Source organism: Flavobacterium sp. KBS0721 (assembly GCF_002007065.3).
In the GTDB taxonomy this organism is placed as follows: Bacteria; Bacteroidota; Bacteroidia; order Flavobacteriales; family Flavobacteriaceae; genus Flavobacterium; species Flavobacterium piscis.
Window position 1 is genome coordinate 4,901,919 of record NZ_CP042170.1, and the last position, 57,671, is coordinate 4,959,589.

Consider the following 57,671-nt stretch of genomic DNA (forward strand, 5'->3'; position numbering starts at 1 on the left):
TTTGCTTCAAAACTAAAAAGTTAAAAAAAAGTGTACCTTTGCAAAAAATTTGTCTTTTTGAACAATTAATTTCAATTTCAAACTAATAGACAAGTAGTTACCTTATTTATGAAAAAAATAGTTGAATACCGCAAGTTACTAAACGTAGACAAAACTGCAGAGTTAAAAGATTTAAAAACAATCTATCGTAATGCGATGAAAGAATCTCATCCTGATAAATTTCAAGGTGATGATGCAGGTTTGAAAGAAGCAGAAGAAAAAAGTAAGGCTATCATTGAGGCTTATCACTTTTTGGTAAGTATTAATCCTGAGACGATTAAAGCAAATTTACCTGAATACACAGAGACTATCGCAACTTCATCAATTACTGATTATAAATTTGTTGAAGGTCGTTTGATCATCGATTTTTCTAACGGAAGTGTTTATGAATACATTAGTGTTCCTAAAGCAACTTACGTAAAAATGGTAAATGCTGATTCTCCTGGAAGATTCGCAAAAAGACACATTTTGAACTCTTTTACATGGAGAAAGAAAACAAATCAAGAATAGATTTATACTTAAATATGTATAAAAGCACTCCCTTACAAGAGTGCTTTTTTTATGCTTAAAAATTAAAAAATTATCTATTTAGATTCATAATAATAATATAATTAAGAGTTTTGCAGCAAACTAACCCACCAAACACACTGATTATATGATAATTACACCAAAAAAAACTATAACAAAATTTTAGGTTACAAAATTCTTTAAGTTTTATATTTTTAGATACTTTTGTTGCACAAATCAATTAACTAATTAATTTTTTATAATGAAAAAAATACTTTTTTTACTAACCGCTTCTGTAGCGATTATTTCATGCAGTAAAGTTAAAGACGGAGAATACCTAATTACAGGAACTGCAACAGGTATTGAAAACGGAAAAACAATCATTCTTCAAGGTCAGGACCCAACTACTAAAATGGCAGTGGCTCTTGATACAGTAAAAGTTGAAAACGGAAAATTTGAAATAAAAGGAAAAGTAACTGAACCAGCTTTTCATACTTTAATTCTTCAAGGTGCTAACGGACCAATTCCTTTTATATTAGAAACAGGAGAAATTACTATTGCAATTGATAAAGATAGTATTCATAAATCTAAAATTTCTGGAACTTACAACAATGACGAGTATGTAAAATTCAATGAGGATTTAACTAAAACTCAAAAAAGTTTAGTTGACTTTCAGAAAAAGAATACTCAAAAAATGCAACAAGCTCAACAAGCTCAGGATACAGCAACTATCAATGGTTTGATGAAACAATACATGACTCTTCAAACTGAAGTTCAGGCTAATTCTAAAAAGAAATATTTAGCTTACGCTGAAACTCACCCAAAAGCTTACATCTCAGCTTTGATTATTCAAAGTATGGTTGCAGATCCAAGTGCTGATATTAAAAAGACAGAAAGCTTATTTAATGCTTTGGATGAGTCTTTGAAAAATAGTACTACCGGAAAAGAAATTAAAACAAAATTAGGTCAGGCACAATTACCTGCAGTTGGTGCATCAGCAGCTCCTGTTGGCAGCCCTAACTGAAGAGCAGATTTTTCGGCTCCTAATCCGCAAGGAAAAGTTGTTTCTCTTAAAGAAAGCTTAGGTAAAGTGACAATTGTAGATTTCTGGGCTTCATGGTGTGGACCATGCAGACAGGAAAATCCAAATGTTGTAGCAATCTACAAGGAACTTCATTCAAAAGGATTAAATATTATTGGTGTATCCTTAGATAAAGAAAAAAGCAAGTGGACAGAAGCTATCGCAAAAGATGGTTTAACCTGGACTCATGTTTCTAACCTGAAATTTTGGGAAGAGCCAATTGCAAAACAATACGGAGTAGAATCTATTCCGGCAACTTTTATTCTTGATGCATCAGGAAAAGTGGTTGCTCAAGACTTAAGAGGTCCTGAATTGAAAGCAAAAATACTAGAGCTTTTAGCTAAATAATAGTACTATTACAATACAAAAAATCTCCCTCGTGGAGATTTTTTTTTTGGATATATACAATAATTGAAGATCAACCTTACACCCCGTAGAGAGAGAAAAAGAGTTTACACAGAGATCACTAAGCTTTATCATTTTTAGCTTTAATAAACGACATTGCGAAGCATAGAAACGCAAAGCACTACATTAGACTTAACTTTTCGGGATTTGTGCTTTAGAGGCCTTAAATACTTACTCTTAGATTTGGATTAATTACACAAGACTTTATCGTTTAATATAACAAGACCTTTTATCGTTATTAAACTTTTGTCAGTATCCAAATTCAAAAAGACATATCCCTGTTCATTCAAAAAAATTAAAGCTTCTAATACTCTTGCTTGATTTTCCGTTCCAGAGGACATATTGCTAGTTAATGTTGTTAAAGTATTAAAAATTGGACTAAGGAGGCTTGTCAGCTCTTCTATACTGAAGCTCATACCATACCTTTCAGCTAATGTCTGCAAAATTTTTATATGAAATATCGATAAGTTTTCCATGATAGCTCCTTTAATCTTACATACGAAAATTGATCAGTCATAGATTTGTAAAAGGATTAATTAGTACTAAAAATAGAATTCCAAGATGTTGTATTTTACTATAAACATCTTGCTCAAGGATTTTATCGCACAAAAAATATAGAAATTTTGAACTGCAGATTTTGCTTTTTTATAAATTTTAGAAAGCCGATTTTAAAATTTTCAACATTAAAATTTATCCATAAAAAAAGTCCTAATTTTCATTAGGACTTTTAGTGGGGAGAGCAGGATTCGAACCTGCGAAGTTTTCACAGCAGATTTACAGTCTGCCCTCGTTGGCCGCTTGAGTATCTCCCCGATCTCAGCGTTAGTGCGCTTTGTTGTTCTAAGCGGTTGCAAATATAGGAACGTTTTTCATGTTTACAAACAAAAAACGAACTTAATTTTAAGTTATTTTAAAGTTATTTTTTAATTCATTGGAATTGAATAAAATAAAAAAGTACGTAATCAGGATATTTTCTTGTTTTTTAAAAATTATAAGATTATTCTTAACTAAAACTTATTTATTTTTCCTTTTAAATATTAGTTATTACTTCCTGAATAACCACCTTTCCTGATAATCCAAGAATACTATTTAAGAAATGTTATAAAACACTCAAAATTTCTCTGGCAGTCGTGACAAATTAAACTACTTCAGCGATTGGCGATTTCACCCTAGCAAACAATTTGACGATAAGGTTCTTTAGTCGGTTTTGATAATCTTCTATCAACCATTCTTTATAATTCCTGCTGGCATTCTCAAGGCACTTCACATATTGTTTTACCCTCCACTCAATTTCAGGATGGAGTGCTTCAGCTAATGCAACTGCTTCAGAAAGAGTGTTGGCATTATCCATGCACATCTTTGCCTGTTGCCTAATCGATTCCTGCATAACAGTCTTTGGTTTTTTATCCATTTCAAGCGCTTCATGATAGGCAGCCTCAACATCAAACGTCATTTCAAGTGTGTTGGGAAACTTGGCGCGCAATTCAGCCGAAATGCTATGGGATTGTACCGCAGAATTTCCAACAGTATGATATTGTAGCTGTTTTGCAAAAGCCTCGGGATTTTCAAAAACAAACTGCCAATCCAGCGGTGCTTCCCAATTACCAAAACGATGAATATTATTTCCTAAATCAGTTATTCCAAATGTTTTTTTTGATGGAAGTCTTCGCGAACCTCGACCGATCATTTGATGATACAGGGTAATAGAAGTGGTTGCCCTGTTCAGTATAATATGCTGCACGGTCGGCTCGTCAAATCCCGTGGTAAGAATTGAAACCGAAGTAAGAACTGCGTCATTTGTTTTCTTAAACCACTTTAAGATTTTTTTGCGCTCTTCATCAGATGTTTTATTATCCAAATGTTTTATCGGAATTGCTGCTTTTGTAAAAGTCTCAAAAACTTTTTGAGACGTTTCGATACCATTATTAAAAATGAGTGTCTTTTTTCCTAATGCATTTTCTTTATATGCTTTTAATAATAAATCCTGCATGACGGCTGAACTGTACAATTCATTTGAGGAGTTTATCGTATAATCGCCATGGATTCCCGTTTTCAGGGTATTAAGTTCAACTTCAAAAATGAATGACTCCGGTTTGGCCAGATAACCTTCATTTATAAGCGTTGTAATGCTTTCTCCTGTGATCAGTGTATCATAATGAAGATTCATTGGCTTTGCAGTATCACTACTAAAAGGAGTTGCCGTAACACCAATAATAAAAGCATTTTTAAAACTTCCCATTAATTTTCTGAATGAATTATGGTGTGCTTCATCAATAATCACAAGTCCCACATCACGAGGTTTTATTTTCTTTGCTTTTATTCTGTTGCGAAGCGTTTCTACCATGGCTACATAACAATCACAGCCTGTTTTAAAATTACCGCTTGTACTATTAATGATGCAGTTCTGCACACTCAGGCTTTTTAATACCATGGATGTTTGTTTGCATAATTCTTTTCGATGGGTAAGGATAATGACAGTTTTAGCATATTGTGCAATAAATCTTCTGGCTATTTCTGAAAATACCACTGTCTTGCCTCCGCCTGTAGGCAACTGATACAAAAGCCTTGTTGTCGCTTTATTATCCATTTTTTGAAAAATAGATTCTATGTCCTTTTCCTGATAATCATAAAAGGAAGCTTTCGGTAGCAGTTTACTAATCATCTTATTTCTTTATTTGATATTATTTAAATGCGGTTACAATCTGTTGTTCATTATTCTTCTGCCGACTGCAGCTGTGACTCCATGAATTTTCCAGTTACGATAGTACCCTCTTCATCTTCCCATTGTGTTATTACGTTTTCAATAAGTTCAGGCTCGAATCCAATTACTTTCATCACCTGATTACCAAATTCCTGCTGTACATTTTGTCCTTTCTTAAACATAATTATATAATTTAGCGTTAGTAGATTATTTCTTTGAGCGTTATACTAAATGCGTTGTCTTGCTTATTTTTTTATACTTTAAAATTAGACCAAGAACTGTATCTAACTTTTATAGTATTGTAGTGGTTTATTATATTATTTTATGTTGCTAAGCACCATTAAAAAAATCATTAAAACAGAAAAAATCTACATCTTTACAGTTGTAGATTTTTTTGTTTAATATCGTACGGTCAAGGCAAATTATTTCCAAGGATCCAATACTACTTTTACACATCCGTCTTCTTTCTTATTAAAAATTTCGTATGCGTGTGAAATCTCAGACAAAGGAAGTCTGTGGGTAATGATATCATCAAGCTGCACTTTTCCCTGTACCACATATTCCAAAAGTTTGTCGATATGTTTATGCGCAGGTGCCTGTCCACCTTTTAAAATAATTCCTTTATCAAAAAACTGTCCCAGAGGAAAATTATCATAATTAACAGGATATACACCAAGCACCGACACTATACCGCTTCGTCGAACTGCACTCATACAAGCTTCTAAAACTTTGATAGAACCTTTTTCAAAGTTGATAGTCGCTTTTATTTTGTCTGTGAAGCTTCTTTCGGGTTCAAATCCAACGGCATCAATACATACGTCCGCTCCACGTCCGTTTGTAAGTGATCTGATATGCTCCACCACATCTTTTGGATCTTCCCACAATATAGTGGTAGCACCTGTAGAAACTCTGGCTTTATCCAAACGGTATTGCAATGTATCTACGATAATAACCTGCGCTGCGCCTCTGAGCCATGCACTTTTTGCAGCCATTATCCCAACGGGACCTGAACCAAAAATGGCAACCGTCTCTCCTCCTTTCACTTCTCCCCAGTCTACACCAGTGTATCCCGTTGGAAAAATATCGGTCAGAAAAAGTACTTGTTCATCGCTAAGGTTTTCAGGCACTACTCTGGGACCATAATTGGCATAAGGTACTCTTACGTACTGTGCTTGTCCTCCGTCGTATCCTCCATACAAGTCGGTATACCCAAAAAGAGCACCACCCTTTTCCGTCAGAATTCCTCCCTCAGGACCATAGTGTTCAGGGTTGCTGTGCTCACAGTTTCCCGGCACATCATGATTGCAGAAAAAACAATTTCCGCACGCTACAGGAAAAGGAACAATCACACGGTCGCCTCGTTTAAGATGAGTAACTGCTGATCCTGTTTCTTCAACTATTCCCATAAATTCATGCCCCAAAACCATTGGAGATGTTGGCATTGCCCCCGAATAAATGTGCAGATCTGATCCACATATGGCTGTTGATGTTACTTTCAAAATAATATCATCCTGAGCACTAATTTTTGGATCTTCTACTGTATCATATTTAACGGAACCTGGTCCGTGAATAACTGCTGCTTTCATATTTTTTATTTTAAATTTACAGAAAGCTAAGTAACTCTTATTTAAGCTATTAAAATTACAACATATGATAAAATTCTTATATATAAATCACCATTTTGAAATTATATAACGAGATAAAATGATTAGTTTTCATTCAGTAAAAATTATTTAAGGTGACTTTTGCAAATTAATTTTTTACCGTTACTTATCACTTGACTTTGTCTACATAATCTAGATAAGATGCTAAAAAAAAAGCCTGCAGTTTTGAACTGCAGGCTTTTTCTATAATAGTATTTTACTATTTTTCGTCGTCTTCAGTAGCATCGAAATTAATAGTATTGTAAGCCGCTTCCGTTAAGGTAATGTCTGCTTCTTTTTCTTCATTTAAGGTCTCAACCAATAAAGATACAGCTTCGTCTTCCCCAAGAGTTTTAGCAAATGCGGCAAGAGTTCCGTAAGTTGCAATTTCGTAATGCTCTATTTTTTGAGACGCAGCAATGATCCCTGCGTCACGAACAGCACCCGGTTCAGTTTCTTCTAAAATACCTTCGCCTTCTTTAATGAGGCCATCCATAGCATCACATTTTTTGGCTACTGCCTTTTCACCAACTGAAGCAAATACTTCTTCTAGTCTGCTTACCTGACCCTTAGTAACTTCCAAGTGATCATTAATAGCGTCAATTAAATTTTGAGAAGTAGCATTTTTAGCCATTTTAGGAAGTGCTTTGACTAAAGCTTTCTCTGCCCAATATATATCTTTTAGTGAATCTACAAAAAGATCTCTTAATCCTTCTGCCGCTGATGCTTTCGGTTTCACTGTCCCTTTCGGAGAAGTGGTTTTACTGTCAGCTGATTTTTTAGTTGTAGCTCCATTTTTTGATGTCGAACTACTTTTAGCAGGAGTTGCTTTTTTCGCTGCTGTTTTTGTATTTGAATCTTTCATGATATGTTTTTTAAAAAATTTGTTTTTCAAATGTACTACCACGGTGTTTCAATTTTCTTATACAATTTTAAAGCATTGTTGTAATATTTAAACATTTAAATATCAGACTAGTAAGAAGTTTAATTATGAAATAAATTTAATTAATTATATAAATAGTAACGATATACGAAGCGAAAAAGAATTTGTCACGCTTTATTAAAACTGAGTCTTTTTTTCAATAAATATAAGTGCAAATATTCCAAAAAGAGCAATCCAAATTGACAAAAAAACTTTGCTTCTGAACCAGTTCAATTGTAAAACCTAAGAGAAAAACAATTACAAATATATGTCAAAGCTTGGATTCCATTCTCGGTTAATTTGTTTAATGAGTCGATACGGTTCCTTCCTAAAAATACCAGTAAGGTTTTTTTAGAGATAAATTTACTAGTATAAATCCACAATAAACTTTCCGGGAAATTTTATAAAACACAAATCTGCGAATCTTTAAATTCTCGATTTTCCTTGTCTTAATGCAGCTTTCTAATGCCGTTATTTCAGGTACACTTCAGACTAAAAAACACTAAAAATTATAAATTTATACAGAATTGAAACGATACATCTTAACTGATTAATATGTCAACATATTAAATGTTAAAACATTACGAAAAATTTTATTAACTTTATTAAAAATATTTCCGTGAAAATAATTAAACATTCCTATGGTGCTGATCTCTCTTGGATTGAAAATTTTGCTAATCAATTTGGAGGAAAAATTGAAGACAATTATATTATTATTCCCGAAGAACTACAGACAGGAACCCGATATTTCCTTGATTGCGGAGAAGGTATAGTTGCTTATTATATAAATGTAAAATATAATAAGAACTTTCGATTTATTCAAAAAAATGAAGACAATGATTTTGTTGGGCTTTATTACAATTTAACCGAAGGAGAAGCTACTGTCAGTAGAGAAAGTACAGTGTACGATGTAGGCAGATGGCGCTATAATTTATCTGTACTGGATGGATCGCTGGAGACTGATTATAACGTTAAGGCTGGAAGCAGCACATTTGCTCTTTACATTTTTATAAAAAAAGAAAAAATAATATCATTTGTGAAAGATCATAATATTACATTTCGCGACATCGATTTATTGACAGATCCAAACAGAAATACAATTGTACGGTTTGATCGAATGAGTAGTGAAAGCTATCATTTACTAAATGACCTACGCAAATTAGAAGTTGGCGGGTCTATATTTAATTTAAATTTAATTGGAACGGTTCAGATGCTTATTTCTAATTATTTAAAAAAAATGGCTAGCCGAAGAATCATTATTCAAACAGTCAATTCTTCAGATTTATCAAATATAATTGCTTCACAAATGTATTTAATAGACCATATCGGAGACCATTTTCCAAGTATTACACAAATGGCCAATAGAGCCAATATGTCGGAGACAAAATTTAAAAATTTATTTAAAAAAATTACCGGCTCGACTGCTAATAAATTTTTCATGGACAATAAACTCTTAAAAGCTAAAGAATTGCTTGAAAGTAAGCAATTATCAATATCACAAGTATCAGATCAATTAAGTTTTACAAATAACTCTTATTTTGCTTCAAAGTTCAAGGAGAATTTTGGCTTATCTCCCAAAACTTTTATAAAGCAATTGTAGCTATTGTGAAATTTAATTTCCTAAACAAAATCCTTCTTTATCAAGATTAATAATTGCTTATGAAAAAAATTTCACACTACTATAGTTTAACTCCTGAATGGCAAAGTGAATTTGTTCAAAAATTAGGAGCCAAATTCATTGATGGTAAAATTACTGTAATTCCGGAATCAATGGGTAAGGGACATTCTTATTTCACTCAAATTATACCAGGTATATCGGTTTTGTTTATAGATTTTACTTTAAAAATTCCCCTAAAAATTACAAGAAATCGATCTGATAATCCTTTATATATATTTCATTTTGACTTAAGTGAGCATGTTAATTTAATAAAAATCAATAACAAATCTTACGAGATTGGCTCCTATGACAAATTAGATCTTGCGATTATAGACAATCAAATCGAGAGTTCCTTTACACCCTCTGTCAATGAAAGGACAATTGCTATAAGAATACTCGTCGATAAGGCCCTTCTAAATGATTTTATAAAAAAACATTCCAAAAAAGAAGAAGTAAAACCAACTACTAAAGAAGGCCAAAGAGTTTTTTATCATTATGGAAATATCGACAGCAATAGTATTTTACTAATTCAGTCCATCAAAAACAAATCAGTATTCGATTTATCATTTGAACCCTTGCTTAAAGGTATATCCTTAAAACTGCTCGGCAATTTTTTTAATAAATTTTATCATTCTCAAAATTCAAAAAACGCTACCGATAGCGAGCTGGAAGCAATCAATAAAACAAAAGAATATCTTCTTAATAATTTGTATGGCCTATTTCCTTCAGTAACTTTTTTAGCTTCAATGGCAGGTATGTCAGAATCAAAATATAAGATTTTATTCAAAAAATGTTTTAACGATACTCCAAACAATTTATTTATTAAGGAAAAAATGTCTCTTGCTCAAAGGTTATTAAAAAGCGGAGAATTTAAAACTATTACAAATGTTCTTTACGAATTAAACTATAGTAAACTAAGTTATTTTTCATCCAAGTATTTTAATTTTTTCAAGAACAGACCTATTGATGATTTTATAAGAAAGCAGGATTAATTCATTATTAAAATTTACTGTTTTTTTTTTAAATTAATATTTAATATTTTCTTTAATGGTTGACGTGAATTATAAACTCAGAACGTCTGTTTTCCTGATGTTCCGCTTCAGAACACTTTACGCCATTCGTACACCTGTTTATTAAATTAGTTTCGCCGTAACCTTGTCCATGCACACGTTCTTTTTCAATTCCATGTGCTACGATATAATCTACAGTTGCTTTAGCTCTGTTTTCAGACAACTTCATATTAAAATCATCTCTACCTCTACTATCGGTGTGCGAATTAATTTTTAAAGAAATACTCGGACGCGCTTTCATCAATTCGACTACTATATTCAATTCTGCTTTCGATGACTCTCTTATCTTAAACCCATTGTAATCAAAATAAATTGGATCTAGTTTTAATTTATGCGTAAGATCATCCCCTTCTTGCAATGTTACTATATGATCTCCTACAATTACCTGCATTTCATTTATAAAATCAAATGAGTATTCGCGTTTCTCAGCTGGTTTTAATTGAGGAGTAACAATTTGTGTTTTTTCAGCAATTCCAAGCTTTTTATATACCAATCTATAATCTCTGTAAGGCTTAAGGTCAAGAGTATATATACCATCTTTACCAGAAGACACCGTATTAATCATTTCATTTTCCGAATTATAAACCTCTACCACCATACCTTCAATTGGTGTTCCGCTTGTATATTTTAAGGTTCCTGAAACAATTGGTTTTACATTAAAGTTAAAATCAACTGGTCTAAGTTCTGTAAAACTGTAAATATCGTCATTTCCAGTTCTGTTAGATGAAAAATATCCCTTTTTGGTATCATCCTGAATTGTATAAGCGAAATCGTCAGCGTTTGTATTTACACCGTCACCAAGATTTACTACATGATATTTGCCCTGATCATCTTTTAGTGCTGCAAAAACATCTAAACCACCAAGACCAGGATGTCCGTCTGAAGAGAAATATAAAATTCCAGAAGCATCTACAAAAGGATATGTTTCTCTTCCTAAAGTATTGATTTCATCCCCCAACTTAGTAATATCATTGCCGATACGCCCATTTTTTTTAACACTAACTACATAAATATCTGAATTCCCAAATTTATTATTTCGGTCAGAAACAAAATACAACTCACTTTCATCGGCACTTAAAGCCGGATGCGCAGATGAGAAGCCATCACTATTGATAGGATATCCAAGTTCTTTGATGTTTTTCCATTCTCCATTGACATTCTCAGCCACATAAATTTTTAAATAAGTGGTTCCTTCTTTATCCGCTCCAAGTTTTCCCTCAACATAATTGTTTCTTGTAAAATACATTAGCTTACCATCTTTTGTTATGGCAGGAGTACTTTGATGATATCTTGTATTCACATCTCCTTTTAATATAATAGAATTTTGTAACCCGCCATCAACCGTAATATCAGCTGAATATAATTTTAAAAAGGATTTCTCATTCCAGCTGTGTTTACGTTTTATGATTGTTCCGGTATCTTTAGCCGAAGCATAGATTACTTTATCCCTACCATTAAAACAAGCTCCAAAGTCAGAAAAGGGAGAGTTGATCGCTACAGGTTTAAAAATATAACGACCAGACTGTCTCTTTATTTCTTCCATTAATTTTATGCCATTCCAGTCTGCACTCAAGTCTTTTTTACCTGATTTTGAGTAGTAGGTTTTCATTATCTGCTCAGATTCTTTATAATTCTGATTGTTATTTAAAGCCTGTGCATATCTGAAATAATATTGCGGATCAATACCTTTTGGAGAATCCATGATTTTAGCATAACATTTTGCTGCTTCCGGATAATTTGCATTATAATAGTAGCAATCTCCAAGCTTAGTATAGGTTTCTATAGTATTATTTCCTTTTTTAATTTCTTTATTATATAACTTAATCGCTTCAATGAAGGCAAACTTTGTATATGCAGCATTAGCTTTTTCTAAATTTTTATCCTGAACCTGGGCCTGAATAGTTCCTATTTGCATGATACAAACCATCAGGAATATAAAAGTAATTTTTAGTTTTTTATAAATCATCCTATTTTGTATTTAACGTTATTAGAAGAATCTCGGACTCACTAGTCTGGTTTTAGTTTTACTCAATAAATCAAATCTTAAAAATATCTCATGAGATCCTGAATTATAATTCCCAATATTTGTGATATCGCGATCATATGCATATCCTATTTGAATACCGTCTGTTACCTGAAAACCAGCTAAACCACTAACACCTGCATCCCAACGGTATGCTGCTCCAAGCGTTAATTTATCATTGATCAAGAAGTTAGCCGACATATCGACCGCAACAGGGGCGCCCACAACAAACTTAGCCAAGACTGCTGGTTTAAATCTTAAATACGGATTAATATCAAAAACATATCCTCCCATAAAATAATAATGGGCTTTTGTTGAATATACCGATGCTGCAACATCATCATAAAAGTTTGTTTTTAATAATTTAGGAACAGAGATTCCCGCATACCATTTAAAAGTGTGAAAATAAACCCCTGCTCCAACATTAGGCGAAAATTGAGATTCCACTCCTGTCATAGTCTTATCTTCATATTCACGATTTGTTTTATTGTAATCCACTTCAAAATTGTCAAAACCTCCAGAGATACCAAATGAAACTTTTAATTCATCTGACGGCATAATAGTGTAAGCGTAGTTAACTGTAAAACCGGTATTTTTTGTTGGGCCAATTTGATCACTTACTATATTTAAACCAAGTCCATTACCATGATATCCTAATGGTGTTTGAACTGAAAAATTTATTGTTTTTGGCGCTCCCTCTAACCCCACCCATTGTGTTCGGTATAGTGCCATGGCGCTTAAAACTTCTCTTGAACCTGTATAACCAGGATTAAAGGTCATAGTATTGTACATGTATTGCGAATATTGCGATTCCTGTTGTGCAGAAGCCCCCAGAATACCTAAAAACAATAACGATACTACATAAAAAAGTTTTTTCATTATTTCTATTTATTACGTTCTATTTATGGATTTAATTATTGATTATTTATATATAGATAGCCAGATTTTTCGACTACCCTTTGCGTATTATTGTATTTCAAAATGTAGAAATAAGTCCCTGTTGGAAGTTTTTCTCCTCTATTTATTGTTGCTCGCCCATCAGAATATCCAGCGAACATTACGTCACTTTCATTATATGATTTTGCTTCGTATACTTTAACACCCCATCTGTTATAAATTTCAAGAGAATTGTCAGGATATCTATCTATTCCTTTAATATGGAAAGTATCATTAATACCATCACCATTTGGAGAAACTGCGTTGTACACTATTAATTCATGGTCTTCAAATTCTGCTTTAACAAGAGCTGTTGTAAAAATTCCGTACCCTCCTACTGCACCTGTTAATAATCTTGAATAGACCTCCCCGGTAACGGGCTCACTAAGAACACCTTTATCATTTACCCATTTCCCTAATGCTTCATCCCAACGAACAATTGCTACTTTTACTTTGGACGTTTCTGCAAAAAATTGAGAAGGGGTAGTATCATTATTTAACGAAAGACTCAAAACAATTTTGTCAGCTCCCTTTTCTTGTTTTACTTCCCAGTATTCCTGATCATTGATCTGTAAAATTGTTTCATCTTTACTTAAATGAGAGTGAAGATCTGCCGAATTTTTATGAAAATATTGTGCAGTATAAATATCTCCATTTGCAGCACCTGCCTGAAAAGAGGGTCTGAAAAAATATTCATCTCCTACAGGAAATTGAAATTCATTAGTTCCTTTTTTCTGTACCTTCCCATCTACAAAACTTTGATCACTTGCTTCAGAATGTGTTGCATTTTCTTTGAAAATAACTTTACCATTATAATCTGCGGCATTAACAATTCCGTATTTAAAATCAGAATTTTTACCGATAGAAATAGTTGTTTTCAGTTGAAAAGGTATCAGAGAAGCCAGATTATTAAAAACAATATTTTGAAAATCAGCAATCTGAGACCCCGTAATTACTTGCTCCTGCTCTCCCACAAAAGAAGTAGTACCTGAATTTTTCTCATTATAAGAAACCACTCCGTCATTATTATAATTTTTAAAAGCGTGAACTTGTCCATCATTAATAAAATTTCCCGTGGTCGTATTATCATAATCCATATAGATTGACAATAATGTATTATTACTTACTTTTAAATCTCCTTGATTAACAAATTGAGCCTGCCCTTTTTGACACAATAATAGGAGTGCTATAAAACTAAATACACAGTTTAAATCTTTTCTGTTTTTCAAGACAAATTGAAATTGCTGTAAATCTTTTATCATTTTATATAAATTTTATTTTTTTATATTACTACTTGAAAACCGCTCTAAATGAAGTGCAAAATTAGAGGACTAATCAGGAGTTTGCATCCTCTAGAAGTTATTAGAATATCATAATAAGTTCATTTTTATTTTCAAAATTTAAATTCAAAAAAAAAGGAACAGAACTTTGATTATAAAGTTCTGTTCCTTTTTTTCGATTTATTAATAAGTCTTATAATTGTAACTATGACCTTATACTTCAAAGTTATTTACACAGATAAATATGATATGTATTAGAAATCAATATTTCCAGCAGAGCATTTTTTTTCAATAGATAAAACAGAGTGAAATTGCCTCAATATACCTCTTTCATTTAGAAAAAATAATTTATACAATGGCCAAACGCTATTAATCAATTTATAGTTGTTTCCTTTTTCCAAATACCATAAAATTAATTATCAATAATTTGCAAACGTATAAAAGCTCAAATAACTTATAATTTGAGCTTTTATGTATAATTATTATGGCATATGATCCTCCCTTAAAATTACATACCGTTTTGGATAATAGTATATGTTCTCTCTACATTACCATTATTTGTAATAGTGATAGTAGATCCGGATTTAGCTATTGAAAAATTAAATTGGCTGCCATCTCCTCCGTCCTCACAGTTAGCCGTACCATTTGCAACTAATTTTTGAGCATAACCATCATTATTAGTAACCGTAGCTGTATAAAGTATGTTACCTCCCTGGCCGCCTAAAAATGAAATAACATTGTTGTAGGTTTGAAAAGAGGCAATCGCATTTTTATCACAACTATTTTGTGTTGCAACAATAAAGGTTGCGACCGTAATGTTTGCATTTAAAGTTACTATGTAAGATTCTCCCGGAGCAATTGATGGAACGGCATAAGTTTGAGGGAAAAGACTTTTTTTAACAACTCCGTCTGTCCCTATTACCAAAGCTATATTTGAAGGGTCAGTAGATTCAACTAATCCTTCTAAACGCAATGGATCTGCAGCTGACTTAACATGAAGTGCAGCAGTTGGAGCAGTTGTGCCAATGCCTAAACCTGTAGAATTCAGACGCATTAATTCTTTTTGCGCACCACTAGTGCCTGAGTAGTTAGACCAGCTAAATTGCCCAGAATTCGCTGTAGTTGTTGAGCCGGCTACAAGTCCGAAATTCCAGTCTTCTGTAAGTTCAATTCTGGCCGCATTATTATTATTCAAAAATAATATTTTTGAAGCATTAGCATCTGGAAAACTTATAGTGGAAGCAAAAGCTGTATTGTTTGTTGTTTCATCAATTGATAATGCATTTACACTCTTATTTGAATTCCAAATTCCAAATACTCCGGCATTTTTATACAGACCAAAGTATTTTGTATTAGCAGTATTTCTATCTGAAAATTGCACGTCATTTTTAATGTACGCATTTTTAATGTTTAGGATATCTTTATTCGACATTTCCAGATTTTGAGCTGCTGTATGATTTCCTAAATTATCTCCGGTAAAACTAGTCTTAGGTACTGTTTTTAAAACTCCATTGGCATCTGTTACCACGATTTCATCTGCATTGGTACCAGCCTGCAATCCTACAATGGCTAAAGTAAAATCTGGAGTTGTTGTTATTGTTGAAGCTTTCATTAACGGGCCACCTAACTGAATATTCCCACTTTCAGAAGTTAAACCATTATTAGCTGTGTTTAGGGTATTAGGATTAATTGAAACTTTTTTTCCGTTGACGGTAACCATTGTTTCTGTCTGTGCTATCATAAATCCGCTTTGGATCAATAATAAAAGGTATATTAGTTTTTTCATATTTTTTTTAAAATCTGTTTTTTTCTAATTTATAGGCCAGTTTGAACAATACTATATTCTTTGTTAATATTTCCGTTATTTGTAATTGTTATTACCGCACCTATTTTTGTAATGATAAAATTAAATTGACTTCCATCCCCTCCATCTTCACAACCAATTACACCATTAGCTTCTAATTTTAAAGAACTTCCATCTTCATTTAAGACTGAAGATTGAAAAGATACATTCCTTGCTTGTCCTCCTAAAAAGGATAATGTATTATTGTAAGATCGAAAAGAATTCATGGCTGTTCTTCCGCAAAGATTTGAGGTTTGAACGAGAAAAGCTGTTATTGGAAGATTGCCTCGCAATGTTACGGAATAAGAATTCCCTGGTGCTATTGTTGGAGTTTTGTATGTTTTAGGAAACATGCTCTTTTTAACAATGCCATCATCTCCAACTACTAATTTTAGATTTGTTGCCGTGGCTGATGCTGTCAATCCTTCTAAAAGAATAGGGTCAGCTGTGGCCTTAACATGCATAGCAGTCGTTGGTGCGGTTGTGCCAAGACCTATTCCGGTAGACGTAAGTAGCATTATTTCTTTTTGTGCACCAGAATTTGAATAATTTGACCAGTTAAATTGTCCTGAATTAGCCAATGTTTTTTGACCAGATATTGTACCTACTATCCATCCGCTAGAATGGTCGATTCTTGTGGCATCTTTATTGTTTGTAAACATTATTTTTATACCATCAGCATAAGGAAAACCAATTGTCGAAGAAAAAGCTGTTCTATTGTTTGTTTGGTCTATTGACAAGGCATTTGAGGAAGTACCAGAATTCCAAATATTAAACATTCCATTGTCTTTATTGATGCTAAAATATTTTGTATTACTAGTAATTTTATCTAAAATATCCAAATTATTGTTTATGAATGCTGTTTGTGTGTTTTGAATGTCCTTATTTGACATTTCCAAATTTTTATATGCGGTGTGATTTCCTAAATTGTCACTCGTTAAGTTTTCTTTGACAGTGGTTTCCAGAATACCGTTTGTATCAACTGTTAGAATATTATTGGTTTCTACGCCAGTCTGTAATCCTGTAATGGCTAAAGTAGAAGTTGGCGTGGTCGTTAAAACGGAAGATTTCAGCAATTCGCCTCCCAACTGAAGGTTACCATTTGTGGCTGTTAAACCATTGTTTGCTGTGGTAAGCGCGTTTGGGTTAACAGTTACTTTTTTTCCATTTACAGTCACTAAAGTTTCTGTTTGACCTAGTATATATCCAGTCTGAATCAGGAATATCAGATAAATTATTTTCTTCATTTTTATTCTTTTAATCGTTTTCCTAAAATCTTTCAATCAGCTTTTGAGTTAAAGAAGCAATTCAATTTTTCGGTATTTTTAATGAATATTAAAAATCTATAAATAACTATGAAGCAAGTCAAATTATTGATACATCATTTTTTTTTCAAATCGAAAAGCCCTAGGTGTATTACAATAAGTTATTTACTAATCATTTCAATATCATTTTTTTTTAAAGAAGCAGGCTCTTTGTCAAAGTTTGCCTGCTTCCCAAAATTTATAATATTATTTTAGATAATCAATTATCACATTATCGTTTACCATTAATATGTATGAACCATTGCTTTCTGGTTTATAAGTCAGAATCTTATCGGTTACTGTTAATGCGTCTTTATCAATACGAACACCATTTATATACAATTTTACTTTAGATAAATTAGATGGTGTCGCAGCTAATGTAAAGCTAGTTTGACCAGCGTCTGCTGTAAACTCATCAATAGCTTGTTGAGGGACTGTTGCATTTACTACATAAGGACTAGCCTCAGTACCATCTCCTGTTATTGTAACATTTGTACCTCCGTTCGTTTTTCCTCCAATTCCTGCAGGTCCTTGCTCTCCTGGTTTACCATCGGCACCTGTTTCTCCTTTTAGTCCTGCAACATATTCGTTCATGTCTTTTCCGTCGTTGCCAGGAAGCTCTTTCCAGATCTCGAATGCTGATTTTCCATCAGCTCCGGTTTCTCCTTTTAGTCCTGCAACATATTCGTTCAGGTCTTTTCCATCGTTGCCAGGAAGCTCTTTCCAGATCTCGAATGCTGATTTTCCATCAGCTCCGGTTTCTCCTTTTAGTCCTGCAACATATTCGTTCAGGTCTTTTCCATCGTTGCCAGGAAGTTCTTTCCAGATCTCGAATGCTGATTTTCCATCAGCTCCGGTTGCACCGGTAAGACCTGCAACATATTCGTTCAGGTCTTTTCCGTCGTTGCCAGGAAGTTCTTTCCAGATCTCGAATGCTGATTTACCATCAGCTCCGGTTGCACCGGTAAGGCCTGCAACATATTCGTTCATGTCTTTTCCATCGTTGCCAGGAAGTTCTTTCCAGATCTCAAATGCTGATTTACCATCAGCTCCGGTTTCTCCTTTAAGACCAGCAACATATTCGTTCAGGTCTTTTCCGTCGTTGCCAGGAAGCTCTTTCCAGATCTCGAATGCTGACTTACCATCAGCTCCGGTTTCTCCTTTAAGACCAGCAACATACTCGTTCATGTCTTTTCCGTCGTTGCCAGGAAGCTCTTTCCAGATCTCAAATGCTGATTTACCATCAGCTCCGGTTGCACCGGTAAGACCAGCAACATATTCGTTCAGGTCTTTTCCATCGTTGCCAGGAAGTTCTTTCCAGATCTCGAATGCTGATTTACCATCAGCTCCGGTTGCACCGGTAAGACCTGCAACATATTCGTTCAGGTCTTTTCCGTCGTTGCCAGGAAGTTCTTTCCAGATCTCGAATGCTGATTTACCATCCGCTCCGGTTGCACCGGTAAGACCTGCAACATATTCGTTCAGGTCTTTTCCATCGTTGCCAGGAAGTTCTTTCCAGATCTCGAATGCTGATTTACCATCAGCTCCGGTTGCACCGGTAAGACCTGCAACATATTCGTTCAGGTCTTTTCCGTCGTTGCCAGGAAGTTCTTTCCAGATCTCGAATGCTGATTTACCATCAGCTCCGGTTGCACCGGTAAGGCCTGCAACATATTCGTTCATGTCTTTTCCATCGTTGCCAGGAAGTTCTTTCCAGATCTCAAATGCTGATTTACCATCAGCTCCGGTTTCTCCTTTAAGACCAGCAACATATTCGTTCAGGTCTTTTCCATCGTTGCCAGGAAGCTCTTTCCAGATCTCGAATGCTGACTTACCATCAGCTCCGGTTTCTCCTTTAAGACCAGCAACATACTCGTTCATGTCTTTTCCGTCGTTGCCAGGAAGCTCTTTCCAGATCTCAAATGCTGATTTACCATCAGCTCCGGTTGCACCGGTAAGACCAGCAACATATTCGTTCATGTCTTTTCCATCGTTGCCAGGAAGTTCTTTCCAGATCTCGAATGCTGATTTACCATCAGCTCCGGTTGCACCGGTAAGACCTGCAACATATTCGTTCAGGTCTTTTCCGTCGTTGCCAGGAAGTTCTTTCCAGATCTCGAATGCTGATTTACCATCAGCTCCGGTTGCACCGGTAAGGCCTGCAACATATTCGTTCATGTCTTTTCCATCGTTGCCAGGAAGCTCTTTCCAGATCTCAAATGCTGATTTACCATCAGCTCCGGTTTCTCCTTTAAGACCAGCAACATACTCGTTCATGTCTTTTCCGTCGTTGCCAGGAAGCTCTTTCCAGATCTCAAATGCTGATTTACCATCAGCTCCGGTTGCACCGGTAAGACCAGCAACATATTCGTTCAGGTCTTTTCCGTCGTTGCCAGGAAGTTCTTTCCAGATCTCGAATGCTGATTTACCATCAGCTCCGGTTGCACCGGTAAGACCTGCAACATATTCGTTCAGGTCTTTTCCGTCGTTGCCAGGAAGTTCTTTCCAGATCTCGAATGCTGATTTACCATCCGCTCCGGTTGCACCGGTAAGACCTGCAACATATTCGTTCAGGTCTTTTCCATCGTTGCCAGGAAGTTCTTTCCAGATCTCGAATGCTGATTTACCATCGGCTCCGGTTTCTCCTTTTAGTCCTGTAACATATTCGTTCATGTCTTTTCCATCGTTGCCAGGAAGCTCTTTCCAGATCTCGAATGCTGACTTACCATCCGCTCCGGTTGCACCGGTAAGTCCTGCAACATATTCGTTCATGTCTTTTCCGTCGTTGCCAGGAAGCTCTTTCCAGATCTCGAATGCTGATTTACCATCAGCTCCGGTTGCACCGGTAAGACCTGCAACATATTCGTTCATATCTTTTCCGTCGTTGCCAGGAAGCTCTTTCCAGATCTCAAATGCTGATTTACCATCAGCTCCGGTTTCTCCTTTTAGTCCTGCAACATATTGGTTAATGTCTTTTCCGTCGTTGCCAGGAAGCTCTTTCCAGATCTCGAATGCTGATTTACCATCGGCTCCGGTTGCACCGGTAAGTCCTGCAACATATTCGTTCATGTCTTTTCCGTCGTTGCCCGGAAGTTCTTTCCAGATCTCGAATGCTGATTTACCATCCGCTCCGGTTTCTCCTTTAAGACCAGCAACATATTGGTTCAGGTCTTTTCCGTCGTTGCCAGGAAGTTCTTTCCAGATCTCGAATGCTGACTTACCATCAGCTCCGGTTGCACCGGTAAGACCTGCAACATATTCATTCATGTCTTTTCCGTCGTTGCCCGGAAGTTCTTTCCAGATCTCGAATGCTGATTTACCATCCGCTCCGGTTTCTCCTTTAAGACCAGCAACATATTGGTTCAGGTCTTTTCCGTCGTTGCCAGGAAGTTCTTTCCAGATCTCGAATGCTGACTTACCATCAGCTCCGGTTGCACCGGTAAGACCTGCAACATATTCATTCATGTCTTTTCCGTCGTTGCCCGGAAGTTCTTTCCAGATCTCGAATGCTGATTTACCATCCGCTCCGGTTTCTCCTTTAAGACCAGCAACATATTGGTTCAGGTCTTTTCCATCGTTGCCAGGAAGCTCTTTCCAGATCTCAAATGCTGATTTTCCGTCCTTACCATCTTTTCCAGGCGTTCCTCCACTTCCGCTTATTGGTGACCAAGTTCCGTCAGAGTTTTGAACGTAAACTGTACTAGTGGATTTATCGATATAAATAGAAATGTTTTCACCTGGATATCCAGGTTCACCTTTAGCAGCAGGTACAGAATTACCAGCAATTGTAGTAAGATCTCCAGAAATTAACATTCTATTCCATCTATTATCAAACCAGTAGTAGTATCCTGGTGTAATGCTGGAATTATCAGTAGTATTATAAACTAATAAACTGACAATATTACCATTTACAATTGTCTTATTATCTGTAATACTTGTCAAGGCAATTTGGGGTATTAGCACACCTTTGTTATTAGAGAACACCTCTAACTGAGCAGAGGATTTCGGATTTAATGTTCCGACACCCACCTGCGAGTAAGCAGACACAGTTCCTAAAATAACGAATAAAGGCAGTAATCTATTTTTCATAACATGTTAATTATTACGTACTTAAAATTATATTAAAGTATTTGTTTTTCAATCATCTAAATTTCGAAGTGCAAATTTCCATCTAAAATACCTTTAACTTTACCTCCAGACGCTTTTTAAATTATAGATTAGGGCATTTTGTGTAACGCCACATTATTTGAAAGACTTTTTAGTATTAAAAAATCAAAGACTATGAAAAATTAAAGTGTTTTTATAAATATTTTAAACTTGTGAAGTAATGATTTTTGCAAAATTGACAGAGTATGCCCGTGGATTTGCTTGTTATCCTACTTTCTTTCAGACGGAAATTAAGTAGATAATTTTTATGATTAAATTATACTCAGCACATTTTAGTAAGATGGAAATTATATAAAAATGGGGAACAATATTATAAGCTAAATTTTATCTCAATTCTCAAATTTGAAATATTGTAGATGATTTTGCATCTACATTACTAAACTTTAGATACAAATGAAAAAACTCATCCTATTTTTATATTGTATATTTCCTGCGCTAACATACTCACAATTAGAAAAATATGCGCCCAAGGTAAGATTCGCTATTGAAACTTATGCATTTCTTAAAGGCCAGAGTACTGCACTTCAAATGGTCGCCATAGAATTTCCGCAACTTAAACCTGATGTGGCAGCAGTTAAAAAAAGATCTGTTTTGTTCGAAAGGGCCGAACGAAATATTGAGCATTATCTGAAAGACGAGCTGCATGATTCTGATTATAATGCCATACAAAACCGCATTAATACTTTGCTTAAGGAACAATTTATAAATCCCATTCAAAAGGAAAAGTACGCACAGGATTTTTTGGAAAAAGTAAAGGAAAGATCGCTTTTTCGTATGGATACCTTGTTATCAAAAGGAATTATTTCGTTTGCCTATCATGATGCTCCACATCAGGAAATTACTGATGGCCATGTAGAGACTTTTACAACAAAAGGACATCCAAAAGCAGAACAGGCCGTTTTGCAATTTCCTATTCCCAAAAGTTGGCTGGCCGAAGAAGCAGACAGGACTGAAACAGTTCAACAGTTTACCAGTCACTATGGCACAGGCAACGAAAAAATATTAATTGTAATATATGATTTGCCTGCGGAAGAGTATAATTTTATTCTCAATGAAAAAACAATTTCAGAGATGATTCCGCCTCAGGCTAAACTCATTCGCACAGAAGCATTAAAAATTGATGATCAACCCGGAATGATGGTAGAAGTTGAAGAAACCCTGAATCAGGACAAAGTAAAAATAAGAATGCTACAGTTTATGTTTACTCAAAAACAAAAATTGTATTGTCTGCAAGGAAGTATAGGTCCAGCTGATATAAATAAAAATCTGGAGCCTCAAATAAAAAAATACGAACCACTTTTCCGTCTTGTTGCTGACAGGACAGAAATAGATTAAGTATGCTTTAAAGGCCTTTATTATTTATTTTTTTAGATCTAAAATTCTAAGGTAAAGGCTACCAAGATGGTATAAAAGCAATGATTTGAAGATAATTACAATTAACGCAATCATATTGATTTAAAGAGCTGCCGGCAAACAGCTCTCTTAGTCCTTGTTAAAATACTTACTAATTCAAATTTACCAAAGAGACTATTAAAATTAATCTTCAGAATTGCCGTTCTTTTTTGTGTCGCAAATATTTATTTTAAAGGAGATGAAGCTGTTTTAGGCTGCATTACAACTTCGACTTTATCAGCGTTTGGTACTACTTCAGCTGCATATTTTTTAATGTCTTTTACCGAAATACTTTTGATCAATTTCTCGTACTCATTACTGCTTACGAATTTATCATTCGTTTTTAACTGATCAACAATTGTGCTCATCCAATACGAATTTGACTTAACATTCTCCTGATTGCTTTTTATCAAATTTTCTTTTATGTCTGATACATCTTTATCTGAAACATCATTTTTTACGATATTATCCAGCTCGTCATATACAATTTGAAGCAATTTGCTGTCTTTTTCAGGATTACAGTCAAAACTTACGCGAAGTGAAAAAACAGGTGATGGATTTTTAGACAATGAACTCTGTGTTTGTACGCCATAACTTCCGCCCTCGTCTTCTCTAATTTTGTCTAAATAACGTTTGTCTAACAATTGAGAAAGCATATATGCCATAATTTGGTTTTTCTCTGAAAAAGCTGCTTTTCTATTTTCAAGATGTACATAAATACTCGTTTTAGGAACGCTCATTTCTCTGATCAGTTTTTCTTTTGCAAATGCTTTTGAAATTCCAATTTTATGATCTACAAATTTCTCCTGAGTGTGATTTCCTGCTACATTTCCTAAATATTTATTGATCACTTCAAGATCTTTATCAGCAATATTTCCAACAAAAACAAAAGTAAAGTCAGAAGCATTTGAAATACGCTCTCTGTAAATTTTTGAAGCTTCATCAAATTTTAGTTCGCCAAGATTTTCTTTGCTTAAAAGAAAAGTTCGTTTGCTATGGTTACTGTCTAATAAAGCAATAGTATCACCAAATATCTTACTATTGTTTTCCGTTACATTTTCGAGTGCGTTGTTATAGTAATCAATAATTCGTTTGTATGCTGTAGTTTCAAATCTTGGATTTTTAAAGTACAAATAAGTCAGTTCCAAAAGTGTTTCCAGATCTTTTTTAACGGCGCTTCCGCTGAAACCTTCGTAATGTTCACCAATAAACGGACTTACTTTAACTGTTTTTCCTGAAAGCTGTTTTTGTAAATCGGTCACTTTAAAATCTGCTAAACCGGAGTTTTTGGCTAAAACAGTCGCAATCTGTGAAGATGCTAAATCTTTTTCAGGTAGTAGTGAAACCCCACCCGGACTGAAAGCAGAAAAGAGAATCTGATCCTGTGACAAAGTTGTTGGGTATATAATTACTTTGGCACCATTTTCTAAAACATATCCTTTTGCCTCTTTGATTCCTTTAATTTCAAATTTTTTCGAAATTGGCTTAACGGTCAGTTTGTCTGTTACCAAGTCTGTATTTGCAATTGTTTCCGTGTAAGGGGCTAACTTTTGCTCTTTTATTTTTTTAATTGCTGTGGTGTAATCTGTTTCTGCAGGATACGTAACATTATCTTTTTCTGGTCCGGAAACCGTTAAAACCTGATTGTTTTCTGTAGGAAGCGCACGAAACACTTTATTGATTTCATTCAGGTCAATTTTAGTCAAAGCTGCTTTTACAAATTCTGTTTCATCTTCTAAACTCATTACAGGCGAAGCTTCTAAAAAGTAATTCTGCAATTGCGAAGCCCAGTTTTCATTACTGATTTTATCTTTGTTTTTTAACTGATTTTCATAACCTGTACGCATATTTTCTTTCACACGATCCAGTTCTTCTTTTGTAAAACCATTTTGAATGGCTCGCTCATATTCGGTGTACGCTTGTTGGAAAGCCTCTAACAATCTTCCGTTCTTAGGATTTACAGTTAAGGTAAAAAAAGAAGTTAAGCGTGTCAAACCAGAATAACTTAAACCAGCTCCCATCAAGGCCGTTTCATTATTTACGGTATAATCTCTAAAACGATTGTTCATCATTTGTAAAGCCAATTGTTCTGCAATATTGTTTTCAAATGTTGCAAGATCCTGGACTGCAGGCTTTTTCTTTTTAAAGTTTAATGCGATAGATGTTTTCTGCGCTTCTTTGTCTACAGCAAGTTTGTACAACAATTTATCATTGTCCGGAATAGTCTCATAAGTTCGCTCTGCAGCATTTGAAGGCATCGGAATTGAACCCATTATTTTCTTCACCTTCTCCTCGATTTTTGCAGGATCAATGTCCCCCACAATAATTACAGCCTGATGATTTGGCAGATACCATTTTTTATAATAATCTCTTAATTGTTTGTATTTGAAATTATCAATCAAATTCATATCGCCTAAAACATCTCTTTTACCATATTTTGAGCCATTATAAATGAAAGGTTCCAGTTGCGATCCTATTCTTAAATCGGCATTTCGTCTGGTACGCCACTCTTCGTGAATCACACCTCTTTCGGCATCGATCTCGGCATCTTTTAAAGACAAAAACCCAGACCAATCATGTAAAACATACAAACACGAATCTAGTAAAGCTGGATTTTTAACAGGTACATTACTTAAATTATACACCGTTTCGTCATGTGCGGTATAAGCATTAATATCACGTCCAAAAGCAACACCATGTTTCGCCAGCATATTGATGATGCCTTTTCCTTTAAAATGCTCCGTTCCGTTAAAAGCCATATGTTCGAGAAAATGCGCTAATCCGTTTTGATTGTCATCTTCTAAAATGGCACCCACATTCTGAACAAAATAAAAGTCGGCTCTATCTTTTGGCCATTCATTATGCAGAATAAAATATTGCATTCCGTTGTTTAAAGTCCCATGTACTACATCTTTCCGTAGTGCAATTGTAGTTTTAAATTGCGCTGAAACCTGAGTTAAACCCAGTATTATAAAATGCGCCAGAAATAATTTTGCTCTCATTTTGCTTGATATTTTTGTTTGTTTTTTGATTGATTTATTCTTGAATTTTTCTTGAATTGTAATTTGAAAATGGTATAAGAAATTCCTGCTGTTAATTTGAAGGTCTCAAAAGAAACCTTCAAATAACAGTCTTTGGATTGTATAAATGTATCGGCTTATATTACATCCAGTCTGGTTTTGCTGTACCTTTTAGGTAATAATCAAAATACTGCTGCATTTTGTTGGTCCAGTCTTTTTTGTTTGCTGCATCATCTAAGGTGTGTCCTTCTTTTTTGTAGTTCACCAATAAGGCATTTTTCCCTAAACGGCGAAGTGCAAAAAATAAAGACTGACCTTCCTGATAAGGCACCGCGCGGTCATTATCATTATGAAAAATAAGTACAGGAGTTGTAATATTCTTAGCAGAAAATATTGGGGAATTTTTAATATAACCATCCAGATTATCGTATAAAGAACTTCCCATACGGTATTGATCTGCTTCGTATTTAAACATAGTCGAAATTCCGTTTGTTCGCATAACAGGATAATTGGCCGTAAAATTACTTACTCCGGAACCTACAATGGCACAGCTGAAAACATCTGATTTGGTCAATAAAAATGATGTTTCGTAACCTCCAAAACTATGTCCCTGGATACCAATTTTTCCTTTTTCGGTAATGCCTTCTGCAATTAAATATTCAACACCGCTGATTACGTCATTGTAAACACTGTTTCCGGGATTTCCATATTCGTAATGTACATCTGGCTGGAAAATAATATAACCTTGACTTATTAAAGTTGGAATATTAATGTTTGATGTACTAATTTCAGGAGATAGATACGCATTAAAATCTTCCGTATGTTTTTCGTAAAAATGAACGATAACAGGATATTTCTTTTTGCTGTCGTAATTTTCCGGAAGGTAAAGATTCCCTTGATTTTCTTTTCCGTTGAAACTTTTCCAAGTCAATACTTTTGAAGTTCCCCACGCATATTCTTTTTGCTGTGGATTGATATCGGTCATTTTTTGCTGAGATCCAAAACTGGAAGTTCCCCACCATAAATCTGGAAAAACAGTAAAACTTTCTTTTACAAAAAGTACGCTTGAATCATCACCGGAAACGGTTTCAATTTTTACATTATAATCCGGATTTGCAAATACCTTTGTTATAGAACTGTTATTGGTTAATTTATACACTCCTTTAGATTTATGTACGATATCAAAACCTACCAGAGTAATTGACTTTCTATTGTCTAAATCGCCAATAAAACCATTTTCGTTATAACGAAGTTCTATTTTGTTTTTTCTTCCGTAACCCTGCGTTATAGAATAAGCCTTTTTTTGATTGGTAAGATCAATCGCCCACAAATCAAACTGATCGTAAAGGACAACTGTATTTCCGTTGTTTAACCAGCCTGCAATACCGAACGCAGTATTACTGGATTTCATATCTACATTATCATCAGAAACAGGGTAAGGAATTTGCGAACTAATGTTTTTAAACTGCTTAGAAGCGCTGTCAAAAACAGTCCAACCTTTTTGTTGTTCATCATAAAAAACAGCAAAATTCCCCTGCGGATTTAAAGATACACTGCCAAAAACTCCTGTAAGTACTTTTGTCGATTTTCCAGTCGAAGCATCAATCCAGTAGATATCATTACGTTCGTTAAAAGTCCAGTCTACTTCTATTACATACGGTTTTTTATCAATAGCAAAAACACCTTGATAATTCCCTGATTCAGGAATAATTACCGGATCAAATTCACCAATTGAAGCCACCTTAATGACTTTCTTGTTTTTGATATCGTAAAGAAATTTCGCTTCACTTGGAAGTGTTTTTGAGTTTCGCAGCATTTCTTGTCTGCGCTCCATGCTTCCTTGATTGGATCTCCAAATTTCAATATTTGATTTGGGAATCTGAGTGTTTTCCTGACGCTTATTAGAATTCACTAACAACGCAATAAAATTACTGTCTTCAGTTAATCCGTAAGCTGTTTTTGAAATTGAAAAGTCAGGATCGTTTAACACAACATCATCATAATTGAACAATGGCTTTGTTGCATTAGTAGCCAGATTAAAATAATATACCGTATTAAAATCGGTGCTGTTACTGCCTTTTAAAGTAAAAGTACCGCCGTCTTGTTTTTCATTTAATTGGAAATCACCAAAATCGGCGGCTTTTCCACTGTAAACAGTTTCTTGTTTCCCGCCTGGGATGCCATGTTTTAAATAAGCCTTGTCTTTTTCGATTTGCACATAAACTATAGAATTATTCTTTAAAAAGCGAGAAGATTTTATATTGTTTACAGCAATACTGTCGTTACTTTCTAAATTAAAACAAACCAGACGCTGTAGAAAAAAATCTCCTTTAACAGCTTCGGGACGTGAATAGTATAAAAAATCTGTTCCTTCAAGAGCGTTTGTGTAATGCTTGCTTTTCCAAAGTTTTTTCACACCTGTTTTTAGATTTTGCAAAAGCGTGCTGTCATTTTTGCTGTACTGAATCCAGTCTTTTTTCCCGATGAATTTTAAATCACTAATATCATTCAGTACCAAACGTTTTCCTTTTGGTGCTTCCTGAATAATAGTTTGCTTTTTATTTTCCTTTTCTTCATCCTGAAAAACCGTGTTGTAAGACATCCACTTTCCATTGTATGACAAAGATTTACCGCTAATTCTCTGCCACGATTGATAAGCCGATTCGTCGACGGTTTTTTTCTGTGCTGATAAACTATGTACACTCAGTGCGAGTGTACATAGTAAAAGTATATTTTTCATATTTTTTTGATTTTCAAAAAGAAATTACTCTTTCTTTAAAGCATTAATGACTTCTGTAAGTTCATCAACTAGCTGACCCGGATTTCCTGAATATCCTTCAGAAGTAAAACGAATCTGCCCGTTTTTGATGACTACTTTTCTCGGAATCCCGCTTGATTTAAAGATAGCTGCGTATTTAGAAAACGATTCGTTATTCGTTCCGCCGCCTTTTTTCATTAAATCAAAATAAGTATCCAGTTTTAATCCTTTTTCTTTTAAGTAAGCCAACGCTTCTTTTTTGTATCCTTCTTTGGTTTCCTGTGTACTGATAAAATAAACTTCAACTTGTTTGTCTTCTTTGAAATTGTTTACCAATTGCTGCATCGCCGGAAATGCTTTTTTACAAGGTCCGCACCAAGTCGCCCAAAAATCAATTACGATAATTTTTCCGCTGTCTAAAGCTAATTGTTTTGCTTTTCCGTCTGCTGACTGCACTTTAATCGCTGGAGCTGGAATAGGAGACATCAAAGCAATTTTTACGTCAGCTTTATTTTCTTTTTTCAGTTGCTCTAAATAAGCAGGGAAATCAGCTTCTTTTTTACCTTCTTTTAAATAAGCTTCTTTTAATTTAGCAGTTGACATTTCTGATAAAGCATTCACTCTTGCTGCGTTTTTTAAAACTTCGATAGTTGGTTTGTTTAATGCTTCTAAGGCTTTTACATGAATGTCGTTTACGCTCGCTTTTTCATAACGCTTTGTAAATGGCAGTAATTCAAAAGTCTCTAAAACTTCTTTGTATTTTTTCAGCATGTCGTACATACGAATCTGAATCACTAATTGGTCGTTTAGTCTGTCCTTAGCATTTTCGTTTGCCTGATTTGGAGACCAGTAAATCCCTTGCATATACGACAAGTCATTTAATTTTTGCTGCATCTGTCTGATCATTGGCACTGCCATTGTTTCTATAACGGCAGGATCTACAACCTTTAAATAAAGAGCTTTAGAAATATTCTGGTGATACGCATCGTTTAGATTAGCAAAATTCATAGTTGGAATCAAAGCTAAAATACTGTTGTAATCTTTGGTCTCAAAATAATAGCCAAATTGCGCTTTTACGATATTATCATAAAAATACTTTTGAGAATCAGGCACATCAGAAGTGTATGGAAAATCAGCTAAAAATTGCGTTATCACTTTGTTTTTTTCTGCAGCATCCGCAATTGGCATAATTTTTTGAAAGGCTTTGAATCTTTGAAAAGCACCTTTAGGAAATTGTTTTTGAATTACGGTTTCAAGAGAATCAGCCTTTGCCTGATCCTTTAGTTCAAATTTGTATAAATTGTAAACGTTTAGAAAAACTTCTTCCGGCTGTCCGTTCATTTTCTTTGTAAAATCTCCTAAAAAACGGTGTCCTAATTCATCAAATCGCTCCGGTTTCTGAGCCTTTAATACTTTAATATACGTATCAATAAATTTTGGAAAATTATTACCCTGATCTGCTACTTCCTTTTTTAACCAATATTCTGTAGCATCTCCGTCTATCGAAAAATCCTTAAAATAACCACCAAACTGACTATTGAAATCCTTATTTCTAAACGTTGCCCACGCTAAATCTGCTCCGGGCATTTTTACTTTAGGCTCTTTAAAAACTACTAAAAGATATCCTGTGTCTTGTCCTGTATCTGTAACAATTCCATTATCCGTGTTTCCATAAAACTTAAAAGCCATGAATCCGCAGTTTTTTGGAACAGTGTATTCCACATTCCAGACAGCGCCGTTTTTCTTCATTTTAAGATCTTCGATCTCCCAGTTGTAATCATTAAAGACGTAAGCGTAACCATTGATTTCTTTGATATTTTCCAAAGGTCCTCCTTTTGCATCATAAGTCATATTGAGAGCCATTCCGGGAACCGGAACATCTACCATTCCTTTTAATCTGGATTTAACTTCCTGAGCAGAAATTTGTATGGTAAAGGCGCAGAACGCCAATACCAATAATTTGATATTTGTTATTTTTTTTAACATTGTAGTTTGTGTTTATTGCCCCAGTTCTGGGTTAAAATCAATATAATTTTGATGGATTGGGAATACATATCCAGCGCTGTTAGGCGTAAGCGTAAAGGTTTCGTTTTTGAAAACCCTTGTATATGTTTTTTGCAAAGTTGGATCTAAGTTTAAACGACGCTGGTCGAACCAGCGAAATCCTCTACCAATGAATTCTTTTTGTCTTTCTGTCAAAACAAGATTTAAAGCTTCGGCATTTGTATTCGCACTTACCTGGTAAACAGAACCTGTTTTGTATCGTTTAGCTCTTAAAATATTTAAATAATCAACGGCTTTTTGCGGCTGCCCTAATCTGGCATAACATTCTGCTGCAGTTAAATACATTTCAGGAACAGAAACCCCAATGTTGATTCCGTTTGTATTACTATAAGTAGCAATTCCAAAAGCTCTTCCTGTATGTGATGGATTAAAAACATTACCAAGAATTGTATAATAATTGTAACGTAAATCATCACTACTGAAACTGTTTAATAAATCTTGAGCCAACGGCGCGCCATTATAACCATTTAGTAATGTTTTAGAAAAAATGATTTCAGGATTACTAAGTAAAACAGGATAACTGTAAGCTGTGGCAAAAGTGTTTAGATCAATTAAATCTTTTTGCATGGTTAAGGCTTTTTCTGCATTATCCAAACTCAATTGATATTGGCCCATATACAAATAGGTTCTGGCTAAAATACCATAAACGGCTTTCTTTGACGGAAGCACATTAAAATCCGGCGTATCAACAAGATCGTTTGCCAGGGCGCTTTGCAAATCAGAAAGAATTTGTTTGTAAATCACATCAACAGAACTCCTTTCTAATGAAGAAAATAATTCTGGTGTAAGTAAAAGCGGTACCGATTTTTCAGCATTTGAGGTAGTTGGATCAAATTGCGGCCCATAAATATTTACCAGCTGTAAATAAGCAAAAGCTCTATGAACAAAGGCTTCAGCATAAATTTGTTTTTTCTCTGCTTCGGTTCCTTTTTCACTCTTCATTACACCTTTAATAATGGCATTGTTGTAATAAATGGTCTGATACAAATTAATCCAATCTGAGTCTCCCTGAGATTCATCAAAAATTCTGGATTTCCAGGTATAACTGTTTCCCCATATTGTTGATACACGCGCCTGAAAAGCTGTCGAAAATTCTACATCGGCACTTGAAATGAGATACATTCCTCCGGAACCGCTGTATGTATTGTAAGCATTCGCCAATGCTCTGTAATCAGAGGTATATCTTAAAATTCTATTATTCCCTACAGGTTCAACTTCAACATAATCTCTGCAGGAATTAAGCAGCAATAATGGCAGAATAATATATAGTGTGATTTTTAAAAATTTCATAATAAGTTCTTTTTTGATTAAAAGCTGCAATTAAATTGTAAAGTATAAGTACGCTGTGGTGCAAGAGTATTGTAATTATTATTAGAAAGATATTGCGGATCTATTCCTCTATCATTTCTTACCCATAATAACCCAAGATTTCTTGCTGCAAAATTGAAACTTAATGCTTTGAAAAAGGTTTTTTGTAACCATTCGTTTGGTACTGTGTAACCTAATGAAATCTGCTGTAAACGAATATTATCGGCAGATAAAACGTTAATATCAGCATTCTGAAAACGATTTAAACTATTGTAGCTGATGTTTGCCAATCCCGGAACATTCGTAAAATCTTCGTCTCCAGGTTGTCTCCAGCGATCTGCAATAATTTTATCTTTGGCTACAGCACCATATTGAGCACCGTTGTAAGTAGGATAATTTTGCATTTGCTGATCTCTGAATACAGCTCCCATAAAATAAGTAATCTGAACTCCTAAACTGAAATTTTTAAATGAGAAATCGTTCATAAATCCTCCAAAATAAGGAGCAACCGTAGTTCCCATATATTTTAAGTCGTCTTTACTTATGGTATTAATTCCTTTCGAAGAATCGATTATACTTCCATCTTTAGCATAAATTGTAGATTGCCCGTTTGCATCTAATCCTGCCCATCTGTACGCATACATATAACTTACGTTCATACCAACAAGTGGAGAGCTCCCAAAGAGCTGATTTGCACCTACGGCCTTAAATCGGGAATCAGTAACTTCATTATTTGTGTAAGCAATATTAAAAGTACTGTTCCACTTAAAATTTCCATTGAAAATTGTACCACTTAATCCTAAGTCTACACCATTTCCATCAAGAGTTCCTGCATTGTATTTTAAAAATGCCCAGCCATAAGTTGGATTAAAAGGAAGACTAGTTATAATGTCATCTGTTTTTTTATAGTAAACATCTACATTACCACGAAGTCTATTATCGAAAAGTCCATAATCTAAGCCAACATTAAAAGTAGCAGTAGTTTCCCATTTGATAAAAGGGTTTTCCGGCAGTGATATCGTTGCAGTAGGCATTTGCGTGTAAAAATCGATACCTCCTAAACCAATAATAGCATTGTTACTTCCGTAACCTCCTGCCGGTGCACTTCCTGCCACACCATACGTTACGCGAGTAGATAAATTACTTAACCAGCTTACCTCTTTTAAGAAATTTTCTTTATTAATATCCCATCTTACTCCAACGGACCACAATGGCAGCGCTCTGTTTTTTCTGGAAGCCCCAAGCAGGTTATAATCATCAAAACGAACACTTCCTGACAAATGATACCTGTTTTTGAAATCATAAGAACCCAGTGCATAATAAGACAAATAACGGTCTCTGTATTTACTGATACTGTTATCAAAATTCCCTATGTAAGTTGTCCAGTCGTAAACTGTAGTATAATATTGAGTTGGATTTACAGAAACGTTTGAATTGGTATCAGTATCATAACCATATCTAGTTTGTGAACTGCCTTCTCTGCGTTCTTCTCTAACTTCGGCACCAGCCAAAAAATTTAAACTATTATTTTCGTCAAACGATTTGTTAATATTCATTTGAAAACGCATACTCTGCGATTCGTTTTTTTGATTTGTATCGCTCAAATTCGCACCAACAGGAATTCCATGAACCAATTTACCGTTTGCAATAGAAGTTGCTTCGTTGATCATGTTTCTCACATAATAACTTTCTAATTCGTTAAGCGTTCTGGTTTTGCTAAAAATAGAAGTATACATTCCCGAAGCTTCAACGTTTAACCAAGGCGTGATTGTTGCTACTAATCTTGCATTTAATCTTAGATTTTCGCCAGTTGTTCTAACATTCGAATAGTCCAACTGATCTATAAAATTATAAGTCCATGGAAGATACCCCTTATTATCAAAATCTTGTATAACTTCTGGTCTGAATTTAATGTAATAATCAAGACTCTTTCCGTTTTCATCTATAAGCATATCATACGGTCTTAATGCAGAAGTAGAAACATTTGAAAGTGCTTCGTTTGCCGTAACATTGGTTTGATATTTTGATGACAAATAATTAATTCCGGTTTCAAATCTTAAAAAGCTCTTTAATTTGAATGAATTGTTTAATGTTACATTCATCGATTTAGAGTTATTTGCCTTCATCGAAGCATCATCTGTGTTGTAGCCTAGCCCTAAGTAATAGGTACTTTTATCATTTCCTCCGGAAACAGAAAAATCATATTGTTTAGTAAGTGAATTTTGTAGCAGATATTTATTTATCTGACCTAAATTACCTTTTTGCGATAATGAATTCAGCATTTGATCTCTTTCTGAAGCAGAAATTTGTCCTCTTTTTTCTTTGAACATAATTTCCTGAGCCGCACTAGGATTTGTCGCCTGCCAGTTCGATATATTGTCAACAACAAATCCGCCATTTACAAGATCTTTTTCATAATCTACGTATTGTGCCGTATTCATTACTCTTAATTTAGATAAATCTATTTTTTCTCCAAAAGTGGTTGCTGTGCTGAAACTAACAGTAGGTTCATCTGATTTCTTCCCTTTTTTCGTAGTTACCACAATTACTCCGTTTGCTGCTCTTGAACCCCAGATAGAAGCTGCAGCTGCATCTTTAAGAACCGTTATGGTCTCGATGTCATCAGGATTTAAGAAACTTAATATAGATGCTCCGGGCACTCCTCTTCTGCTAAAAGCAAAATCATCTACAGACTGTGGAAAACCATCAATAACAACAAGCGGTTTAGAGTTGCTGCTGTAGCTGGTTGTTCCCCGAACACTTATATTACCCGTTCTCGGATCAACCATAACTCCGGCAATTTTTCCTTCTAAGCGGGAATTGATATCTACTGTAGGAACTTTGGCAATTTCTTTTGCGCTCATCACTTCAATTGCTCCTGTTACTCTTTCTTTTGGAATATCAGTATATCCATTGGTAGCCACAACTTCAACTCCCGTCAATTCCATTACATCTTGCGTTAAAACAACTTTTATGAATTTTTGGTTTTTTACGGCAACGATTTTTGATTCATAACCTAAATAATCAAAACGAAGTGAGTCTGTTGCAGTTACACGCATTCTAAAATCTCCTTTTTCACGCGTTACATCCCAATTGGCTTTATTACTCACCAACAAAACGTTTACACCCACTAACAGATTTCCGTTTTTATCCGTAACAATACCGGTAATATCATATTGTTCCTGTGGGACTTTTTTAGCCTTTTTAATTACAATTTGCTTATCTATAATGGTATACGTTAACCCTGTATTGGACAAGGCTGTATTTAGAATTTGTTCAACAGTTGCGTACTCATTTAGATTTATTTTTTTTGTAGACGACATGAGATCATCATTATAAAAAAACACATAGTCACTCTTTTGCTGAATAGTACTAAAAAGCGTTTGCAGTGAAACACCCTGTACTTTTACAGAGATCTCATTTTGCGCTTTCGCAACATTTGCATAGATACTGGTTAATCCTAAATAGAGAACTAAAATGAATACTCTCATAAATAAAATAAAAGTAAGATTGATGATTTTTTTAGGCAATAGAAAGCCTTTATCATGATTTTTATTCATAATTTTGTTTTAGTTATTTCAATAATTGCGTTCGCAATTAAAAATTTTACATAAGCCAAGAGATGTTCGAGCATCTTTTGGTTTTTTTTTGGTTAGTTTTTCCTAGTTTATTTTTGTCATGTTTATCTCCTCATAGGCAATCGATAATTTTTAGTTAATTATATTAGTTGATAGTAATTTTTCTGGTCGCTGCATCATAAACAAAGTCAAAACCAGTTGTTGCTTCAAGTGTTTTTACCACTTTATCTAAATCATCATTCAGGGTAAAAGCTCCGGAATACGTTTCGTTTTGGTTCGTCGTTTTATTCATAACAAAAGTGACATTATAATATCTCGTTAGCTTTTCTAAAACCAATGGTAATTTTTGTTTAGAAAATTCATAGTATCCCTTTCTCCAGGAGAAAATTGTACTCACATCTTCTGTCGTAGTCTGTAAGGTCTGGCGTTTTTTGTCCAGAGCTGCAATCATTCCCGGCTTAAGATCTGTCTGAATTGTATCTCTGTCAAAAAAGCCCTTTTTAGCATATGATATACGTACTTTTCCGCGCAATAAAGCTGTAGAAACTTTGGCATCTCCGGCATAAGAACTCACGTTAAATAAAGTACCTAATACACGAACACTATAATTATTAGCTGCTCTTACAAAAAAGGGTTTAGCTGCGTTATGAGCCACATCAAAAATCCCTTCACCTTCAAGAAATACCTCTCTGTTTTTTGTATTAAAGGCTGTTGGATAAATTAATTTTGATCCTGAATTCAGCCAGACCAAAGTGCCATCGGCTAAACTAAGATGTGCTCTTTTTCCGTAAGGGACCAAAACCGTATTAAATTGTGGTTCGAGCGATCTTTTTTGAGCAAACTGCTTGTTGTCTACACTTATTTTGCTTCCGGAAGAATTATAGGCAATTGTACTGCTATCTGCAATACTAATAGTTTCTTGTCCTGCCAGTACTAGTCTAACTTTACCAGTTTTTTCTACGATGCTTGCGGCCGCATTTTCTTTTGCAAATTGCTCAATGGGGCTAATCGTTTTTTCCTCCTGTTTTAATACAACTGCAATTCCTAAACAAAGGCAGAGTATGGCAGCAGCACTCCACGAAAGTGTACGAAGCCTTCTTTTTCTGGCGCGCTGTTTTTCGTAAGCAATACTATTTTCAATTCTAGCCTTTAAATCTGATTTGGCTTCTTTTGATAAAATTTTGAAATTTGGGTACAAAATATTTTCCTTTTTTAGATTCTCTATTTACAAGAGAAGCAAAAAGCAAAAACATAGACAGAAAATTTAATCTTTTTTTAAAGTTTTATTAAAGTTTCTTTCGTAATTCTTTCAACGCCCTGTAAATTAAGGTCCTGCATGATTCCAGACTGATCTCTAAAGTAGAAGAAATTTCTTCATAAGATTGATCTTCACTAAAACGAAGATGCAGTGCGTTACGTTGTTTTTGAGTGAGTGAATTTAGCGCTACAGCTAAATTTGCGTGTTTTGTAAAAATGGTTTCATTGTAAATTAGTTCTTCTTCGGTAGAATCTGTTTTATAAATACTATCTGAAACAGCTTCAAGCCGAACTATTTTAGTCTGAGATTTTAATTTTTTAAAAATATTATTCTGAAGAGATCTGAATAAATACGATTTAATAATTACATTTTCTGAAAGAGTTTTTCGATATCGGTGCAGTTCTACAAATACATCGTGAATAGCATCCTGTACCAAAGCGTCATCATTTGTATACTGCATTCCGAAACTAAAAAGCAAATCTGCATAGCCATCATATAATGTATGATAAGCTTGTGCCTCTCCTTTTTTAATTTGTTTCCACAGATTGATATCACTTTTTTTATTTTCCATTTTGAAAAAATAAAACCCTTTAAGATTTGTCTTTATGCAAAACTAAATAATTTCCATCTCTATTAATTTATTTTTAAAAATTATTTCAATCTTTAATAGAATTTAAACAATGATCAGAAAAAGCAACTTGTTTTAACATTTTTAACAATAATATCAAATTTTATTTTTAATTCGGTAAAATTTACAAGCAATCAATTTTCGAAAAATTTACAGTCAAAAACAAAATAGAAAATCTTCCTTGTTTTTGTAATAATTAACCCATCAAAAAAAAACAGGATTATTTTTTTTGATGGGTTAATTATTTAAATGCTATTTATTATAAGCCACTACAATTAAAAAAAACATTCGGTTTCGGCATAAACCAGTTAAATTGAATCCTGAATTTGTCAGGTAAATTCGCCTGTTTTTAAACCTTTACACCTCTTGCTAAGAATTATTTTTTATTAAAATCAACTATCTTTTTTATGCCATTAGTAAATTGAATTGTAACAGTGTCATTCGTTTGTTCAAGAATTTTTATAGGGTTTAGCTCCTTTTTCTCCCACTTCTCTCCTGACTTTTTCCACAACATCAAGGTAGCGTAAATGCTAGATTTATTGTTTGGATTAAAATCATCCGCAACATCAATTACTTTACTTATTTGGCTTTCAGGATGTAAACCTTTCGCTGTTACGACTTCTGTTTTATCCCAGCCTAAAAGCGGAATCATAGCCAATTGGTATTTTCCGTTATCGATAATGGTTACGGTTTTGCCTTCTATTTTTTTTGTAGTTGTTGTAATTTCTTTTTCGAATTGTGGCAAGGCATAATGTCCTAATCGCATAGAAACGGCTTCAGAACTACTATTTTTATCAACTCTTAAAATACCGTTTGGCAGAGGAATATCAGCCAGATTCATTTGTATTTTGGCATTGGTTTCTAAAACAGCATCGCGATAATAAATACCATCTTCGAATTTTTTAAAAGTAAATAAACGCAGCGGCTCCCACTCTTGTTTTCCATTTTTAAAAACGTAATTCATCGCTACTTCGCCATTCGCACCATCAGCCTGCCAGAGAAAAGCACTGTTATACGCTAACCTATTATAGTTTTCTGTTGATCGAAATCCCTGCCAGTCGTCTTTCTTTTTTTCGTGACACCACGCTCTTATTTCTGAAGTACCAATAGCAGGATAATCTGTAATTAAAATCTTGGAGCCGTTTTGGAAATTATTGTAAACCTCCTCTTTTTTGAATTTGGTTTCCCAGTCTCCTTCATTTTCTTTTGCGGTCCAGAACGGATTATCGTCCGGCAATAAAAGTCCCATAAAGGCTTTTCCCATCCAATACACACTTCCCCGGCAGCTATATACTTGCACTGCAGGCTCAAATGCTCCGTAAAAACCAAGAGTGGGTACATCATCTTTCATGAATTCCGGATGCTCCAGAAACTGTTTTAAAACCCCGGAAGAAATTCGTCGCAACCAGCCATTATTAACTGCAGCATCATTTTCAAGTCCCATAAAAGGAAAAGCTGCAATGGTTGCAATACGATAACTAATACTGCGCCCAAACATAATCATCTCACCATTACGGCTAAACATTAAAGGATAATTAGCATTAAGATCTCTAAAATTGCTTTTAAACTTCGCGGCATATTCCGGATAATATTTGTTCCCAAAATATTCCGACCACAATGCTCCATACAACTGAAATCCCCACATACTATAATAATCGTATGCAGGATTGTCGTTGTACCAGCCGTCGCCACGATAATCGTTTAAGGATTTCTGCAAATATTCTTCTAACAATTTTTCATTTACAGCATAACCTTGCTCTTTGAAAAAACTCAATACAAAAATATTGAAGAATTTCCAGTTTGAAGATACCGTTGGGCCGTCACCATAACTGAGCATTGATTTTGCCAATGCGTCTTTTTGTTCCTGAGGCAATGGTTTCCAGAGCACTTCAGGATTGGTAAGCAATGACATGGCAATCGCTCCGTATTCGACCAAATTCTGGCTTGGCCCTCCGTTTTTGGCTCTTGGCGTAATATAAGAGGGACTTTTAGGATCGATTAATTTACTAAACTGATGTCTGTAATAATCGGCCACTTTGATATTATTGATGACTAAATTGGGATTTTCTTTCAGCAACGGAGAAGCAATAAATAACGTTCTGCTCAATCCTTCTAATTTTTCCGTTGGTACTCTGTTTTCGTCCTGAGGATAACTTTTTCCGGGTTGTTTCGGGAACTTCATTGGATCATCCAGATTATGAATGTAACTAAAAGCGCCTTCTAATAAATAGAGTCCGGCATCTTTCCAGTGTTGTTTTGTCATTCCGGTGTAAGGACTCAGCTTGTAATCCGGGTTAACAATTTTAAAAATGTTATTGGTGTTTTCTTTTTGCTGCGAAAATAAAGACACACTAAACATTGTGGCAAAAAACCAAACTTTTAAATGATTCATTTTTAAATTATTTTGTTATTCGTTGTATTGAACTTTATTTTTTCTTTGTTGATTGTATTGTGATTACGGCTTTATTCAATCCCGAAGAAGTAACTTCAAGATTAATAATTCCGGATTCATTATTACTTTTAATAATTACCATAGCGCGTCCATGCCATGCTTTGCGTGTATTGCCAACATACAAATCAGTATCTTTTAAACTGGCATTATCAACTCCTGCAATTGTTCCTGCACCGGTTACCTTGAATGTAAGTTCATTCCCGGCATTTGGATTTAAAAATCCATTTTCATCTGTAATTTCAACACTTACATATACTAAATCCTGACTATCAGCTGTAATTGTTTTGCGATCTGCCTCTAATTTAATCTTTGCTGGCTTACCAGCAGTTTTTAGCATAACCTCTTGAACTTCTTTACCGTTTTCTAAACCAAAAGCTTTTAATTCGCCACTTTCATACGGAATGACATACGTTGCTTTAAATTCCTGTAATTCAGTAGTTTCTTTATCTCCCATGTTTTTACCATTGAGATACAATCGTACTTTTGGATATTTCGAATATACTTCTACTTCAATATTTTTTCCTTCATGACCTGGCCATGTCCAGCTTTCCCATGTTGGCCAAACTGCCCAGGAAGTAAGTTTAATTGGTCCACTTTCAGGATTTGGCTCGCGAACTGCCATGTATATTTTCTCATTGTCATTGTATAACATACTGCGATAATGAGAAATAGGTTTTCTCCATCCCATCAAATCTACATCGCCACAATAGGCACCATGCCATGGATACAAATTCGATTCCCAATGCTCGCCCAAAGGTTCACCGGGATATATGTAACGACCTATGCCTGATTCGCCTAGATAATCCATTGCTGTCCAGACAAAATCTCCCAAAATATAATTGTGTTTTTGAACTAAATTCCAATTAGCAAAAGCATCTTTTGGATAGGATTCGGTTTGCAAAATAATACGCGAAGGCACCCTTTCATGATCTGATACTGCACGATGCAACTGATAATTATAACCTGCCACATCATGAGCTGCCATCAAAGGATCAAAAATTTCCCAACTCTGATCCCAAGTGGTCATTGCTGATGTTACGGGACGTGTAGCATCTATACTGCGAACAGCATTTGCCAGCATTTTTGCTGTTTCAACCGCTTCAGGTTTTGATCTTTCAATAATTTCATTACCAATACTCCACATAATTATAGACGGATGGTTGCGATCTCTTAATACCATAGATTCTACATCATGTTTCCACAATTTATCAAAAATACTGGCATAGTCGTAAGTATTTTTTTTCTCTCTCCATCCATCAAAAGCTTCATCTATAACCAGCATACCCAATCGGTCACAAGCATCCAGAAAAGCTTCAGAAGGAGGATTATGTGACGTTCGCAGCGCATTAAATCCTGCCGCTTTGAGCAATTCTACTTTTCTCTCTTCTGCACGATCATAAGCGGCAGCTCCCAAAGCACCGTTGTCATGATGTACACAACCACCATTTAAAATTATTTTTTTGCCATTCAATAAAAAACCGTTTTCGGCACTAAAATCAATTGTTCTAATTCCAAAATCAGTTGTTTTTATTGCAATAGACTTTCCTTCTTTCTTTATAATTGATTTGGCCTGATATAAATTGGGCTGTTCAACAGACCATAATTTAGGATTTTTGACATTTAGAATCTGGATTATTTCTTTTTCTTCATTAGGCTGAAGCGCTATTTTACTTGCCAAATTTCCAATTTCTTTTCCTTTTGCATCTGCAATGACTGTTTCAAACAAAATACTTTGTGTACTCGCACTTTCATTCTTTACAATAGTTTTTGCCTGAACTTTAGCCATATTGTTTTTTACTTCTAAAGTAGTAAGGGCAACGCCCCAATTTTTAACATGAACAGGATTTTTTATCAGTAGCCATACATTGCGATATATTCCGGAGCCGCTATACCATCTACAATTTTTCTGTTGAGAATTATCTACTTTAACTGCTATTGTATTTTTTTGTCCAAATTTTAAATAAGGTGTAAGATCATATTCAAAAGAAGTATAACCGTAAGGCTGAATACCTATCGATTTTTCATTGATAAATACCTCAGCATTCATGTAAACACCTTCAAAATAAATAGAAATTTTCTCCCCTTTCCATTCAGAGGGAACAGAAAATGTTTTTCGATACCAGCCAATTCCCATTGGATAAAAACCGCCATCACCACCACTTACATTAGTTTTTTCTGATTTTCCTTCGATACTCCAATCGTGCGGTAAATTCAAATTTCTCCAACTATTATCATCAAAATCCATTAAACTATTATTTGGAGAGTCTCCTAAAGAAAACTTCCAGTCAACATTGAAACGTTGTTTTTGTTCGATATTTTTATGCTGAGCTACGCTATTTGACAGACAGCCTAGTAACAATAAATTAATAAATAGTAAAGTTTTTCTAAAATATTTTATCCCGGTCATTAGTATCGAACTGTTTTTAGTTAATTATAAATCATTCACACCTATTTATTTTTTTCTAATTGAATAGAAATAAAACAATAAGTGTAAAAATAACAATTATAATATAAAATTATGACTATAAATATTGCTAAGTTGCTCTGATTGTTTCTTAAGGCAAATAAGGTTTTACTACCACTAATTTATCTCCCGATAAATCAACCTCAAATAACTTAGGAATTCTGACTGTTTTATCACCCACCTTTCGATGGCTATGAACCGACATTAGCCATTTGCCTTCAAAGGTTTTAAACAACATACCATGACCAAAATTTGGTGGTGTAATAGGATCTTTTTCCTGAATCCACGGACCATCTAAAGTACCGCTTTGAGAATAGGCAACTCCCTGGGTATAAACGTCATAAATCCAGCTTGTCCAAATCATTCCTAAACGTCCTGAGCCTGTGTTAAACAAATAAGGTCCATCGGTAACTTTATTTGGTTTGTCATTATTGTTGGCATCTTTTTCTCTGCTCCAGGGAGAATCGCTTGCTTTAAAAAGTAATTTTCCTTCTCCAATGGATCCGCTTAAATCCGGTTTTAGTTCTATTTTTTCCATGGTTCCATTACCGTTTTGCAGCCATTCATAACAATAAATCATATACGGTTTTCCGTTTTTATCTACACAAAATGTTCCATCCAGAGTTGGTTTATCAGCAGGCAAATAAATATCATCTTTCATTGGTACGTAAGGTCCCTCAGCATTATTGCTTACCAAAATATGACTCGCGCGACGCTCAATAGGAATGCCGGCAACTGTATCTATTATTTTTTTCTTATTTGTAAAAGTGGCGAAGTAGTAATATTTATTTTTATACAAATGGAGTTCTGCTGCCCAAATCATAGGATTTGCTCCCATCCAGGAATTTGGGTTTGTTTGGGCGACATCATAAGGACCATTCCATGATTTTAAATCTTTGCTTTTCCAAAGCAAACCGCCTGTACCGGTCATATAATACATATTGGTTTTACTGTCTGCTAAAATAGCAGGATCGCTCAATCGTATAGAGTATAAAGGAACAGCTTCTTTTACAGGTCTCTTTTTCTGGGCATGCACCGTTGAAAAATATAAAAAACACATACACATAGAAAAAACAAGAAGTGCTTTCTGTTTCAAATAATTTTGCTTTGTTTTCATTTTCATAACTTTAAAAATATTGTGCCTGTTTACAAGACCTAATTTATTACTTTAGAAATACTTATAACCTGTTGGGTGTAATTATTTATAACACATAATAACATAGATTATTGAACTCAAAAAAGGCGTTTCACTTTCATCAATCCATCCCGATCGCTGTCCTACCGTCTGGACACAATATTATAAGTCAATTTTAAACACGAATTTCACAAACTAATTAGTGGCAATTAGTGAAATTCGTGTTTATTTTTTGTACTTCTGTACAGATGGTAATAGCTATCAGGACTATGTGTGAGAAACGTGTTTCTTTTTGATTACTTTTTTCCAAAAATCATGAAATCTATGCTTCTATGTGTTTAATTATTTTTTACGAATTACACCTAACTGGTTGCTTATTAATATATTATTTTATTGATTTTCTGTAAAAGAAGCCAAACTCCATTGATCAAACCATTTCAAAACCGGTTTCCCATTACTAAAAGATATCGGCAGCCAAACATAACTTCCTTCAATTGCGTTTTCCGGTTTCCAACGGTCGGCCATAAAAATAAACTGATCTTTTTTGCCCGGAACAGGAAGAATATAAGTGCTTTGCGAATGAAAGGTCAGTGACGCATCTTTACCCACACCCGGATTTCCTAAAGATTCCCAAGGTCCCCAAATAGATTTGGCCGAAAAAGAACGCGCTTCATTGGGTTCCCAGCCCGTACAGCCGGAAGTAATCATATAATAAACACCGTCTTTTTTAAAAATGGCGGGGGCTTCATTATGTCCGGCCGGTGCCACTCTTGTCCATTTTTCTGTAAAATCTAAATAATCATCTGTAAGTTCTGAAATATGAAGTGTCAGGTTTTCTTCCGAAGAATGAATAAGGTAGGCTTTCTCATCATCATCAACATACACCGTCATGTCTCTCGACATTTGTCCTTTATCAAAATCCTTGCGAACCAGCATTCCGTTTTTGATTGCCGTCAGCCATTGCGGGCTCCAGGATTTCAATGCAGCTTCATTATTTCCCGGTATTTTAAATTCATCCTTAAAATCTATTGGCCAAACCCCTTTATTTGGGCGGTAGGATTTTTTAAATTTAAAAGGTCCTTTTGGAGAATCACTTATCGCAACAGCGGCTTTGGCAGCATTATACCCCTGCCCTTTCAGCTCTAAATGAAACCACATAACATATTTACCGGTTTTTTTATTAAAAATAACTTTTGGACGTTCCATCACACAGCCTTTTGTAATTTCAGAATTACTATCCTGCTCTACTTTTAGCACAATACCTTCATTATGCCAATTGTACAAATCTTTTGAGGTATAACAGCTGATTCCTTCTAAAGATACATTTCCTGCACGGCCTGAGGTTTTGTATTCTCCGTACCAATAATACATGCCGTCAATAAAAAGGATACCGCCTCCGTGGGCATTAATATGTACGCCATCTGTATCTTTCCACTGTTTTCCCGGAACAAAAGAATTGTTCTGCGAAAAAACAAAAGAACATACAAAACTTATAATTATCGAAAATTTTAATCTTAATCTCATTTTATTTCTTTTTTTGATAAACCCTTATATAATCTATAATGTATTTTGACGGAAGATCTGCACTGGTAAATTCCCCACCATTTATTCCTCCTACAGCCAGATTTACTAACAGATAATGAGGCTGCCGAAACGGGATTATAGTTTGATCCGGCGTATTTATGGTTTTGTCGATAGTAATCTCATTTAATAACTGATCATCTACATATAATTTAATTGACTTTGCATCCCAATCCATTTTCCAGACATGAAATTGGTTTGCCCAGGAATTATCTTTAAAGTCTGTGAGTTTTACTGCTTCGGCGTCCCAGGCTGTATGCGCGTCGTTTGATTTCCATGCGGCATTGGCTAATATTTTTCCTGTATAATATTCCATGATATCACTTTCGCCATTGGCAGGCCAGTTGCCTTTTATACCCAAACTCCAGAAAGCCGGCCACATTCCTTTTCCGGTTGGGATCTTGGCACGCATTTCGAATCTTCCGTATTGCCAGGAATGTTTTCCGCGGGTAATCAAACAAGAAGAGGTAACTTTTATCGAATCTCTGTTTTTGGCAAAATCCTTATGGTTTTTAGCCACAAAATTGGGATTGGGTCTGTTTGCATTTCTGGCTTCAATAATCAAAAAACCATCTTTGCAAAAGGCATTTTCTTTTTGATACCATTGATTTTCCTGATTTCTCACAAAACCTGTTTCGTAATTCCAGTTCTTTTCATCCGGAGGACCATTTTTATTAAATTCATCTGCCCAAACCAACTTATAATCTTCATATTTTGAAGATTTCGGTTTGCGGGTGACGAAACCAAAAATCAGTATCAGAACAATACCTAACACCAAAAACTTACCAATAAATCTCATTTTTACTCTGTTTATTTTTATCTAAAATTAATATTGAACTCAGTCCAAACATTTTAAATAAGGGATCCCGAAAGATCCCTCATCACTACTAAACTAAAAAACCAATACTTTTTTGTTTTGTCTGCAAATTTTATTTTTTAATGATTCTGATTGCGGCATCCGGATGCGACTGAATCTTAACCAGATAAATTCCGCGAGGCTGATTTTCGATATTCAGATGCACTTTTCCATTTTCAATTGCATAATTTGATCTCGAAATTAATTTTGAATCTGAGGTATAAATTGCAATTGCAACGGTAGTTTCAATGGTTGGTAAAAAAACATCAAACTGACCATTGGTAGGATTTGGAAACGCGCTAATAGCACCTGCCAAATCTCCTTCTGAAGCATTTAAAGTCAAAGCATTTTTGGCCATAAACGTACTTAGCGTTGCTTGTGTTTTAACCTGTAAAGCCGACGAATACTGACTTTCGCCCCCGGCATTTTCTGATGCTATTTTGTAGAAGTAATCTTTGTTTGCTTCTAAATTTGTATCGCTGAAAATAGTGTCTTTTACATATTCCCCTATACTTTCGTAAGTACCGTTTACTGTTGTTGCTCTTTTTATTTTATAAGATGCTGCATCTGCAACTACCGACCATTTTAAGTTGATGGCTGATGTTGATATTGCTTCTCCCTGAAAATTGGTTGGAATTGCCGGAATAGCAGGCTGATCATAAACCAAAATAGCGGAGTAAGCTGACTCGACATTGTCTTTGCCTACTACTTTAATTCTGTATTCTGCGTGACTACGAACCTGATCTGTTTTTTCAAGAACATTGTAATTTGTTGATTCATAAAAAACTGAAAATGCGCTTTCGCCAGTTAGCTTTCTTTCTAAAATATATTTGTTGACCAATTCCTGATTACTTCCGGTCCATTTTACGGTAATATTTTTATAATCTGATGACAGCGTATAACTCAGCGTTTCTACTTTCGTTTTCCATAACGGAATGTATTCTTTACCTGAACTATAGGCTTTCGCCGATGCATTTTTAGCATAATATTCTCCTGCCGGCGTTAGTACGGTGTAACTTGTAGCGGTGCTGGAAATAACCGGCGCTGTTTGAAGCCATACATAATTTTGCCAGTTTGGATTTCTGGTTTTAAAAGCATCATCTATTGTTACATACATTGCTCTTGAATCCTGTACCCAGTTGTATATCGAATAACGCTCGATATAATCAGTCGTTTCAAGCACATTTAATACTGCTGCCAGATCATTTTTATGCTTAATAGCATTTGCATCTGTAAGTAAAACAGGTCCGTCAGGAAAATTGTTACCTGTCCAGTTTGCACCTACATTCCATTCTGTAATCCAGATGGGTCTGTGGTATTTATCATAAATGTTCTGTAAATCACTTTTCCATTGTGCGGCAGTTTTATACCAGTAACAATGAAGTGCGACATAATCAATTCGATAATTATTGGCTTCTGCCTGTGTCATAAAATTAGCCATCCACGGATTAAACGGATCTGATGTTGCCGGAGATCCTACTCTTAATCCTGATTTCAAAAGAGCTGGCCAGGAACTTATTGCAGCTTCAACTGTCATATTTGCCTGATCAGGACGATCTGGTTCGTTAAATCCTAATAAATGAGTATAACCATCTTTTGTATAAGCTGGTGTAAAGGAAGGCCACCATTGGGTTTGACGAATTGGTACATATTCTACATTTGGTGTAGTATCCATTCCGGTATTCCAATTGTAATACCAGGTAATATTGCTGGCATTTATAGCTTCTGTACTTCCGCCGGCAAGTCCTTTTTTATTGACCTGGTGCCATTTCATTGTTCTAACAAACGAAATTGTACTTTTTAAATTAAGGGGTAAAACCGCAACTTCAAGATCTTCATTTTCTGCTATATAAAGCCTGCTGTATCCGGATCCGTCTGCACTTGTCGCAAAAGTTGCCATGTATCCTTTTTTTAGTTTGAATGATTTAATAGCATTATCAAAAGATCCTAAATTATCAAATGGTGTTACAGTACTATATTGTTGGGATGATCCGGCAAAATTCTCGTCGGTAAAAACCTGTAAAGGCTGATAATCCACTGAATACGTTGATACAACAGCTCCCGACCCATAATTGGTAACATTTGCGTTTGTTCCATTACCTGCCAAAACTCCGTTGATCGAAACATACTGTAACTGCGAACTAATAACCTCGCTTGGTTTTACATTTTCGAAATACAAACGCGCATCGGCTGAGTTCAAATTTACTGTTGAATTGATTAAAGGATTGTATCCGTTTTTTACATACAAAGATGCTGATCCGTTTAAAATTACTTTTGATTTTGTGTAAGCTGCAACAGTTGCGTTGCCTGTAATCTCTTTTGTTTGCAACGAAGGGCTAATAACTTTCTCCGGTGCATATGCCACATTCTCAAAAGTGACTGATGTAATAGCCATATCAACAGCTCCGGTTGCATAATTTTTACCAATAACAATATTGGCTGTCTGCTGTTCCTGAACTTTTAGATCTCCTATTCCAAAAAGTGCTTTGGCTCCGGTGATATTGATGTAATACGTTCCGGCACTTTGAGACTGAAATAACAAATCGCCTTTTCGTAATGCATTAGCAGTGCCTGTTACAAAATTTTTAGACGCCACAATTGTTCCTCCGCCATTAGCTGCTGTAGAAATAGCTACACTTATTGCAGCACCGGGGCTTAAATTAGAAATGTACTCATAGATCCAGGAAAATTGATATCCTTTTGAAGCTTCCAGGGAAACCGGAAAAGAATATACCGAATTTTGAAGTGCCGTTGTATCCCATCTCATATAGAGTAATCTTCCCGAAAAATTAGTCGCATCAGATTCGAAAGTATGACCGGAAGTTACATCCATAAATCGTGTTCCGCTGGTGCTGTTGGCTGTATTAAAAATGGTTGGAGCTGTAACATTTGTCCACGCGTAAGCAGCAGGAGTTCCGGCGTTATCATTAAAATAACCGTCCCATGTATTGATTATGTTGGAAGATTTCAATTTCAAATCGGCGATGGCCATTAATCCGTAATCACCGGTGATGGTCAGGTAATAATTGCCATCAAAATTGGAAACAAAAGATAAATCGCCTTTTCGTAATTTATTGGCATTGCCCGTTGTAAATGTTTTAGAAGCAATAACACCAGATCCGTCAGCGCCTGATGCTATTGCTACATTTAATTTGGCACCAGGAGCAGCATTCGAAATGTATTCGTAAATCCATGAAAATTCATATCGCAAACCTTGTTCTAATTTTACAGGAAAACTATAGGTTGCAGCTGAATAACTGGCATTATCCCAACGAATGTACATGATTCTTCCGCTGAAAACTGAATTATCAGATTCAAATGTATGTCCGGAAGTTACATCCAGATATCGTACGCCAGAGGTTGAATTTGCAGTATTCCACGGAAGTGCCGTAGAAGTACTTGCCCAGCCATAATCGTTCGGTTTCCCTGAATTATTTCCTGTTATTCCAGACCATCTTCCCAATAGATTATCGGCACCATATGCTATTGTTGTGCCTGAATTATCATTTAAAAAATCAAGTGTTTTAGACGTTAAATAATGTCCGTCCTGATAAATATTTGCCACACCGTTTTTTATGGCATATCGGTACGTTTGTTCCTGAGCATTATCTACAGAAGTACTTATATTTTCAGGTGATGATAAAATTGTAGTAGCATTGAAAGTTGTTTTATCCAAAGAGGTTCTAAACCCAAGTCCTATTGCATTTTTAACCTCAACATCTAAACCCCTGCCTACAGCGGCATTAATTCTGGCTTTAACTTCTAAGGTAAATTCCGTTTGACTGGATAGTGGAAATGATAAGACATCTGAAGTCACTGCATTTGTAAAAGTTTTAGAACCGTTTAATGTGGTGGCTAAATTTGCTTTTACCGGCAGATTAGGCGCCTGTGCCTGTATATTGAATACAAAGACCGATAACCAGAATAATAAAAATATGTATAGTTTTTTCATATGAAATATTTGTTATAAAAATTATTTTAAAATTTTTGTTTCATGCTTTCATTGGTAACCGACAAAATTATTTGCTAAGAAATTGTGCTTCTTCTGAGTTGAATTTAAAGAAGTATTACACTATTTCTTCTGCTATTATTAACAGGTATTATTTTAAATGTATTATGGAGTTTAAAAGGTATAAGTGGTTAGTTACAAAGTGATAGGATCACAATATATTTTGAACTGGTTTTTATGTGAAATGAAAACGATAACTACAAGTATTATCCCCTCTAACCACTTAAGGGATAATACTGTAGTAATCAACACTGCTAAAAAACACTATTAAAAGGCGTAAAATATGTAAAGAACATCGCTTTAGCTGCAGTAAAATAAAACAATCAGATTACTGCAGTCTTAGCTGTTTTTTTTTAATTGTGTATCATTAAATTTGAGTTTCATCTGCAACAGCATCCTGCCATTTATCCCAAACCTTAACATTAGGATCGTAACCATCATAACCGTAATTCTGACTTAGTTTTCCTTTAATATTAGCCGTTATAGCACTATTTGGAATTGGCCAGTAGTTATTACGTTTGTCCATAGTATAAAACTTAGTTCCGTTTGGTACAACAATTCCACTCTGATGTTTGTTGTAAAGGGTATAATGTGAAATACGCTGGTACCAATAACTTCCGCCGGCTGCATCAGTTCCTGACTGTTTATCCCAATTGGTTTTGCTGTAGGTCTGACCCCATTCGTCTGGTTGTCCGCTAAGGGCAAGACAGTGCGAAATACGTTTTAGCTCGACATTTCTCCATTCTTCCAGATAAAGTTCTCTCCCTCTTTCGGCAGCAATATCACCAATAGTTACCTGCCCGTACATTTGCGAAGCTCCGGCTCTGGCTCTGATAACATTTACATCCTGAGTTGCTCCACCAACATTACCCTGATAAAATCGTGCTTCGGCTCTTAGCAGATATGTCTCGGCCAAACGATATAAATACCAGTGCGCTTTACCGCCTGTACTTGCTCCCTGAAAATCAGTTGCATTTGGATTGGTTTCATTTACAACATCATGCAGATATATTTTATACAACGGAAAATCAAACCATTCACGAAGCGTATCTTTTGACAATTGCGTATTGCCTTCTTTCATTCTAAAATTTTGCTGGTAGTATGCAGAAGTTTTATCACTGTATTTAAGATCTTCCATATTTACCCAGTTACCAACAGCGCTATTATGTCTGAGATCCTGTTTGTCCTCGATACCATTTACAACCCACATAGGATGTTGCGAATAATAAGAAGCACTAATTGTTCCAATACCACGTCCAAGGGCTCTTGCATAATCATACTTCGCCTGGTAATTTGCATTGTTTGAAGCAAAACGATTTGCCCCCTGTTTACCATCAGGAGTAGTAAGCGTACCGGAATTCCAGTTAGGACCAAAAATTCTCATCGAAGCAAACGGTAAAAATGATTGTACTCCACCATTTGGCATCACCATAATGGCTTCTCTGTTACCGGCAATCACCTTATTTTCTGGTCGGTGTAAATCCCAAATCACGTTTCTGTTTATCGCCCATGTTGTTGGATTTCCACCCGGATCAAAAGTTCCAAAAGATCCCTGCATTAAAGAATAACCTGATTGATTAATTAGTAAATCAGCCTGTGTTTCTGCTTCTTTAAATCTTCCTGAAGCCAGGTAACATTTAATTAGCAACTGGCGGCATGCCCCTTTATTTACTAAACCTACATAAGCCAGTTTTGACTGCTCCGGTACCCATTCTACAGCTTTCTCCATATCTGCTGTAATCATTTCGATGATAGCTTCTTTTTTAGTAGAATAATAACTTTGTTTTGGAACCTGCAAAATCTTAGTAATCAATGGTATATCTCCAAATTGATATACTAAATTAAGATAACGGTATGCTCTGTGAAAATAGGCCTGGCCAATATATTTACGTTTTACTTCTTCTGATAAACTGGTCACATTATCAATGTAAGTTAATACAGTATTCGCGTATTTAATTCCGTTATAACCTTCATCCCAATAAAACCCAAGATAAAAATCATCGTTTGTTGCTGTTTTAAAACTTCCGGTTGGCACTATGGTATTAGCAAAATCAGAAATAGTACTGCTATTATCCGTTTTTCCATATTTCGCCATATCAGAAAAAACATATTCCGTACCGATAGGCACGCTGTTTGACGCAGCATTATAGTGAATGTAATTATTACGCAAACCTTTATCGGCAATCGCTAAAGTCGCCTGCAATCCTGATTCAGTCTGAAATGTAGTTTCTGGTTCGTAAAACGAAAGCGGATCCGGATCCAGAAAATCCTTAGAACAAGAAACCAAAAGAGCAGAAGCCACTGCTAAAGGTGCAAGTATTAAAATTTTATTTTTTATATAAGTTTTCATTATTGATAATTTTAAAGTGAAACGTTAAATCCTAAATTAAACATTCGCGTAGCAAGCCCTCCTGTTTCCGGGTCACCATAATATTTCCATTGATCATTGGCTGACCATGTTGCAGCGTTCTGAACCGAAGCATAAATTTTGAAATTTCTAACATGCAAACGATCGATAAGATCTTTAGGAAGTGAATAGGCCAACGAAATATTGTCTAAACGAATAAAACTACGATCGTATAATTTTGCTGTTCCGGCTCCTGCAGGCCCTCTTGCATCAAGACGTGCCCAGTCATTGGTTGGATTATCAATTGTCCAGTACGGGTTTACAAACGGATTGTAATTGTTGGTGTATAAACTACCATCGTTATACGTATTCATATAACGTCCGTCAAGCGATTTGTGTCCCATGTAAGCATACATATTGATTGCCAAATCCCAATTTTTGAAAAATTTAAATTCATTACGCAATGACCAGTTAATTGGTGGCGCAGTTTCTCCTAAAAATTGTTTGTCTTTTTCATTATAAGTTGGTTTTCCATTCACATCATCAGCAGTATAACTGTTTTCAACTTTTGGATCCCCAGGACGCTGTCCGTATTTTGCAGCTTCTACAGCTTCATCTTTTTGCCAAATTCCAATTACTTTATAATCCCATATTTGAGAAATTGGTCTTCCAATAAACCATCCGTTTGTTTTATCATCTGACTCTTTTGTTCCAACAACATTACCATTGGCATCCTTAACATCTTCCATATTGCCATACAATGCATTAATCTTATTCTTATTGTATGAAAAAGCAACCATGGTAGTCCATTCAAAATTTGGATTTTTTATATTTAAAGTATTAAGGCTGATTTCGATCCCTTTATTTTCGACCTCACCAAGATTGGTTGCAATTGATCCAAATCCGGAGAAACCTGGCAAACGCTGACTCATGATCATATCATTGGTAACTGATCTGTAAAGATCTACAGTTCCGGTAATACGATCTTTTAAGAAACCAAAATCAAGACCAATATTTGTTGCAGTTGTTTTTTCCCATTGCAAATTAGGATTTGCCATACGGTCAATGGCTAAATACTTCGTATCAACAATATTTCCTGAAGCATCTATATATCCCATTGTTGCTCCTGTACCTGAACCTAAATTCGCCAAAGCTATGTATGGATCTGCAAGCGATCTGTTTCCGTTTTTACCCCAGGACAAACGTAATTTACCTGTGCTTAAAGGAGTCCAATGAAACCAGCTTTCCTGATTAAAGTTCCATCCCAATGCAACAGAAGGGAAAGTAGCATAAGGATATGAAGCTCCAAATGCTGAATATCCATCACGACGTACCGTTGCGGTTATCATATAACGATTATCAAACGAATAGAAAAGTCTCGCCATTAAACCATCGGCTGTCTGATGCGTATCTGTACTTGAAAATGAGCTGTTCAAAAGAGTTGCGTTAGCAATATTGTGAAATCCTAAGGCATCAGAAGGCTGAATGTTACGTGCATACACAATATCTGACCATGTTTTTAGGTCTTCTGCTTCCTGAACTAAAGTTACTATAAAATGGTGTTTCTCACTAAATGTATGATCCCATGTTAATGTATTGTTCAGGTTCCAGGTAAACTTTTTACCATTACCTCTGTCTACTCCTATGTTAACAGGATTCAGGTTTTTATTTCCTGCCGACTGAAAATAACGGTTGTAAAAGAACTCATAACGTGGCGCAGCATTGAATGAATAAGTAATACCTAAAGGCAAGGTTACCTTTGTATTAAAAATGGTATTCAATACTGTATACCCTTTTTCAAGTTCCATAAATTGTCGGTCATAGTAATAATTATAACCTCCAATTGTTGGTCCCATTGGTTGTCTTGTATAATCACCATTTGCTTCTGTAAAATTAGAAAACGGGCTGTTTCTTAACATATTTGCATCCCAATAATTCGTACCTGTACCAACAGATATATCTCCATCTGAACGATCCTGAAAATTAACGTTTGCTCCAAATTCAAGCCAGCTTGTAATTTTAGCATCGACTTTCATATTGGCACGAACTGCAGAATAATCATTACCCTGAATAGCTCCCTCTGAAGTTAAATAACCCAAAGACATATAATAATTTACTTTATCACTTGCTCCGGAAACACTTAAGTTATTGTCGTGATTTATTCCTGTTCTAAAAGTACTGCCATACCAATCGTGTGTTTTTCCATCTGTGAAATTCTTCAGGAGCGACGCATCAGTAATTCCAAGGCGAAGTCCCCAAACTTCATTCAGACTTTTGCCTTGTATTTGTGCAGCTGGCTGATAAGCCAACCATTGCGCCTGAGTGATACCATATTGATCTAATTGATTTGGATTTGTATAATAGCCCGCTTTATTGGCAGCCGTTCCGGTTACCCATGCTTCGTAATTTCCGGTGGTTGTATTTGTTCCGTAAGTTTTAGCAGTTTCCCAATCCTGACGATATTTTACATATCCTTCTGCATTATAAACATTGCGATAAGCACTTTTGGTAGTAATTGTCGTATTTGTAGTAACATTGATAACAGGCTTACCGGTTTTTCCTTTTTTCGTTGAAATAACAATAACTCCGGCTGCTGCTTTAGATCCGTATACTGCTGTTGCAGATGCATCTTTCAAGACATCGATCTGGCCAATATCATCAGGATTAATTTCCGAAAGCTCACCGTAAAATTGCATTCCGTCTAAAATAATAAGTGGTGAGTTATGACCTCCGTCAGAATAAACAGAAGTTTGTCCACGAATCTGCAACGACCCACCTCCTTTTGCATCAGCAGAATAACCTACTTTTAGACCGGGAACTCCTCTCAATAAATCCTGAACCGTTTGCGGGTTTTGATTGGCTAAAGCTTCTGCTTTAACCTGAACAATTGATCCTGTTAAATCCTTTTTCTTCATTTTACCATATCCTACTACCACTACCTCATCTAACGAAGCAGCGTTTTCTTCCAGTTGGATATTAATATTTGTTTTACCATTTAGTGCTACTTCCTTGGTTACAAAACCAACAAAGGATACTACTAATACAGCATTATCATCTGCTGTCAGTGTAAATTTTCCGTCAAAATCTGTTATAGTTCCTTTTTTTGTTCCTTTTACCGCAACTGAAGCACCCGGAAGAGGAATCCCCTTGTGATCTTTAACCTGACCGGTGATGCTGTTTTGTGGCTGTACTTTTTCTGTTCCTGTTGTACTACCGGATTCGGTAGAGAAAGCATGTACCTGAGACAATGAAACCAAAACACAAAGTAGTGTAAGTTTCTTTTTCAAATCAAATCCAGATACATAATCAGGAGCCTTAATCTTCCTAATAAATTTTGTCATTTTTGGTTGTAATTTTGGTTAATTGATTAGTTAAGTTACAGACTGTAAAAACTCATTTAAGTGTGTTTTTCACATTTTAATTTTTCAAATTTTTTTTACGTAAAAAAATATCTCGCAGTAGTTCTGTAGTCTGCCTTGCAAATCTAGCATAAGACATAAAAGTAAAAGGGGGTAATTACGACATTATAAAAGGGGCAAATCCGCATTTTCAGAAATAAAAGGCTTATTTTTTACATGTATGGCAAAAAAATAAGAATTAAAATAAACGATACGCAATTAATTAAGAAACATTGGAAGGGTTTCAAGTTTCAGGTTCTTTACTTTGAGTACATTTTTACCACAGAGATGCACAAAGTTGTACCACAGAGATACACAAAGATTTCACAGAGTTTCACAAAGAAATAGGTTGACTTATGTGAAACGCTATGAAAAATTCAGCATGCTGCGCTAAAGCTCAATATTCAATGAAATAAATAAGCTGCAAAAAAACTTTGTGAAACTCAGTGAAAAAACTCTGCGAAACTCCGTGGTAAAACTATAAAGAGAAGCAACTTGTAACTTGAAACAAACTTTAAACTTTACTTCACAAAACGAGAGATCTCTGATGCTGCTAATAAAAAAGCGCCAACGCCAAAATCAGCTGTCGAATTTTTATCGACCACTTGCCCCGGAATAGCTTTTTCTCCAATGGGCTGTATGTATCCTACTGTTCCATCAGCCTGAAGAGCAAATGTTGTGAGGTAGTTCCATGATTTTTCCACTACCGGTAAATATGTTTTTTTATCTAAGTAGCCATTGTTAATTCCCCACATAAAACCATACGTAAAAAATGCTGTCCCGCTGGTTTCAGGTCCTGGCGCATGTTCCGGATCTAAAATACTTCTGGTCCAGTATCCTTCGCTTTGCTGTGCTGCTGCCAGCGCTTTGGCCATATTCTGAAAACGGCTGATGTATTCTTCTCTATGCTGGGCTGTTTTTGGTAAATCCTGAATAATTTTGGCGTAGCCTGCAAAAATCCAACCATCTCCCCTGGCCCAAAAATCTTTTTTACCATTGGCACTTTTATGCTTTGGATACACATATTTTGCATCCCGAAAATATAAGCTGGTTTCCTTATCGTACATGATACTATCAGCATACAACAAGTACGAATGTAATTTTTCCAGATACATTTCGTTACCCGTCACGTTGTACAGCTTTGTCATCACCGGCATTACCATATACAATCCGTCAACCCACCACCAGTAATCGTTCGCTTCGGTGCTCATTTCATACTCCATGACTTCACGGGCACGTGCAATTTTATGAGGGTCATTTTTTCCTGTAAAATTGTATAAATCGATATACGTCTGAAAACAAATTTGCCAGTCGCCAAACAATACATGTTTGTCATTTTCTCCGTAATTGTATTTCCATTCTGACTTGTCATTTGATTTGGCTCCCATCCACTGATTTTTTTCTGCCCATGCCATAGAATAGTCCAGATACTTTTTGTTTTGTGTTACTTTATAAGCCTCCATATTTCCTGTATGGTAAGCCGCAACATTCCAAAAAGCATTACCCAATTCCGGATGCGTATTCTGCCAACGGCTGTTTACTTTGTCAATAATAGCAATAACTTCTTTCTTAGATTCTTTTATGGCAGTTTTTTGTTTTAAGGCAGTACTTTTACAACTAACGGATACCAGTGAAACAACGGCCATTAAAATAAAAAGTGAGTTTCTAAATTTCATCATTATAATAAGATTAAATATTAAATTATTTTGTTGCATGATCTATTGGAATTTCTATTCCTGACCATATTTTCTTTTGTGTCCAGGGCTGATAAGGATCCGTCCAAAAAACATCGGTGGCAGGCAAACCAAGAACCAAAAAAGCTTCTGAACACAAATAGAGGCTTCC

Annotated in this window: 33 protein-coding genes, 1 tRNA gene and 1 pseudogene (1 of these 35 only partly in view); 6 read left to right on the forward strand and 29 right to left on the reverse strand. The window is 35.2% G+C overall.

Translation table 11 applies throughout. The features are described 5' to 3' along the window. The first annotated feature begins 108 nt into the window (after positions 1 to 108). The 3 genes and pseudogenes from B0M43_RS20550 to B0M43_RS20560 all read left to right on the forward strand — a co-directional run. On the forward strand, positions 109 to 549 hold the full coding sequence (locus B0M43_RS20550; RefSeq protein ID WP_041515768.1) for a KTSC domain-containing protein: 441 nt from the start codon (positions 109 to 111) through the stop codon (positions 547 to 549). Positions 550 to 808: 259 nt separating this feature from the next. Beyond that, complete coding sequence (locus B0M43_RS20555) at positions 809 to 1,570, forward strand: DUF4369 domain-containing protein (protein WP_065449107.1); 762 nt, start codon at positions 809 to 811, stop codon at positions 1,568 to 1,570. 18 nt (positions 1,571 to 1,588) lie between these two features. Further along, positions 1,589 to 1,975, forward strand: a pseudogene (locus tag B0M43_RS20560) (TlpA family protein disulfide reductase); the annotation flags it as partial. 245 nt (positions 1,976 to 2,220) lie between these two features. Here the strand turns inward: B0M43_RS20560 and B0M43_RS20565 are convergent. From B0M43_RS20565 to B0M43_RS20585, 6 genes are all read right to left on the reverse strand, one after another. Next, positions 2,221 to 2,508: a hypothetical protein gene (locus B0M43_RS20565; protein ID WP_078008000.1), complete on the reverse strand. Its 288-nt coding sequence runs from the start codon at positions 2,506 to 2,508 to the stop codon at positions 2,221 to 2,223. Positions 2,509 to 2,763: 255 nt separating this feature from the next. Further along, positions 2,764 to 2,844: transfer RNA gene (locus tag B0M43_RS20570), tRNA-Tyr, on the reverse strand. A gap of 326 nt (positions 2,845 to 3,170) precedes the next feature. Then, a complete protein-coding gene (locus tag B0M43_RS20575) occupies positions 3,171 to 4,694 on the reverse strand; it encodes a DEAD/DEAH box helicase (RefSeq protein WP_078008001.1) in 1,524 nt (507 codons plus the stop codon). A 50-nt stretch (positions 4,695 to 4,744) separates the two neighbouring features. Then, positions 4,745 to 4,915 carry a hypothetical protein gene (locus tag B0M43_RS24525; RefSeq protein WP_168199969.1) on the reverse strand — a complete coding sequence of 57 codons (171 nt, stop codon included), beginning with the start codon at positions 4,913 to 4,915 and terminating at the stop codon, positions 4,745 to 4,747. A 240-nt stretch (positions 4,916 to 5,155) separates the two neighbouring features. Next, entirely contained in the window at positions 5,156 to 6,319 is a 1,164-nt protein-coding gene (locus B0M43_RS20580) for a zinc-dependent alcohol dehydrogenase (RefSeq protein WP_078008002.1), read from the reverse strand. 277 nt (positions 6,320 to 6,596) lie between these two features. Next, positions 6,597 to 7,241, reverse strand: coding sequence for a ferritin-like domain-containing protein (locus tag B0M43_RS20585; RefSeq protein WP_078008003.1), 645 nt, complete (start codon positions 7,239 to 7,241; stop codon positions 6,597 to 6,599). Between the two features lie 676 nt (positions 7,242 to 7,917). Here B0M43_RS20585 and B0M43_RS20590 point away from each other — a divergent pair. Together B0M43_RS20590 and B0M43_RS20595 are read left to right on the forward strand one after the other, a co-directional pair. Continuing rightward, complete coding sequence (locus tag B0M43_RS20590; RefSeq protein WP_078008004.1) at positions 7,918 to 8,898, forward strand: AraC family transcriptional regulator; 981 nt, start codon at positions 7,918 to 7,920, stop codon at positions 8,896 to 8,898. Between the two features lie 59 nt (positions 8,899 to 8,957). After that, a complete protein-coding gene (locus B0M43_RS20595; RefSeq protein WP_078008005.1) occupies positions 8,958 to 9,947 on the forward strand; it encodes an AraC family transcriptional regulator in 990 nt (329 codons plus the stop codon). A gap of 52 nt (positions 9,948 to 9,999) precedes the next feature. On the opposite strand, the gene B0M43_RS20600 is transcribed toward B0M43_RS20595, so the two are convergent. The 6 genes from B0M43_RS20600 to B0M43_RS20625 form a co-directional block, all read right to left on the reverse strand. Further along, positions 10,000 to 11,991 carry an OmpA family protein gene (locus B0M43_RS20600; RefSeq protein ID WP_078008006.1) on the reverse strand — a complete coding sequence of 664 codons (1,992 nt, stop codon included), beginning with the start codon at positions 11,989 to 11,991 and terminating at the stop codon, positions 10,000 to 10,002. A gap of 21 nt (positions 11,992 to 12,012) precedes the next feature. Then, on the reverse strand, positions 12,013 to 12,927 hold the full coding sequence (locus B0M43_RS20605; RefSeq protein ID WP_078008007.1) for a type IX secretion system membrane protein PorP/SprF: 915 nt from the start codon (positions 12,925 to 12,927) through the stop codon (positions 12,013 to 12,015). Positions 12,928 to 12,962: 35 nt separating this feature from the next. Then, positions 12,963 to 14,246: a gliding motility-associated C-terminal domain-containing protein gene (locus B0M43_RS20610; RefSeq protein WP_078008008.1), complete on the reverse strand. Its 1,284-nt coding sequence runs from the start codon at positions 14,244 to 14,246 to the stop codon at positions 12,963 to 12,965. 526 nt (positions 14,247 to 14,772) lie between these two features. Continuing rightward, positions 14,773 to 16,050, reverse strand: coding sequence for a hypothetical protein (locus B0M43_RS20615; protein ID WP_078008009.1), 1,278 nt, complete (start codon positions 16,048 to 16,050; stop codon positions 14,773 to 14,775). Between the two features lie 29 nt (positions 16,051 to 16,079). Further along, entirely contained in the window at positions 16,080 to 17,354 is a 1,275-nt protein-coding gene (locus B0M43_RS20620; protein WP_078008010.1) for a hypothetical protein, read from the reverse strand. A 264-nt stretch (positions 17,355 to 17,618) separates the two neighbouring features. Then, a complete protein-coding gene (locus B0M43_RS20625) occupies positions 17,619 to 21,500 on the reverse strand; it encodes a hypothetical protein (RefSeq protein WP_144825149.1) in 3,882 nt (1,293 codons plus the stop codon). A gap of 471 nt (positions 21,501 to 21,971) precedes the next feature. Between B0M43_RS20625 and B0M43_RS20630 the strand changes: the two genes are divergently transcribed. Further along, positions 21,972 to 22,913, forward strand: a complete 942-nt coding sequence (locus B0M43_RS20630; RefSeq protein WP_078005205.1) for a hypothetical protein — start codon at positions 21,972 to 21,974, stop codon at positions 22,911 to 22,913. Between the two features lie 242 nt (positions 22,914 to 23,155). On the opposite strand, the gene B0M43_RS20635 is transcribed toward B0M43_RS20630, so the two are convergent. From B0M43_RS20635 to B0M43_RS20715, 17 genes are all read right to left on the reverse strand, one after another. Continuing rightward, positions 23,156 to 25,972, reverse strand: a complete 2,817-nt coding sequence (locus B0M43_RS20635) for a pitrilysin family protein (protein ID WP_078005206.1) — start codon at positions 25,970 to 25,972, stop codon at positions 23,156 to 23,158. Positions 25,973 to 26,132: 160 nt separating this feature from the next. After that, the gene (locus tag B0M43_RS20640) at positions 26,133 to 28,730 is read right to left on the reverse strand and encodes a S9 family peptidase (RefSeq protein ID WP_078005207.1); all 2,598 of its coding nucleotides are present in this window, start codon (positions 28,728 to 28,730) and stop codon (positions 26,133 to 26,135) included. 24 nt (positions 28,731 to 28,754) lie between these two features. Then, the gene (locus B0M43_RS20645) at positions 28,755 to 30,734 is read right to left on the reverse strand and encodes a TlpA disulfide reductase family protein (RefSeq protein ID WP_078005208.1); all 1,980 of its coding nucleotides are present in this window, start codon (positions 30,732 to 30,734) and stop codon (positions 28,755 to 28,757) included. Positions 30,735 to 30,746: 12 nt separating this feature from the next. Then, positions 30,747 to 32,102, reverse strand: a complete 1,356-nt coding sequence (locus B0M43_RS20650) for a RagB/SusD family nutrient uptake outer membrane protein (RefSeq protein WP_123921734.1) — start codon at positions 32,100 to 32,102, stop codon at positions 30,747 to 30,749. Between the two features lie 17 nt (positions 32,103 to 32,119). Continuing rightward, complete coding sequence (locus tag B0M43_RS20655) at positions 32,120 to 35,680, reverse strand: SusC/RagA family TonB-linked outer membrane protein (RefSeq protein WP_078005210.1); 3,561 nt, start codon at positions 35,678 to 35,680, stop codon at positions 32,120 to 32,122. 163 nt (positions 35,681 to 35,843) lie between these two features. Continuing rightward, positions 35,844 to 36,896: a FecR family protein gene (locus tag B0M43_RS20660; protein WP_078005211.1), complete on the reverse strand. Its 1,053-nt coding sequence runs from the start codon at positions 36,894 to 36,896 to the stop codon at positions 35,844 to 35,846. 88 nt (positions 36,897 to 36,984) lie between these two features. After that, complete coding sequence (locus B0M43_RS20665) at positions 36,985 to 37,527, reverse strand: RNA polymerase sigma factor (RefSeq protein ID WP_065448819.1); 543 nt, start codon at positions 37,525 to 37,527, stop codon at positions 36,985 to 36,987. Positions 37,528 to 37,960: 433 nt separating this feature from the next. Continuing rightward, the gene (locus B0M43_RS20670) at positions 37,961 to 39,976 is read right to left on the reverse strand and encodes a DUF2264 domain-containing protein (protein ID WP_078005212.1); all 2,016 of its coding nucleotides are present in this window, start codon (positions 39,974 to 39,976) and stop codon (positions 37,961 to 37,963) included. Positions 39,977 to 40,010: 34 nt separating this feature from the next. After that, on the reverse strand, positions 40,011 to 42,443 hold the full coding sequence (locus B0M43_RS20675) for a sugar-binding domain-containing protein (protein ID WP_078005213.1): 2,433 nt from the start codon (positions 42,441 to 42,443) through the stop codon (positions 40,011 to 40,013). Between the two features lie 148 nt (positions 42,444 to 42,591). Then, entirely contained in the window at positions 42,592 to 43,617 is a 1,026-nt protein-coding gene (locus B0M43_RS20680) for a glycoside hydrolase family 43 protein (protein ID WP_246860157.1), read from the reverse strand. Between the two features lie 408 nt (positions 43,618 to 44,025). Continuing rightward, complete coding sequence (locus tag B0M43_RS20685) at positions 44,026 to 45,159, reverse strand: glycoside hydrolase family 43 protein (RefSeq protein ID WP_078005214.1); 1,134 nt, start codon at positions 45,157 to 45,159, stop codon at positions 44,026 to 44,028. Position 45,160: 1 nt separating this feature from the next. Then, positions 45,161 to 46,015, reverse strand: coding sequence for a family 16 glycosylhydrolase (locus tag B0M43_RS20690; protein ID WP_078005215.1), 855 nt, complete (start codon positions 46,013 to 46,015; stop codon positions 45,161 to 45,163). Positions 46,016 to 46,145: 130 nt separating this feature from the next. Continuing rightward, entirely contained in the window at positions 46,146 to 50,024 is a 3,879-nt protein-coding gene (locus B0M43_RS20695; RefSeq protein ID WP_078005216.1) for a glycosyl hydrolase, read from the reverse strand. Between the two features lie 424 nt (positions 50,025 to 50,448). Then, a complete protein-coding gene (locus B0M43_RS20700; protein WP_065448826.1) occupies positions 50,449 to 52,431 on the reverse strand; it encodes a RagB/SusD family nutrient uptake outer membrane protein in 1,983 nt (660 codons plus the stop codon). Between the two features lie 11 nt (positions 52,432 to 52,442). After that, on the reverse strand, positions 52,443 to 55,769 hold the full coding sequence (locus tag B0M43_RS20705; protein WP_078005217.1) for a SusC/RagA family TonB-linked outer membrane protein: 3,327 nt from the start codon (positions 55,767 to 55,769) through the stop codon (positions 52,443 to 52,445). Between the two features lie 578 nt (positions 55,770 to 56,347). Continuing rightward, on the reverse strand, positions 56,348 to 57,505 hold the full coding sequence (locus tag B0M43_RS20710; protein WP_078005218.1) for a glycoside hydrolase family 88 protein: 1,158 nt from the start codon (positions 57,503 to 57,505) through the stop codon (positions 56,348 to 56,350). Positions 57,506 to 57,527: 22 nt separating this feature from the next. Continuing rightward, on the reverse strand, positions 57,528 to 57,671 hold the 3' portion of the coding sequence (locus tag B0M43_RS20715; RefSeq protein ID WP_078005219.1) for a DUF2264 domain-containing protein. The gene runs 1,101 nt beyond the window's last position; the window shows 144 of its 1,245 coding nt (coding positions 1,102-1,245); its start codon lies off the right edge, out of view; it ends in the stop codon at positions 57,528 to 57,530.

Bases quoted from the DNA above. Each gene is read 5' to 3' on its own strand.
- B0M43_RS20550 (WP_041515768.1), top strand. From the start codon at position 109: ATGAAAAAAATAGTTGAATACCGCAAGTTACTAAACGTAGACAAAACT.
- B0M43_RS20555 (WP_065449107.1), top strand. From the start codon at position 809: ATGAAAAAAATACTTTTTTTACTAACCGCTTCTGTAGCGATTATTTCA.
- B0M43_RS20565 (WP_078008000.1), bottom strand. From the start codon at position 2,508: ATGGAAAACTTATCGATATTTCATATAAAAATTTTGCAGACATTAGCT.
- B0M43_RS20575 (WP_078008001.1), bottom strand. From the start codon at position 4,694: ATGATTAGTAAACTGCTACCGAAAGCTTCCTTTTATGATTATCAGGAA.
- B0M43_RS24525 (WP_168199969.1), bottom strand. From the start codon at position 4,915: ATGTTTAAGAAAGGACAAAATGTACAGCAGGAATTTGGTAATCAGGTG.
- B0M43_RS20580 (WP_078008002.1), bottom strand. From the start codon at position 6,319: ATGAAAGCAGCAGTTATTCACGGACCAGGTTCCGTTAAATATGATACA.
- B0M43_RS20585 (WP_078008003.1), bottom strand. From the start codon at position 7,241: ATGAAAGATTCAAATACAAAAACAGCAGCGAAAAAAGCAACTCCTGCT.
- B0M43_RS20595 (WP_078008005.1), top strand. From the start codon at position 8,958: ATGAAAAAAATTTCACACTACTATAGTTTAACTCCTGAATGGCAAAGT.
- B0M43_RS20600 (WP_078008006.1), bottom strand. From the start codon at position 11,991: ATGATTTATAAAAAACTAAAAATTACTTTTATATTCCTGATGGTTTGT.
- B0M43_RS20605 (WP_078008007.1), bottom strand. From the start codon at position 12,927: ATGAAAAAACTTTTTTATGTAGTATCGTTATTGTTTTTAGGTATTCTG.
- B0M43_RS20610 (WP_078008008.1), bottom strand. From the start codon at position 14,246: ATGATAAAAGATTTACAGCAATTTCAATTTGTCTTGAAAAACAGAAAA.
- B0M43_RS20615 (WP_078008009.1), bottom strand. From the start codon at position 16,050: ATGAAAAAACTAATATACCTTTTATTATTGATCCAAAGCGGATTTATG.
- B0M43_RS20620 (WP_078008010.1), bottom strand. From the start codon at position 17,354: ATGAAGAAAATAATTTATCTGATATTCCTGATTCAGACTGGATATATA.
- B0M43_RS20625 (WP_144825149.1), bottom strand. From the start codon at position 21,500: ATGAAAAATAGATTACTGCCTTTATTCGTTATTTTAGGAACTGTGTCT.
- B0M43_RS20630 (WP_078005205.1), top strand. From the start codon at position 21,972: ATGAAAAAACTCATCCTATTTTTATATTGTATATTTCCTGCGCTAACA.
- B0M43_RS20635 (WP_078005206.1), bottom strand. From the start codon at position 25,972: ATGAGAGCAAAATTATTTCTGGCGCATTTTATAATACTGGGTTTAACT.
- B0M43_RS20640 (WP_078005207.1), bottom strand. From the start codon at position 28,730: ATGAAAAATATACTTTTACTATGTACACTCGCACTGAGTGTACATAGT.
- B0M43_RS20645 (WP_078005208.1), bottom strand. From the start codon at position 30,734: ATGTTAAAAAAAATAACAAATATCAAATTATTGGTATTGGCGTTCTGC.
- B0M43_RS20650 (WP_123921734.1), bottom strand. From the start codon at position 32,102: ATGAAATTTTTAAAAATCACACTATATATTATTCTGCCATTATTGCTG.
- B0M43_RS20655 (WP_078005210.1), bottom strand. From the start codon at position 35,680: ATGAATAAAAATCATGATAAAGGCTTTCTATTGCCTAAAAAAATCATC.
- B0M43_RS20665 (WP_065448819.1), bottom strand. From the start codon at position 37,527: ATGGAAAATAAAAAAAGTGATATCAATCTGTGGAAACAAATTAAAAAA.
- B0M43_RS20670 (WP_078005212.1), bottom strand. From the start codon at position 39,976: ATGAATCATTTAAAAGTTTGGTTTTTTGCCACAATGTTTAGTGTGTCT.
- B0M43_RS20675 (WP_078005213.1), bottom strand. From the start codon at position 42,443: ATGACCGGGATAAAATATTTTAGAAAAACTTTACTATTTATTAATTTA.
- B0M43_RS20680 (WP_246860157.1), bottom strand. From the start codon at position 43,617: ATGAAAACAAAGCAAAATTATTTGAAACAGAAAGCACTTCTTGTTTTT.
- B0M43_RS20685 (WP_078005214.1), bottom strand. From the start codon at position 45,159: ATGAGATTAAGATTAAAATTTTCGATAATTATAAGTTTTGTATGTTCT.
- B0M43_RS20690 (WP_078005215.1), bottom strand. From the start codon at position 46,015: ATGAGATTTATTGGTAAGTTTTTGGTGTTAGGTATTGTTCTGATACTG.
- B0M43_RS20695 (WP_078005216.1), bottom strand. From the start codon at position 50,024: ATGAAAAAACTATACATATTTTTATTATTCTGGTTATCGGTCTTTGTA.
- B0M43_RS20700 (WP_065448826.1), bottom strand. From the start codon at position 52,431: ATGAAAACTTATATAAAAAATAAAATTTTAATACTTGCACCTTTAGCA.
- B0M43_RS20705 (WP_078005217.1), bottom strand. From the start codon at position 55,769: ATGACAAAATTTATTAGGAAGATTAAGGCTCCTGATTATGTATCTGGA.
- B0M43_RS20710 (WP_078005218.1), bottom strand. From the start codon at position 57,505: ATGATGAAATTTAGAAACTCACTTTTTATTTTAATGGCCGTTGTTTCA.